Origin of the sequence: Marinobacter sp., from assembly GCF_041690455.1 — a bacterium.
GTDB lineage: Bacteria > Pseudomonadota > Gammaproteobacteria > Pseudomonadales > Oleiphilaceae > Marinobacter.
The window spans coordinates 1-57,671 of record NZ_JAWLHI010000014.1 but is presented as its reverse complement, the minus strand read 5'-3'; the positions used below and the strand labels follow the sequence as shown (position 1 = coordinate 57,671).

48 protein-coding genes and 1 pseudogene (1 of these 49 running past the window's edge) are annotated in these 57,671 nt (G+C 59.8%); 23 read left to right on the top strand and 26 right to left on the bottom strand.

What is annotated here, in order from left to right; genetic code table 11:
• Positions 1 to 208 carry the 5' end (the start) of a tRNA(Met) cytidine acetyltransferase TmcA gene (locus ACESMW_RS05260; RefSeq protein WP_372986005.1) on the bottom strand. Its footprint begins 1,949 nt before the window's first position, so only the first 208 of its 2,157 coding nucleotides appear in the window; the start codon lies at positions 206 to 208; its stop codon lies off the left edge, out of view.
• A complete protein-coding gene (locus ACESMW_RS05255; RefSeq protein ID WP_372986004.1) occupies positions 208 to 585 on the bottom strand; it encodes a DUF2237 family protein in 378 nt (125 codons plus the stop codon). The genes ACESMW_RS05260 and ACESMW_RS05255 overlap by 1 nt, the downstream gene beginning before the upstream one ends.
• Positions 586 to 775: 190 nt before the next feature.
• On the opposite strand from ACESMW_RS05255, the gene ACESMW_RS05250 reads away from it, so the two are divergent.
• The 3 genes from ACESMW_RS05250 to ACESMW_RS05240 all read left to right on the top strand — a co-directional run bounded on the left by ACESMW_RS05250 (position 776) and on the right by ACESMW_RS05240 (position 5,010).
• Positions 776 to 3,094 carry an ATP-dependent helicase gene (locus tag ACESMW_RS05250; protein WP_372986016.1) on the top strand — a complete coding sequence of 773 codons (2,319 nt, stop codon included), beginning with the start codon at positions 776 to 778 and terminating at the stop codon, positions 3,092 to 3,094.
• Positions 3,095 to 3,253: 159 nt separating this feature from the next.
• The gene (locus tag ACESMW_RS05245; protein WP_372986003.1) at positions 3,254 to 4,450 is read left to right on the top strand and encodes an OmpA family protein; all 1,197 of its coding nucleotides are present in this window, start codon (positions 3,254 to 3,256) and stop codon (positions 4,448 to 4,450) included.
• 80 nt (positions 4,451 to 4,530) lie between these two features.
• The gene (locus ACESMW_RS05240) at positions 4,531 to 5,010 is read left to right on the top strand and encodes a DUF4124 domain-containing protein (protein WP_372986002.1); all 480 of its coding nucleotides are present in this window, start codon (positions 4,531 to 4,533) and stop codon (positions 5,008 to 5,010) included.
• On the opposite strand, the gene ACESMW_RS05235 is transcribed toward ACESMW_RS05240, so the two are convergent.
• Positions 4,967 to 6,241 carry a methyltransferase gene (locus tag ACESMW_RS05235; RefSeq protein ID WP_372986001.1) on the bottom strand — a complete coding sequence of 425 codons (1,275 nt, stop codon included), beginning with the start codon at positions 6,239 to 6,241 and terminating at the stop codon, positions 4,967 to 4,969. The genes ACESMW_RS05240 and ACESMW_RS05235 overlap by 44 nt on opposite strands.
• Between ACESMW_RS05235 and ACESMW_RS05230 the strand changes: the two genes are divergently transcribed.
• The gene (locus tag ACESMW_RS05230) at positions 6,240 to 6,935 is read left to right on the top strand and encodes a tRNA/rRNA methyltransferase (protein WP_372986000.1); all 696 of its coding nucleotides are present in this window, start codon (positions 6,240 to 6,242) and stop codon (positions 6,933 to 6,935) included. The two genes, ACESMW_RS05235 and ACESMW_RS05230, sit on opposite strands and share 2 nt — an antisense overlap.
• Before the next feature lie 2 nt (positions 6,936 to 6,937).
• Here the strand turns inward: ACESMW_RS05230 and ACESMW_RS05225 are convergent, their stop codons facing one another.
• Complete coding sequence (locus ACESMW_RS05225; protein WP_372985999.1) at positions 6,938 to 8,209, bottom strand: D-amino acid dehydrogenase; 1,272 nt, start codon at positions 8,207 to 8,209, stop codon at positions 6,938 to 6,940.
• Between the two features lie 23 nt (positions 8,210 to 8,232).
• Positions 8,233 to 9,078, bottom strand: a complete 846-nt coding sequence (locus ACESMW_RS05220) for a polyphosphate kinase (RefSeq protein WP_372985998.1) — start codon at positions 9,076 to 9,078, stop codon at positions 8,233 to 8,235.
• A 108-nt stretch (positions 9,079 to 9,186) separates the two neighbouring features.
• Between ACESMW_RS05220 and ACESMW_RS05215 the strand changes: the two genes are divergently transcribed.
• Together ACESMW_RS05215 and ACESMW_RS05210 are read left to right on the top strand one after the other, a co-directional pair.
• Complete coding sequence (locus tag ACESMW_RS05215) at positions 9,187 to 9,996, top strand: TatD family hydrolase (RefSeq protein ID WP_372985997.1); 810 nt, start codon at positions 9,187 to 9,189, stop codon at positions 9,994 to 9,996.
• Positions 9,993 to 11,606, top strand: a complete 1,614-nt coding sequence (locus tag ACESMW_RS05210; protein WP_372985996.1) for a Na/Pi cotransporter family protein — start codon at positions 9,993 to 9,995, stop codon at positions 11,604 to 11,606. The genes ACESMW_RS05215 and ACESMW_RS05210 overlap by 4 nt, the downstream gene beginning before the upstream one ends.
• Here the strand turns inward: ACESMW_RS05210 and ACESMW_RS05205 are convergent.
• The 6 genes from ACESMW_RS05205 to ACESMW_RS05180 form a co-directional block, all read right to left on the bottom strand.
• On the bottom strand, positions 11,576 to 13,855 hold the full coding sequence (locus ACESMW_RS05205) for a diguanylate cyclase domain-containing protein (protein WP_372985995.1): 2,280 nt from the start codon (positions 13,853 to 13,855) through the stop codon (positions 11,576 to 11,578). The genes ACESMW_RS05210 and ACESMW_RS05205 overlap by 31 nt on opposite strands.
• Positions 13,852 to 14,811, bottom strand: coding sequence for an ABC transporter substrate-binding protein (locus ACESMW_RS05200; protein WP_372985994.1), 960 nt, complete (start codon positions 14,809 to 14,811; stop codon positions 13,852 to 13,854). The genes ACESMW_RS05205 and ACESMW_RS05200 overlap by 4 nt, the downstream gene beginning before the upstream one ends.
• Before the next feature lie 108 nt (positions 14,812 to 14,919).
• Complete coding sequence (locus tag ACESMW_RS05195; protein WP_372985993.1) at positions 14,920 to 15,828, bottom strand: lysine exporter LysO family protein; 909 nt, start codon at positions 15,826 to 15,828, stop codon at positions 14,920 to 14,922.
• A gap of 69 nt (positions 15,829 to 15,897) precedes the next feature.
• Entirely contained in the window at positions 15,898 to 16,215 is a 318-nt protein-coding gene (locus ACESMW_RS05190; RefSeq protein ID WP_372985992.1) for a DUF2288 domain-containing protein, read from the bottom strand.
• Between the two features lie 178 nt (positions 16,216 to 16,393).
• Positions 16,394 to 19,156 (bottom strand): aconitate hydratase AcnA, encoded by a 2,763-nt coding sequence (acnA, locus tag ACESMW_RS05185; protein ID WP_372985991.1) that lies wholly within the window; start codon positions 19,154 to 19,156, stop codon positions 16,394 to 16,396.
• Between the two features lie 266 nt (positions 19,157 to 19,422).
• Positions 19,423 to 21,243, bottom strand: coding sequence for an ABC transporter ATP-binding protein (locus ACESMW_RS05180; RefSeq protein WP_372985990.1), 1,821 nt, complete (start codon positions 21,241 to 21,243; stop codon positions 19,423 to 19,425).
• Positions 21,244 to 21,386: 143 nt separating this feature from the next.
• On the opposite strand from ACESMW_RS05180, the gene ACESMW_RS05175 reads away from it, so the two are divergent.
• Positions 21,387 to 22,841, top strand: a complete 1,455-nt coding sequence (locus tag ACESMW_RS05175; protein ID WP_372985989.1) for a hypothetical protein — start codon at positions 21,387 to 21,389, stop codon at positions 22,839 to 22,841.
• Between the two features lie 70 nt (positions 22,842 to 22,911).
• On the opposite strand, the gene ACESMW_RS05170 is transcribed toward ACESMW_RS05175, so the two are convergent.
• A complete protein-coding gene (locus tag ACESMW_RS05170; protein ID WP_372985988.1) occupies positions 22,912 to 24,354 on the bottom strand; it encodes a rhomboid family intramembrane serine protease in 1,443 nt (480 codons plus the stop codon).
• A 297-nt stretch (positions 24,355 to 24,651) separates the two neighbouring features.
• Between ACESMW_RS05170 and ACESMW_RS05165 the strand changes: the two genes are divergently transcribed.
• Positions 24,652 to 25,092, top strand: coding sequence for an OmpA family protein (locus ACESMW_RS05165; protein ID WP_372985987.1), 441 nt, complete (start codon positions 24,652 to 24,654; stop codon positions 25,090 to 25,092).
• A gap of 63 nt (positions 25,093 to 25,155) precedes the next feature.
• Here the strand turns inward: ACESMW_RS05165 and ACESMW_RS05160 are convergent, their stop codons facing one another.
• The 5 genes from ACESMW_RS05160 to ACESMW_RS05140 all read right to left on the bottom strand — a co-directional run bounded on the left by ACESMW_RS05160 (position 25,156) and on the right by ACESMW_RS05140 (position 29,372).
• Positions 25,156 to 25,560, bottom strand: coding sequence for an MAPEG family protein (locus ACESMW_RS05160; RefSeq protein WP_372985986.1), 405 nt, complete (start codon positions 25,558 to 25,560; stop codon positions 25,156 to 25,158).
• Positions 25,561 to 25,562: 2 nt separating this feature from the next.
• A complete protein-coding gene (locus tag ACESMW_RS05155) occupies positions 25,563 to 25,805 on the bottom strand; it encodes a GlsB/YeaQ/YmgE family stress response membrane protein (RefSeq protein WP_343812634.1) in 243 nt (80 codons plus the stop codon).
• A gap of 73 nt (positions 25,806 to 25,878) precedes the next feature.
• Positions 25,879 to 26,604 carry a lysophospholipid acyltransferase family protein gene (locus ACESMW_RS05150; protein ID WP_372986015.1) on the bottom strand — a complete coding sequence of 242 codons (726 nt, stop codon included), beginning with the start codon at positions 26,602 to 26,604 and terminating at the stop codon, positions 25,879 to 25,881.
• Between the two features lie 51 nt (positions 26,605 to 26,655).
• Positions 26,656 to 27,258, bottom strand: coding sequence for a class GN sortase (locus ACESMW_RS05145; protein WP_372985985.1), 603 nt, complete (start codon positions 27,256 to 27,258; stop codon positions 26,656 to 26,658).
• Positions 27,255 to 29,372 (bottom strand): marine proteobacterial sortase target protein, encoded by a 2,118-nt coding sequence (locus tag ACESMW_RS05140; protein WP_372985984.1) that lies wholly within the window; start codon positions 29,370 to 29,372, stop codon positions 27,255 to 27,257. Before ACESMW_RS05140 ends, ACESMW_RS05145 begins: the two co-directional genes overlap by 4 nt.
• Before the next feature lie 188 nt (positions 29,373 to 29,560).
• Between ACESMW_RS05140 and pdsR the strand changes: the two genes are divergently transcribed.
• Genes pdsR through ACESMW_RS05125 form a run of 3 tightly spaced genes read left to right on the top strand, consistent with a single transcriptional unit; the run spans position 29,561 to position 33,609 of the window.
• Positions 29,561 to 30,262 carry a proteobacterial dedicated sortase system response regulator gene (pdsR, locus tag ACESMW_RS05135; RefSeq protein WP_372985983.1) on the top strand — a complete coding sequence of 234 codons (702 nt, stop codon included), beginning with the start codon at positions 29,561 to 29,563 and terminating at the stop codon, positions 30,260 to 30,262.
• Positions 30,263 to 30,265: 3 nt separating this feature from the next.
• Positions 30,266 to 32,287 carry an ATP-binding protein gene (locus ACESMW_RS05130; protein ID WP_372985982.1) on the top strand — a complete coding sequence of 674 codons (2,022 nt, stop codon included), beginning with the start codon at positions 30,266 to 30,268 and terminating at the stop codon, positions 32,285 to 32,287.
• A 14-nt stretch (positions 32,288 to 32,301) separates the two neighbouring features.
• On the top strand, positions 32,302 to 33,609 hold the full coding sequence (locus ACESMW_RS05125; RefSeq protein WP_372985981.1) for a DUF3422 family protein: 1,308 nt from the start codon (positions 32,302 to 32,304) through the stop codon (positions 33,607 to 33,609).
• Positions 33,610 to 33,614: 5 nt separating this feature from the next.
• Here ACESMW_RS05125 and ACESMW_RS05120 read toward each other — a convergent pair whose 3' ends face one another.
• Positions 33,615 to 34,394, bottom strand: a complete 780-nt coding sequence (locus ACESMW_RS05120) for an ATP-binding protein (protein WP_372985980.1) — start codon at positions 34,392 to 34,394, stop codon at positions 33,615 to 33,617.
• 84 nt (positions 34,395 to 34,478) lie between these two features.
• Between ACESMW_RS05120 and ACESMW_RS05115 the strand changes: the two genes are divergently transcribed.
• The 6 genes from ACESMW_RS05115 to ACESMW_RS05090 all read left to right on the top strand — a co-directional run bounded on the left by ACESMW_RS05115 (position 34,479) and on the right by ACESMW_RS05090 (position 39,147).
• Positions 34,479 to 34,922: a methylglyoxal synthase gene (locus tag ACESMW_RS05115; protein WP_372985979.1), complete on the top strand. Its 444-nt coding sequence runs from the start codon at positions 34,479 to 34,481 to the stop codon at positions 34,920 to 34,922.
• Positions 34,923 to 34,989: 67 nt separating this feature from the next.
• On the top strand, positions 34,990 to 35,427 hold the full coding sequence (trxC, locus tag ACESMW_RS05110) for a thioredoxin TrxC (protein ID WP_372985978.1): 438 nt from the start codon (positions 34,990 to 34,992) through the stop codon (positions 35,425 to 35,427).
• A gap of 74 nt (positions 35,428 to 35,501) precedes the next feature.
• Entirely contained in the window at positions 35,502 to 36,473 is a 972-nt protein-coding gene (cysK, locus tag ACESMW_RS05105; RefSeq protein ID WP_372985977.1) for a cysteine synthase A, read from the top strand.
• 390 nt (positions 36,474 to 36,863) lie between these two features.
• Complete coding sequence (locus ACESMW_RS05100) at positions 36,864 to 38,231, top strand: ATP-binding cassette domain-containing protein (protein WP_372985976.1); 1,368 nt, start codon at positions 36,864 to 36,866, stop codon at positions 38,229 to 38,231.
• 36 nt (positions 38,232 to 38,267) lie between these two features.
• Positions 38,268 to 38,675, top strand: coding sequence for a hypothetical protein (locus tag ACESMW_RS05095; protein ID WP_273168229.1), 408 nt, complete (start codon positions 38,268 to 38,270; stop codon positions 38,673 to 38,675).
• A gap of 79 nt (positions 38,676 to 38,754) precedes the next feature.
• Positions 38,755 to 39,147, top strand: coding sequence for a roadblock/LC7 domain-containing protein (locus ACESMW_RS05090; RefSeq protein WP_372985975.1), 393 nt, complete (start codon positions 38,755 to 38,757; stop codon positions 39,145 to 39,147).
• Positions 39,148 to 39,238: 91 nt separating this feature from the next.
• On the opposite strand, the gene ACESMW_RS05085 is transcribed toward ACESMW_RS05090, so the two are convergent.
• Positions 39,239 to 42,037, bottom strand: coding sequence for an EAL domain-containing protein (locus ACESMW_RS05085; RefSeq protein WP_372985974.1), 2,799 nt, complete (start codon positions 42,035 to 42,037; stop codon positions 39,239 to 39,241).
• A gap of 363 nt (positions 42,038 to 42,400) precedes the next feature.
• Here ACESMW_RS05085 and ACESMW_RS05080 point away from each other — a divergent pair, with 363 nt between their 5' ends.
• The 6 genes and pseudogenes from ACESMW_RS05080 (at position 42,401) to ACESMW_RS05055 (ending at position 46,337) form a co-directional block, all read left to right on the top strand.
• Positions 42,401 to 43,045 (top strand): hypothetical protein, encoded by a 645-nt coding sequence (locus ACESMW_RS05080; RefSeq protein ID WP_372985973.1) that lies wholly within the window; start codon positions 42,401 to 42,403, stop codon positions 43,043 to 43,045.
• A gap of 9 nt (positions 43,046 to 43,054) precedes the next feature.
• Positions 43,055 to 43,588, top strand: a complete 534-nt coding sequence (locus ACESMW_RS05075) for a GTP-binding protein (RefSeq protein WP_372985972.1) — start codon at positions 43,055 to 43,057, stop codon at positions 43,586 to 43,588.
• Positions 43,585 to 44,922 carry an ATP-binding cassette domain-containing protein gene (locus ACESMW_RS05070; RefSeq protein ID WP_372985971.1) on the top strand — a complete coding sequence of 446 codons (1,338 nt, stop codon included), beginning with the start codon at positions 43,585 to 43,587 and terminating at the stop codon, positions 44,920 to 44,922. The genes ACESMW_RS05075 and ACESMW_RS05070 overlap by 4 nt, the downstream gene beginning before the upstream one ends.
• 55 nt (positions 44,923 to 44,977) lie before the next feature.
• Positions 44,978 to 45,382 (top strand): hypothetical protein, encoded by a 405-nt coding sequence (locus ACESMW_RS05065; protein WP_372985970.1) that lies wholly within the window; start codon positions 44,978 to 44,980, stop codon positions 45,380 to 45,382.
• Between the two features lie 91 nt (positions 45,383 to 45,473).
• Positions 45,474 to 45,689, top strand: a pseudogene (locus ACESMW_RS05060) (2Fe-2S iron-sulfur cluster-binding protein); the annotation flags it as partial.
• Positions 45,690 to 45,806: 117 nt separating this feature from the next.
• Positions 45,807 to 46,337 carry a group I truncated hemoglobin gene (locus ACESMW_RS05055; protein ID WP_372986014.1) on the top strand — a complete coding sequence of 177 codons (531 nt, stop codon included), beginning with the start codon at positions 45,807 to 45,809 and terminating at the stop codon, positions 46,335 to 46,337.
• Between the two features lie 120 nt (positions 46,338 to 46,457).
• Here the strand turns inward: ACESMW_RS05055 and ACESMW_RS05050 are convergent, their stop codons facing one another.
• The 7 genes from ACESMW_RS05050 to ACESMW_RS05020 form a co-directional block, all read right to left on the bottom strand.
• On the bottom strand, positions 46,458 to 49,379 hold the full coding sequence (locus ACESMW_RS05050; RefSeq protein ID WP_372985969.1) for a fibronectin type III domain-containing protein: 2,922 nt from the start codon (positions 49,377 to 49,379) through the stop codon (positions 46,458 to 46,460).
• 166 nt (positions 49,380 to 49,545) lie between these two features.
• Positions 49,546 to 49,803: a YdcH family protein gene (locus ACESMW_RS05045; RefSeq protein ID WP_372985968.1), complete on the bottom strand. Its 258-nt coding sequence runs from the start codon at positions 49,801 to 49,803 to the stop codon at positions 49,546 to 49,548.
• 83 nt (positions 49,804 to 49,886) lie between these two features.
• Positions 49,887 to 50,741 (bottom strand): DNA ligase, encoded by an 855-nt coding sequence (locus ACESMW_RS05040; protein WP_372985967.1) that lies wholly within the window; start codon positions 50,739 to 50,741, stop codon positions 49,887 to 49,889.
• Positions 50,738 to 51,448 (bottom strand): hypothetical protein, encoded by a 711-nt coding sequence (locus tag ACESMW_RS05035; RefSeq protein ID WP_372985966.1) that lies wholly within the window; start codon positions 51,446 to 51,448, stop codon positions 50,738 to 50,740. Before ACESMW_RS05035 ends, ACESMW_RS05040 begins: the two co-directional genes overlap by 4 nt.
• A gap of 295 nt (positions 51,449 to 51,743) precedes the next feature.
• Positions 51,744 to 55,163 carry a hypothetical protein gene (locus tag ACESMW_RS05030; protein WP_372985965.1) on the bottom strand — a complete coding sequence of 1,140 codons (3,420 nt, stop codon included), beginning with the start codon at positions 55,161 to 55,163 and terminating at the stop codon, positions 51,744 to 51,746.
• 55 nt (positions 55,164 to 55,218) lie between these two features.
• Positions 55,219 to 55,785: a DUF4123 domain-containing protein gene (locus ACESMW_RS05025; RefSeq protein ID WP_372985964.1), complete on the bottom strand. Its 567-nt coding sequence runs from the start codon at positions 55,783 to 55,785 to the stop codon at positions 55,219 to 55,221.
• Between the two features lie 22 nt (positions 55,786 to 55,807).
• The coding region (locus ACESMW_RS05020; protein ID WP_372985963.1) for a type VI secretion system Vgr family protein at positions 55,808 to 57,671 on the bottom strand (1,864 nt) is incomplete at its 5' end.

Genomic DNA, 57,671 nt, shown 5'->3' with positions numbered 1-57,671 from the left:
GGCCTGCCGATGGATTGTCATCAGCGGGGCCGGTCCAGATGCCCGGCGACTGGTACAGTTCCGGCAGGAGTTCTTGAAGCCAGGCCAGCGCACGGTCCCGGTCACCCTCGACGAGGACCAGGCGCCGTTGTCCCAGGGCGCCGAGGTGTTCAACCAGTTGCCCCCAGGCTTCAGGGCCTGTGGGGCTGTCACCGGCGGACAGAGACATCAGCTGAGGTCTGCGGCGTGGGCTTTGAGGTCGTTCAGGTCGCATTTTTCGAGGGCGGCCTGATGCGTGGCCCGGAGCCGGACCCTGGGGGCACACCCGGCTTCGAAGGCTTCCTGCCAGCGGGCGGCGCAGAGGCACCAGTTGTCGCCGGCTTTGAGGCCGGGGAAGCCGAATTCCGGTCTGGGGGTGCTGAGGTCGTTGCCGCGGCTTTTTGAGAATTCGAGGAAGTCGTCGGTGACGACGGCGCAGACGGCGTGTAGGCCGAGGTCATCGGGGCCTACGTTGCAGCAGCCGTCGCGGTAGAAGCCGGTTTCGGGGTCGGTGCCGCAGATTTCCAGTTTTTCGCCTAGAACATTTACTGATTCTGACATTTCCATTTGGTGGACCTTCCAGTTTTGGGGGCAGTAAGTTGGTGAGGGCTCTTCCAAAACCCGCTCCTGGCGGCACGTCCCTGTGACGCTTGAGCTCCGCCATCCTTGGCTCCGCACAGTTTTGGAAGAGCCCTCACCAACTCACTGTCATACCTGGGAGTTATAGTCTCTGGTGCATGGCGGTTTGCTTTCAATTATGCGGGACCGGTATCCGCACTACCAGTTGGCCAGTACAATACCGGCCATGCCGACCAACCCCCAAACTCCTGACACATCCAACCTGCCGGGTTTTCTGACCGATGAGCAGCGGGCAATTATTACTGCCGGCTACGAGCATTCGGTGATTACTGCCGTGGCGGGTAGTGGCAAGACGTCGACGCTGGCCTGGCGGATCCGGTATTTGCTGGAACAGGGGCACGATCCGGACCGGATGCTGGTGTTGATGTTCAACCGCAGTGCCCGGGTAGATTTCGGGCGTAAGCTGCAGGAGGTGTGTCACCAGTCCAGGCTGGCGTTGCCGGAGATCCGGACGTATCACGCCATGGGGCTGCGGCTCTATAAGCGGTTTGTGCGGGAGGGTTATCTGCCGGGGTTTTCGGACAAGATCCTGACCGAGCAGGAGATCAGTTTTCAGGCCTGGCAGCTGACGCGGCGGTTGGCGCCGGAGGATCTGGCGGATGAGATCCGGCGCAACAAGAAGGATTTTGTGGAGACGGCTACCGGCTTTATCGATCTGGTGAAGACGACGCTGTCGCCGGCTGAGATTGTGTTCGAGGAGTTGGGATATTCGGACAAGCACCGGTACCTGATCGATCTGTTCCACAGCTTCGAGCAGTGGCGCAAGTCCCAGAGCCGGATAAGTTACGCCGATATGCTGTATGAGCCGGTGATGGCGATTCATCAGAATCCGCCGCTGCAGCGGCTGGTGGGCAACAAGATGGATCTGATTCTGGTGGATGAGTACCAGGATACCAATGAGATCCAGCACCTGTTGCTGCGCTATGTGGCCGGTGACCGGGCGCGGGTGACGGTGGTGGGGGATCCGGACCAGACGATTTATGAATTCCGGGGCGCGAAGCCGGAGTTTATTCTCAAGCGGTTCAGTGATGAGTTCGAGAGTCCGCTGGAGCAGACGCTGAGCTATACCTTCCGCTACGGCCACCGGGTGGCGCTGCTGGCCAATCATCTGATCTGTCACAACACCGGTCGCAAGGATGTGCTTTGCCACTCCCATCCGTCGACGCCGGACACCGCCATCCATCTGCACCGGGTGGAAAGCGATAGCGATCAGGTCCTGCAGATTCTGAAGAACCAATCCCACGAGTCCCTGTCGGCGACGGCGATTCTGTTCCGGGTCTGGAGTCAGAGTGTGCCGATCGAGCTGAAACTGCTGGCCCGGCAGATTCCCTACCGGATTGATGCCGGCAAGGGGGCGCTGTTCAGCCGCGAGGTTCAGGCGATTACTGCACTGCTGATGGTGGTGACCGGGAAGCTGACGCACTTGCCGGATTCGGACCGGCTGGAACTCGCCCGGTTATTGCTTCGGTTTCCCCATGTCGGGCTGAAGGAGCCGGACCTGGAGAATCTGGCGCAGTTCCTGGCCGGTTTCGGCGAGGCCTGGCATGAACGAATTCTGGCCATGGATTTTGATGCCCTGGCGCCCATGCCTGCCCGCAAGTTGCGCAAACTGGGCGAGGTGCTGGGCCAGCTGTCCGGGTTCAAGGGGCCGGTGGCGGGGCTGATCAGTGTCTATGCCGAGCACACCGACCTGTACGAGGGCATCCGCAGCCTGGCCCTGACCCATGAGAGCGCCGAAGAGCGGATCGATACCGTGCAGGGGTTCCGGCAGTACCTGAGGGGCCTGGATGTGGATGCCGAAGGTGCGTTGACGCATTTGAAAACCCTGAAGCAGCAGGCCGGTGAGAACAGGGAAGGGGGCGTGCTGCTGTCCACCATTCACCGGACCAAGGGGCTGGAATGGCCGGTGGTGATCATTCCCGGTCTGCAGGAGAAATACCTGCCCTACTCTCCCCGGTCGCACGATGATGCCCGGGCGTTCCTGGAGAGTGAGCGCCGGCTGTTGTATGTGGCCATGACCCGGACGCGGGAAACCCTGCATCTGATCAGCCGGCCCCTCAGCACCCGGCCCCATCTGGATGGTGACCAGGGCCCCAGCCGGTTTGTGGAGGAGTGCTGTTTCGAACTGTCGGAAGAGCTGGGACAACACCTGGATGCGGATAGCCGGCCCGCCTCACCCATCAGGCTGGATGCACCGCTCACCCCGGTCAGCCAGCGCTATGCCCAGCGGGAGGGGGTGTCCCTGGAAGGCACCGCCCCGGCCACCAACGATCGCCAGGCGCCGGTCTGGCACAGCCAGCGGGTGAGCCACGCCATTTTCGGGGCCGGTCGCATCGTCGGTGAAGACGAAAGCTCGTTCGAAGTCCGCTTCGATAACGGCGACACCCTGAACTTCAGCAAGAAAAGCGCCCACCTGTACTTCACCACATTGGCCTGATCCACCGTCCTGCCCGCACCGTAACTCCGTACAATTGCAGAGGTAACAAAATGTTTCATTTTTTTGTCTTTTTTGTCTTACTGGCCTAGTTTTCATGTAACACCCTAATTTTCTGCAAGAAAGCAGTAGCAAGAACGACAACCGAACAGGAGGTTCAGCATGAACATCATGCGTCCAATAGCCGTGGCAGCCCTTTCCGCTGTAATGGCCTCACCCGCGCTGGCCGAGGAACGCCAGGAAACCATCTATCTCAACCCGTTTGCCGGCTTCCAGTATTTCGATGACAAGCGGGACCTGAGCGAAACCGGTACCTTTGGCGTGGGTGTTGAGTACCGCTTCGCACCCCACTGGGCTGTTGAGGCCGTGTACTCCCGTGCCGATGCCGATCGCAAGGGAGCTCCGGGATCTTCCGATTTCGATGAAATCCGACTGGACGGCACGTACTATTTCGCAGGTCAGGATCAGGCCTGGAACCCGTATGTGTCCCTCGGCGCAGGTCATGCTGATTTTGGGGAGGATGCAGCAGCTCCCCGCACCTCTGGCAGCAACCACGACGAATCCCGGGTGAATGTCGGGGCCGGTGTCCGCTACAACGTCAGCGATAACATTTCCCTGCGCGGCGACCTGCGCGAGTTCCACGGTATCGACGAGAGCACTTTCGATACCATGGTTTCCCTGGGTATCAGCTTCGCTTTCAACCGGACCGTGGGTGAAGCCGCTCCGGCGGACAGCGACAACGACGGCGTGCCTGATACCAGTGACCAGTGCCCGAATACCACGGCGGGCGCGGTTGTGGACAGCACCGGCTGTGAGCCGGATGCGGACAGGGACGGCGTTGCCGATGCCCGCGATGCCTGCCCGAACACGCCTCAAGGCGCTGAGGTTGACGCCCGTGGCTGTGAGCTGGACAGCGACAACGATGGCGTCGTGAACAGCAAGGACCAGTGCCCGAATACCGCCGCTGGCGCGGAAGTGGATGCCACCGGCTGTGTGGGCGTGGTCGAGACCATCGAAACTTTCGAGATCGAAGTGCGGTTCCCCACCAACAGCTCGGTGATTGGCAACTCCTACGATGCTGAAATCAGCCGTGTGGCCGATTTCCTGAACGAGAATCCGGAAACCATCGTGGAGATCGCCGGTCACACCGACAGCATGGGTGAAGCCGACTACAACCAGCTCCTGTCACAACGCCGCGCCGAGGCTGTGGCTGAGCGCCTTACAGGCCCGCTGGGCGTGGATCCGGAACGTGTAAACGCCATGGGCTATGGCGAGGAAGCGCCCATTGCCTCCAACGATACCGCGGAAGGCCGTGCAGCCAACCGTCGCGTTGAGGCTCGTATCCAGATTCGCCGCTAACGCGAAGCCGGAACGAACGAAAGGCGCCTGCGGGCGCCTTTCTTTTTGGTATCAACAAAATCATCAATGGCGATAACAACATGAAGGGCGTTCTGGCACTGACAATCCTGTTGATGGCCTTTTCCGGCACAGCCCTGGCCGAGGTCTACCGCTGCGAGAGCAACGGCTCGGTGACCTTCTCGGATCAGCCCTGCGGCAGTGATGCCCGGGCCATCGAGATCCAGGACAACCGGATCGGCGGCAGCTTCAACCAGAACCTGCCCAAACCGGCCAGCAGGGATTCCGGGCGCGAGGACAGGAAAACCGAACAACCCGAGGAGGCCTCCACCTGCCGCTTCATCAACTCCACGGATCTGCGACGGTACATGGTGCGGGAGCAGGTGGTCCGGGGCATGACCCGGGATCACGTCAGGCGGGCCTTTGGCAATCCTCCGGAAGTTCACACCAGCCCGCGGGACGTCTGGATCTACCAGACCCGTTACTATGGCGCACTGTATGAATTGACCTACGTGTACTTCAGGGACGGTTGCGTGGAGCGGGTGGAGTATCGCAAGCCCTGACCGCGTCCAGCAGCAGGTTGCGCGGGGTCAGGGAGCGGTCACAGAAGGTACCCAGCCGCACCCGGTAGCCCTGCTCTTCCAGGGCTGTTGCGTAGTCCAGTACCAGCCAGAGTTCCAGCGGCCGGCGAAACAGGTGGCGCAACAGTTCATGGCGGCGGACCTGTCGGAACCGTTGCTGTCCCACCTCCAGCCATTGATCCCAGTCCACCCGCTCCGGCAGGTCCAGCTGTTTTTTTCGTGCCGCCCATCGACAGAAGGCTTCAAACCCCTCATTCACCAACCGGGTCGGATGGGAGGGCACCGGAAGGTATTCTCCACAGTCGCGCAGGTACCGTTGCAGGGCATCAAACCCCAGTCGCCACTGGCTGACCAGCGCCGTTTGCGCCCGCACACGGGCCGGCGCGGTAACGGTCTCCTGGACCGCCAGCCGCAGATCATTCCGGGTCAGCCTGAGCGTCCGCGGGTGTTCCTTCGCCTGCCCGGAAAGGAGCTGATAATCGGAGTGAGCGGTCAGGTGGTAGCAACAGGGCGACAGACTCAGGCGCGGCGCACCGGCGGCGCTGCCCCGACGGATCAACTGGCGATGCAGGTCACCACAGGCATGCAGGGCCACGCCATGGCTGCCGGCCGGCCAGGACAGGTCTTGCGCCATCACGTCCTGGCAATGCAGGGTCACGTCATCGGCAAACTGGCGGGCCAGCCGGTTGCCGTCATCCACCAACGCCGGGTCCCATTCAAATCCCTGCACCGGTTCCGGGCATTGCCGGGCCAGGGTTCGTGACAGGTGGCCCTTGCCGCAGCACCAGTCCAGCACCGGTCGGTTCATGGGGATCACCGAAGCCGCGAAAGCCCCGGCCTGGAGCCGCTTGCGACCGGGCATGTCGGTGGCAGCCACCTCCGGCAGGGTTGTCCCGTCCACGGTATCCGGGGAGGGAGAGAGAACCGGTACCGCTATTCTCTGCTCATAATCGGCCAGGCCCGGAAGCCAGCCACTGATCCGCCTGGCAAACTCGCTCAGGTGCTGTTCGTAGTAATCGCAATCCTCATCACTGAGGCCCTCAAGCCAGGCCGACAGCTCCGGACGCGCCTGTGCCCAGGCCGGGGTCGGCTCCATAAACGGTGCCGGCCGCCAGAATTCTGCGTGGCCGGCAAGCCAGTGGTTCAGCGCCTGCCATCGGCTATAAAAAGATGTCGTCGGCTCGTGTAAACTCGCGGCCGGAGGAAACGTCATGCAACTGGCCTTTGTACTTGTCGAACCCAAGGTTCCTGAAAACGTCGGAGCGGCTGCCCGTGCCCTGTGTACCATGGGGTTCGGCGAGCTGTGGTTGGTGAATTCCGACCTGCACACCCGCCCGGAAGCCCATTGGCTGGCCCACGGCAGCGATCATATTCTCGATAACGCGCGCATTTTCCCTGATCTGGCGGCGGTGCGAAACTCCGTAGACCTGCTGATGGGCACCTCCGCCAAGCCCCGCCACAACCGCCAGGATTGGCACACACCGGGCCGCTTGCGCACGGTGCTCGCCGACAAGGGCGAATCCGTCGCCACCGCCGCCCTGGTGTTCGGGCGCGAGGACCGGGGCCTGGGCAACGAGGAACTGGCCCTGTGCGACCTGCTCACCGGCATTCCGATGAAGGTCGCCTACCCCTCCCTGAATCTGGCCCAGTCGGTCATGCTCTATGCTTGGGAGATGTCCGGGCTGTCTGTCAGCAGCGAGGCAGAAGGCGACAAGCCCGCACCCGCCGATGCCGGCCTGGGCGCGCTTCGGGAACGCCTCGAGCACCTGTTGCCCAGTGTCGACACGCCCCCGGAAGGCAAGCTGTCGCAGTGGGTGTTCGAACGCCTGCCACTGCTGTCGGAGCGGGATATCGGGTTCGTCCACACCCTGTGCGGGAACATCGAACGGACCCTCAGGAAGAAATAACCTTACTCCTGAAAGCGTCCGGGCCGGAAGGCATCCAGGTTTACCGGTGAAGTTTCACCGTCAATGACCCGGGCAATGACATCAGCGCTGCCGGCGGACAGGGTCCAGCCGAAGGTGCCGTGGCCGGTATTCAGGTACAGGTTCTCTCTCGGGCCCCGGCCGATGATGGCCGGTCCATCCGGCGTCATGGGCCGGAAACCGGTCCAGGTCTCTGCCGCGTCCAGATCGGCACAACCGGGATAGCGGGACTCCACCGACTTGCGAATGGTGGCAATGCGCGCTTCCGGAATGTCCCGGTTGAAGTCCGCCAGCTCCACGAAACCGGTTGCCCGCAACCGGTTGCCCAACCGGGTGGACACAACCTTGTAGTTGTCATCGTGGATGGTGCTGACTGGCGCGTGCTCCGGATTTTTCAGGGGCACGGTAATGCTGTAGCCCTTGATCGGGTAGATGGGCAAGTCCAGCCCGAGGGGGCGCATAAGTGCTGGTGACCAGCAACCGGCACTGATCACAAAGGCGTCCGCTTTGAGGATCTCCCGCTCGCCCTCGGCGTTGCGCAGGGCGACTGCATCCACCCGGTGTTCATCGGCGATCAGGTTATCCACTTCAACGTTATAGCGGAATTTCACACCCTTTTCCTCGCAAGCACTCGCCAGGGTCCGGGCAAACAGGTGGCAGTCACCGGTACCGTCGGTATCGTAGCTCAGCGCCCCGTACAGCGGGCCACCGCCAACCATGCCGGGCTCCGTTTCACGGACCTGTTCCGGCGTGAGCAGTCGCGACGGAATTCCGAGTTCACTCAGCAGGTCATACACGGCACGGTAGCCCTCCAGGGCTTCCGGCGTGCTGGCCAGATGGAGCAACCCCTTGTGGTCACCGTCGAAATCGAGGTCCAGCTCTTCCTCCAGCTTCAGGAAACGCTCACGGCTGTGGATGCCCAAACGCAGCATGGCGCGCCGGTTCAGGCCGTACAGGCCCGGCGACCAGGCATAGCGGAGGGTGGCAAACATGAACTTCACCGCTTCCACCGACGGTGGCATCCGCAGTTTCAGAGGGCCGTCCTGTTTGAACAGCCATGGCAATGCTTTGAACACCATTGAGGGATCCGCCCAGGGGTAGACCACTCCGTAGGAACGCTGGGCAGCATTGCCCTTGCTGGTCTCGTTACCGGCAACGTCATGGCGCTCGATGACAGTCACCTGATGCCCCCGACGGTTCAGTTCCCAGGCCGTGGTCACCCCGACTACACCACCACCGACTACTACAATGTGCATGTACGCCTCCGTGTCCGTTATTCTCAGCTGACCCCGTTCCGGGCCAATAGTTGCCGGTATTCCTCGAGCACCGATTCATCTTCCGCCGGATAGTCCGGGGCCAGTTGCTTGAGCTGTTCGGCCAGCATCGCGGCCACAATCGCCCGGGCCTGGGGTTTCCTGTCCCCGGGAACCACAAACCAGGGCGCTTCCCGGGTATGGGTTGCCGCCACCGCCTGCTCGGCAAAGGCCCCATAATCCGCGCGTCTGGCCCAGCCATCAATATCGGATTTATCGAATTTCCAACGCTTGCGGGGCTTGTCCAGGCGTTTGAGCAGGCGCCGGCGATGCTCGTCTTCGGACAGGTTCTGCCACACTTTCAGGATCGTCGTGCCCTCCTGTACCAGGTGGCGCTCGAAATTACGGATCGACTGGTAACGGTTGTCCCAGTTGTAGCTTTCCGGGGCATGAACCGGCCAGACCCGCTCGGCAATGACCGCTTCGTGATGACTCCGGTTGAAGGCTACCATTTCGCCCAGGCCCGGCAGGTAGGGCGTGACCCGCCAGAGAAAATCATGGCGGACTTCCGCCCCTTGCGGCCGGCTGAACGACCAGGCGTGGAAACCTGCCGGGTCGGCGTAGGTGGCCAGGGTTCGGATCAGGCTGTCCTTGCCGCTGGTGTCGGGCCCGTGAACCACCACCAGAAGTGCCCGCTTGCGATTGGCCCAGAGCCTGCGCTGATATTCGCCAATCTCTTCCAGGCTGGCTTCCAGGGCGGGAATCTCCTCGTCATCTTCCAGCAGCGTGGGATAGTCCCGGAACCGGGGCTTGCCGGGATCAAAACACCAGGCGCTGGCGAACGGCGATACCTCCATAACATCCTTTCCCATAGTCATAGTCCGAAACAGGTTAACAATCGCACAAACTGGTAAACTTTCGGGATCAAGTTCCCAGAATAGCAGCCTGACCAAAGGTTGCGATGGAGTTCAGTCAAAGCAATGAGCAAGAAACGTCGCGAGATTCCGGTTTTTGATCGCCCGATCATCGAAACCCACTGTCACCTGGATTACCTCAAGGACCGCCCCCTGGAGGAAACCCTGGAGCAGAGCCAGCGGGTGAACATTGAACGAGTGATCACCATCGCGGTGTCACCGGAGAACCTGGCCAAAGTCCGGGAACTGAGCCAGATCGCACCCTGGGTCTACGGCACCCAGGGCATCCACCCGCACGAGGCGGAAACCTACACCGATGCGGTCGAGGAAGAGATCCGTGCCCACGCCGGTGACGACAAGATCGTGGCGGTGGGTGAGATCGGTCTGGATTATTTCTACGACAACGCCGACCGCCAGATACAGCGGGACGTCTTCCGCCGTCAGCTGCAGATTGCCTGCGACACCAACCGACCGGTGGTGATCCACAGCCGTGAAGCGGACGAGGACACCATCACCATCCTCAAGGAGTTCGAGGCGACCCTGAAACGCCGTGGTGTCATTCACAGCTTCACCTCCGGCCCGGGGCTGGCCCGCTATGCCCTGGACCAGGGCTGGTGCCTGGGTTTCAACGGCATCACCACTTTCAACAAGGCGGAGAACGTGCGGGACATTGTGCGCATGGCCCCCATCGAGCAGATCCTGCTGGAAACCGACGCCCCGTTCCTGACTCCGGTGCCCTACCGGGGCCGGGAAAATGCGCCATTCTACCTACCCTTCGTGGCCGAGAAGATCGCTGAGGTCAAGGACTTGCCGCTGGACCAGGTTCTGGCGCAAACCTATGCCAACAGCCTCAGGACCTTCTTCCCCGAACGATGACCGCGACCATCTTCCAGATCCTGGGCGGGCTGGCGCTGTTCCTGCTGGCCATGGAGATGATGACCGATGGCCTGAAGAATGCCGCCGGTCGCCATCTCCGCCATTTGCTGGGAAGCTGGACCCGGACGCCCCTCCGGGGCCTCGCGGCGGGTTTCCTGATCACCGGTGTGGTGCAGTCCTCCGGCGCGGTCACTGTGGCCACCATCGGCTTCGTGAATGCCGGTCTTCTCGGGCTTTCCCAGTCCCTGGGGGTCATATTCGGCTCCAACATCGGAACCACTATGACCGCCTGGCTGGTGAGCCTGGTGGGCTTCGGCTTCAATATCGAGGCCTTTGCACTGCCCCTGCTGGCCCTCGGCATGGGGCTCAAGCTGGCCACCAACAACACCCGTAGCGAGGCACTGGGGCAGGCCCTGGCCGGCTTCGCCCTGTTCTTCCTGGGCCTGTCGATCCTGAAAACGTCGCTGGAATCCCTGACCGCGGGAATCGACAGCCAGACCCTGGTGGAGATGGGTTACGGGTTGCCGATGTTCATCCTGATCGGTTTTCTGGCCACCGTACTGACCCAGTCCTCCAGTGCGGCCCTGGCCATTGTCCTCACCGCGGCCGCCGGCGGGCTGATTCCATTGAACAGCGCCGCAGCCGCGGTAATTGGCGCCAATCTGGGCTCCACCTCCACCGCCGCCCTGTCCGCGCTCAAGGCCACCGCCAATGCCCGGCGGCTGGCTATCGGTCACATCCTGTTCAATGCCGCGACCGGCGCCATCGCCCTGCTCATTCTGCCGGTGATGCTCTGGGTCGTGGCGCTGATGGCCCGGTGGCTTGAACTGGACGCCAACGTCGCGGTGTCACTGGCTCTGTTCCACACCCTGTTCAACGTGCTCGGGGCACTGGTGATGCTGCCGTTCACGCCCCACTTCGCACGCTTTCTGGGCCGGCTGTTCCGAAGCAAGGAAGAGGACAACGCCGAGCCCCGGCACCTGGACAACACCCTGGTGGCCACGCCGGAACTGGCGGTCGCCGCGGTGGATGAGGAGATGAAACGCCTGATCGGCCTGATCCGGGGGCTGCTCAGGGTCTGCCTGGACCGGGAAGACCTGAAGCCGGCACAGATCCAGCCCAAGGCGGACGCCTGCCGGAGCCTGAACTCGGCCATCGTGGATTACGTCTCGAGAGTCCGGGCCGAAAAGATGCATCCCTCGACCGTGGATGCCCTGACCCTGAGCATCCGCACCTGCCGTTACCTGATGGAGGCTACAGACCTGGCGGCGGAGCTGCTCAAACTCAAGGTGGCCAAGGACCAGCCACGCATGGCCCGACTGTCCGAATCCCTGGAACGCTACACCGACACCCTGAGAGCCCTGGTCGCCGCAGATGAGCCTCTGCCAGCCACCGTGGATGAGGCTGAAAAGATCTACCATCAGCTCAAATCGGAGCTGCTAGCCATGATTGTCCGTCGCGACATCGCCACCACCGATGGCGAGCAAACCCTGGACACCCTCAGCTCGGTCCGGCGCCTGGTTGACCAGTGGCACAAGGCGCTCGCCTGGCAGCCGGTCTCCCGGCTCCTGAACGGGGATCAGGAAGCGGCGCTGTCAAATCCGCAGTAGCGGTTGCGTCCCTTCTGCTTGGCCTGATACATGGCCTGGTCAGCTTGACGCAGTAACTGGTCGCCATCGAGCTCCTCGGCCCGGGGATACAGGGTATAACCAATGCTGGCGGAAACCTGTACCAGGTGGCCCGCCACCGGGACCGGCTCCGAAACAGCGTGCAGCAGCCGCGCGAGCAGATTCTCCAGCACAGCCGGTTCGGTAATATTGACGATCAGTGCCGCAAATTCATCGCCCCCGAGGCGGGCCAGGGTGTCTTCCTCCCTCAATTCTGCCCGCATACGTTTGGCCACTTCCACCAGCAGCTCATCACCCGCCTTGTGACCATAGGCATCGTTAACAGGCTTGAACTGGTCCAGATCGATGTAGACCACGGCCAACAGATCATCGTGGCGCCGGGCCTGGGCCATGACCTGCTGCATCCGGTCGGTGAACAGAACGCGATTCGGCAGGTGCGTCAGCGCATCGTAATGCGCCATGGTGCGCAGCTCCTTCTCCTGGGCCTTGAGCCGGGTGATGTCCGAGAAGATGCCCATGAAATGGCTGATAGCACCACGTTCATCCCGGACCCCACTCACCGTCAGCGCCAAGCTGAAATGCTCACCACTCTGACGCTTGCTGGTAAACTCACCGGACCAGAAACCGTGGGACCGGGCGCTGGCGAACACGCCAATGCCCTCCTCCAGGGGCAAGGGTGGCAGCCGACCAATGGCGTCAGCGCGGGCCCGGCCGGTGATCTCCACGTAGGCATCATTGACGTCGATGATGAGGCCATGGAGATCGGTAATGAAAATGGCCTCGCGGGCATGGTCAAACACGCTGGCCGCCATGCGTTGGCGTTGCTCCGCCTCCTTTCGACGGGTGACGTCGTACCAGGAACACAGTACATGGGGCTGTGACTCATCCTGTTCATGCACCGGCGCCAGGGTCATGTCGACCCAGACCTCCGAACCGTCAGAACGCCGGAATACCCACTCGACCTGGACAACCTCACCTAGGGCCACCTGCTGCAACAGCCTTTGCATTTTTTGCCGCGAAACGTCGCCATCTGGCTGTTCATGGGGCGAAAAGGCAGCAATATCCTTACCCAGTAACGACTGAGGCATGACAAACCTCAGAAGTTCCAGGGCGGAACGATTGGTATCCACGAATTCGCCACCACGAAGCATCAGCATGGGTTGGGGCCAACTGAGGATCAAACGCCGGAGGCGGCGTTGCTCAGCCGCCAGTTCCCGTTTCTTGCGGCGCAACCACAACATGGCACCGGTAAGTAGCAGGACGAGGCTACCGACCGCAATCAGCCAGCCCCAATACTGTCCGATCAGTTCGCCCCAGGTCAGTTGCGGCAACTCATCGTAGGGCTCGACACGAAGTTCCCGGGCCAGGTATTCAACCGACTGGTAATCCGCGGGCGGGGCAAAGCCGGCGATACCGGCACTCAGTGCCGCCGGATAGTTCTCCTCGATGGCGAACAGGGCCGACGCGACCCGACGCACAACATCACTGTTTACATGGGGCAAGGCTGCAATGGGCCATTCCGGATACAGCCGCGTGGACACCACGTAGGGGAAGCCGGCAAGGTTCTGGCGATTGAGAATCCGTATCCGGTCTGCGAGGCCAGGATCATCCGCGACCAGCTCCTCCAGGATTCCTGTCCGTACAAATCCGATCTCGGCGTCGCCAGTCAACACCGAACGCAACACCCGGTCATGGCTCCGCACCAGTTTGACCCGGTTATCCCTGAGGACATCCACACCGGCCTCTTTCAGCTCCAGGACCTGGCTCTGGAAACCACCCAGGAAATGACGTCCCGGCGTGGCAACGGTCTTGCCCTGAACATCCGCCAGGCTGGTAATGTCCTCCCGTGCGGCTGTGGTGAAGATCACCCCCCCGAGACTGGCTGAGGCAACCCCGTCGTGCTTGCGCACCAGGGTGGCGAGCACGCCGGTCAGACTGCGCTCACTCCGGATCACCAGGAACTGGCTCGGATTGGTCAGGAAAAAATCCAGCTGGTTGGAGGCCAGCGCCGTGCGCATCTGCTCCTGGTCCAGCACCTGCAGCTTTACCGGGATGCCGATCCGGCCTGTCAGGTAGTCCGCCAGGGGCTGATATCGCTCCTGCATGATGAAATCGGGACGATAGGCATAGATGCCGAATCGCACGTCCGGGATGCCTTGGGCCAGGGTCGTCCCGGCGAGAGGCAGAATCAGGACAGCAAACGCCAGATACCCGAGAATCCAGCGCTTCATGCAACGCTCCTGGGCAGGAAGTCGTTGTCACTGAAGCGGTCCACCCCAAGTGGTCGATGAACCAGACCCTCCCGGGCCAGCATTCGGGAAAGACTACGGGCAACCTGCTCGACACGGCCGTCCTTCGCCAGGTACCTCCGGTTGGACGCCAGATCCGGGAACATGACCGAGGCCAGCGCCAATCTCACGTCCATCGGGGAGATCCCCTGACGGGTTGCAACCCGATAGACCGAATCATGCTGGTTTCGAACCAGGTGGCGGAGACCGGAAAAGTGGGCCTCCAGCAGGGCCCGAACAGCATCCGGCACCATGGCCGCGAATTTACGGGTCACCACGAGAACATCGAAAATAGTTTCGGGCAATTGACTGCTGTCGAACAGGCGCACACCGCCCAGACCAAGGAGAATCGAGGCAGTCGGCTCGTAGCAGGCGATGGCATCCACCTCCCCCCGCTTCCATAGACCGACATACTTGTCGACCGGCACATCAACGACAGTCACTTCGTCCCACTCAATGCCAGCCTGGTCAAGGACATTCAGTAGCAGGGTCCCGGATACTCCGGCCAGTTCCACAGCGATCCGCTTTCCGCGCAACTGATCAAGATTCCTGATCCCCCGTTTTGCCACCAGCACGTCCGCCCCGACGGACACATCGGTTACCCCGACCACCAACAGCTCCGGACTTTCAACATGCACCCGTATCGCTTCATCCAGGGTCAGCCCGGCACCGTCGAGCTTCCCTGATTTGAGCAGTTCCATGGAATCCAGGGCCGAAGCCCCCTTTACCAACTCCACCGAAGCCGGCAGCCAGCCGAACTCCTCGGCAAGGTAAAGTGATTCGTAACCAATCCAGGGATGGATTCCGAACCGGAGCGGACGGGGCATACCACAACCACGGAGCCCCAGGGCGGCAAAACCGGCTACCAGAGAAGCTCCAAGGAAATGGCGGCGGTGCATCAGAAACTCCGGCCCATAGCGTTACGTTTTCTTCATATTCTTGTAGGTTATTATCTTACTGCGTGCCATTACAACGGTAAAACCCCGATTGACCGCCGGTAAAAGGCCCTAGCCCAGGGAAAGGAACACGCCCATCAGAACGGGCGAGAAGAATGAGAGCAGGAATCCCGAAGCGATGGCCACCGGTACACATACCAGACCACCGCTACTGCGAATCACCGGCAGGGTAAAATCCATCGCCGTTGCGCCACCATAACCGATTGCCAAGGCGGGCCTCGCGGCAATCAGCAGCGGGATGATCGCCAGCGCGATGATCTCCCGGAGCACGTCGTTGAGGAAAGCAACCCCACCCCAGGCAGGACCGAGGGCATCACCGATGACAATGCCCGACAGGGAATACCAGCCAAACCCCGATGCCAGGGCCAGCACATCGTGCCAGGGCAGCCCGAGGACGGGGATCAGCGACACGCCAGCGACCAGCGAGCTGGCCATCACCGAGAGAGCCATGCCCAGACCCTGCCGGTTCATCAGGAGCTTGTGCAGGGACAGCCCGGCATTGCGTAGTTGCAGGCCGATCAGGAACAGCAGGAGCATCAGTGCCCAGGTGGCCACCTGGTCGGTCATGGGCAGAGCGGGCAGCAGGAAATAACCGGCAACCAGGCCGGCGATCACCGCCACCAGTGGCTTCAATCCAGCCAGGAACAGGCGCCGGTATCCGGGGCGACCGTCGTTGTCATCTGTCTCGACTGTCATCGGCTGCCAGCGGTGAAACAGCCACAGACCGGCCATGTTGGCCACGAACAATACGGCCACCAGAGCGGTGACCTGTGCCGCCATGTTGCCCAACTGGGACGCCAAGCCCTCCATCTGGCCCAGCCCGAGACCCAGTAATGCCAGGATGAAATAAACCAGCGTCTCGACGGTGTAATGGATAACCGTCATCACCCGGCGATTGGTCAGGGGAATGGCAAAACCGAGAAACAGCGGTGCCAGTATCAGCAGGGCTCCGGTGAGCATGGTGTCCTCAGGCTGGAGTAACGGGGTAGCGCCCCGGGCGGGGCGCCGGAATGTCTGACAGGATCAGGCTCAGTGCAGCACGTGGCCTGACCGGTCCTGAACCAGTACCCAGGGCGCCACGACCACCGCCCAGAGTTCGGCATTGCGATCGTACCAGGTCCGGGCAAGGTCGGGTGCCACCTCGCCTACCTGGTCTTTCTGCATCCACTGCTCGAACTGTGCCTTGTTATCGGCGGTGAGCTCGGCGGCAACCTCCAGCAAATCCAGCTCCGGTGCCACACGCACGACCTGACCCCGGGCGAAGTAGGTCTGGAGTTCGTGCCAGTTGATGCGGGAAGTTTCGAGGTTGAGTTTGGCCTTGATGTCGTCTCGGGAGGATTCAGCCATGGGACCTTGTCTTCGTTCAACGGGTTGTGGGAAGGGCGCCAGCTTACCTGAAATCGAAGGGTAAAACACGGGGTGAAGTTGGGGTCAGATCGGCTGATCTGACCCCGGGGGATTCACTCGGACTCGGAAATAAACTCGGGGTCAGATGAAAGCTTTCATCTGACCCCACTTTCACGCTTCAGGCGTTCTTCAGCATTTCCCGCACCACGTAGTGCAGGATGCCGCCATGCTTGAAGTACACCGCCTCATTCGCGGTATCAATCCGCGACTTGAGTTCACAGCTGTTGGTGGAGCCGTCCTTGTACTTCACGGTCATCTTCAGGGTCTGGCCGGGTTTGATGTCACCGGACAGGCCTTCGATGCTGATGGTTTCCTCACCGGTCAGTTTCAGGCTCTTGCGGTCCACACCCTCCTGGAACTGCAGGGGCATCACACCCATGCCGATCAGGTTTGAGCGGTGGATCCGCTCGTAGGATTCCGCCACCACGGCCTTGACGCCGAGCAGGCGGGTACCTTTCGCCGCCCAGTCACGGCTGGAGCCGGTGCCGTATTCCTTGCCGGCAATAACCACCAGCGGGGTGCCGCTTTCCTGGTACTTCATGGCGGCATCGTAGATGGCCATCTGCTCTCCGGTGGGCACGAATTTGGTGAATCCGCCTTCCACGCCATCGAGCATCTCGTTCCTGATGCGCACGTTGGCGAAGGTGCCGCGCATCATCACCTCATGGTTACCCCGGCGCGAACCGTAGGAGTTGAAGTCTTTCGGCTCCACACCATGCTCCTGCAGGTATTTCCCGGCAGGGGTATCCGGCTTGAAGGAACCGGCCGGCGAGATATGGTCGGTGGTCACCGAGTCACCCAGCAGGGCCAGGATATTGGCATCCCTGATGTCCTCGATGGGATCCGGCTCCTCGCCCATACCCTCGAAGAACGGTGGATGCTGGATATAGGTGGACTTGTCGGACCACTCATAGACCTTGCTCTCGGGTACCTTGATAGACTTCCAGGTTTCGTCGCCCTCGAACACCTCGCCGTATTCCTTGCGGAACATCTCAGTTTTGACCTGCTCCACCGCCTCGGCGATTTCCTTCTGGCTCGGCCACAGGTCTTTCAGGTAGACGGGATTGCCGTCCTTGTCGGCACCCAGCGGATCCTTGGTCAGGTCGACACGGACGTTGCCGGCAAGGGCATAGGCCACCACCAGCGGTGGTGAGGCCAGCCAGTTGGTCTTCACCAGCGGATGCACCCGACCTTCAAAGTTACGGTTACCGGAGAGTACCGAGGCCACAGTCATGTCGCCATCGCTAATAGCCTTCTCCACGGCATCCGACAGCGGCCCGGAGTTACCGATACAGGTAGTGCAGCCGTACCCCACCAGGTTGAAGCCTAGCGTGTCCAGATCGTCCTGCAGCCCGGCGACTTTCAGGTAGTCGGTAACCACCTTGGAGCCCGGTGCCAGCGAGGTCTTCACCCAGGGCTTGGTGCTCAGGCCTTTCTCCACCGCCTTCTTGGCGATCAGGCCGGCAGCCATCATCACGCTCGGGTTGGAGGTGTTGGTACAGGAGGTAATCGCCGCAATGACCACGGCACCAGGGTCCAGCCTGGCCTGCCGGCCGCCGATCTCGATCGGCTGACTGGCAGGATGTTCGAAATAGGCTTCATCAACACCTACAGCCGTACCGCCGCCTTCGGATTCCATCCTGGCTTCCCGGGGCTTGGCCGGGCCTTCTGAGGTTTCCATGACGAGATCAAAGGTGGCCTTCATGTTCTTCAAGGCTACGCGATCCTGAGGGCGTTTCGGGCCCGCCAGGCTGGCTTCCACATCACCGATGTCCAGCTCGAGCATATCGGTGTAGGCCGGCTCGTGGCCTGGCTCACGCCATAGGCCTTGCGCTTTCGCGTAGGCTTCCACCAGTTCCAGCTGGCCCTCCTCGCGGCCAGTCAGGCGCATGTAGTCGATGGTCTGCTCGTCGACCGGGAAAAAGCCACAGGTGGCGCCGTATTCCGGCGCCATGTTGGCAATGGTGGCACGGTCTGCTACCGGCATATCTTTCAAACCATCGCCGTAGAATTCCACGAACTTGCCTACCACACCTTTCTTGCGCAGCATTTCCACTACGGTCAGCACCAGGTCGGTGGCGGTGATACCTTCCCGCAACTTGCCGGTGATCTTGAAGCCGATCACCTCGGGAATCAGCATGGACACCGGCTGACCGAGCATGGCGGCTTCAGCTTCGATACCGCCAACACCCCAGCCCAGGATACCCAGGCCGTTGATCATGGTGGTGTGGGAATCCGTACCCACCAGGGTGTCCGGATAGGCAATGGTCTTGCCGTCCACGTCCTTGTGCCAGACCGTCTTGCCCAGATATTCCAGGTTCACCTGGTGACAGATACCGGTACCCGGCGGCACCACACGGAAATTGTCGAAGGCCTGCTGGCCCCAGCGCAGGAACTCGTACCGTTCCTTGTTACGCTCCATCTCGATGGCAACGTTATCCTTGAAGGCAGCGGGGGTGCCATATTCGTCCACCATCACCGAGTGGTCGATTACCAAGTCAACCGGCGACAGGGGATTGATCATTGCGGGATCCTTGCCGGCATTCTTGACGGCCTCACGCATCGCCGCCAGATCCACCACCCCGGGCACGCCGGTGAAGTCCTGCATCAGGACCCGGGCCGGACGGAACTGGATCTCGGTGTCGGAAGTCCGGTGCTTGAGCCACTGCACCATGGCATCGATGTGGGACCGGTCGACCGTGGCGCCGTCCTCGTTACGCAGCAGGTTCTCCAACAATACCTTGAGCGAGAACGGCAGGTGGTTGAGATCGCCCAGGGTTTTGGCTGCCTCGGGCAGGCTGTAGTAATGGAAGGTCTTGCCACCCGCATCCAGGGCGGAAAGGGTATTCAGGCTGTCTTTACCCAGACTTTCATTCGACATGTGGTGCCTCCTTTTCGTCGTTATCCGAACATTCCGGAAGGCTTCTCGGGAGCCTTTTCATCATACTGCTTGCAGGAACGCGCTCCGCGATAGACCAAACAGGGTGATGAAAAGGCACAGCATTGTGAAGTCACCATTAACTATTGCAGCTATTGACAGGACTTCAACCGGTGGCCGGTGAATGTTCGGCATCACTTCCGTGAATATCAGACCAAGGTCGACACCAAAAGTTGCAGGCACGGAAAGGCGGGCCGGCAACCCGGATCTCAGGTCTGCCGCTCGCCGTAGAGCTGGGCATAGATACCTTCTCGGGCGATCAGTTCCTCGTGCCGCCCTTCCTCGATGATCCGGCCATCCTCGAACACGCAGGCGCGATCCGCCTGTTTCACGGCACTGAGCCGATGGGCGATGATCAGGGTGGTCCGCTGCCTGAGGAAGCCTTCCAGGTCCCGGTGCAGCTGGTACTCGGTCTCGGCATCCAGTGCCGAGGTGGCTTCATCGAGAATCACCAACGACGGATCCGACAGCACCATCCGGGCAATGGCCAGGCGCTGGCGCTGCCCCCCGGACAGGCGCACGCCCTGGCGGCCGATCACGGTATCCAGCTGCTCCGGCATGGCCGCCACCATGGTATCGAGCTGGGCGATGCGCAACGCCTCCCACAACTCGACATCCGGCTTGTCCCGGCCGAGGGTGAGATTCTGCCGGATGGTGTCGTTGAACAGGGCCGGATGCTGCAACACGGTGGCCACATGTTCCCGCAACCTCGGCAGCCCGATCCGCTGCACCGGCACATCGTTGATGAGTACCTCGCCCTGCTGGGGCGTGTACATGCCCAGAATGATCTGCACCAGGGTGGATTTGCCACCGCCGCTGGCACCGACCACCGCCACTTTCTCACCGGGTTCCAGATGCAGGTTGATGCCCCGCAACACCTGCTCGTCGCCATAACCGAAATGAATATCCCGCAGGGTCAGGCTTACCGTGTGGTGGCCACGGAACGGGTCCTCCAGCGCCGGATAACGCGGTTCCTCCTTCAGCTCCAGCAACCGGTTGATACGCCCCAGGGCGGCGTTGGCGGCGAACCAGGCGTATTGCATGTTCAGCATTTCCTGGACCGGCGTGAGCATGAACCACAGGTAGCCAAAGATCGCGAACATCATGCCGATGCTCAGATCACTGAACAGGACCGTGACCATGGCCGCAGCCCGGAACACGTCCACACCGAACTGGAACAGGGCAAAGCTGGCCCGGGTGGCGGCGTCACTGCGCCACTGGAAGCGGATGGCATGATCCCGGACCACCCGCGCGCGATCGATCAGCAGGCGCAGGTAATGCTTCTCCCGGTTGGCCGCCCGGAGCTGGTGAATGGCATCAAGGGTTTCGGTCAGATCCCCCTGGAATTCTTCGTAGGCGCTGTTCTCCCGGCGTTTGAGCTCCTTGACCTGCTTTCCGATCAGGATAGTGGCGAAGATCACCAGTGGATTGAACAGCAGAATCAGCAGCGCCAGTTGCCAGTGCACCCACAGCAATACAACAGCAGTACCGATTACGGTCAGGCTGGCCACCAGGAACCGGCTGATGGAGGTCCCCAGGAACTGGTCCATGGTATCCAGGTCGGTGATGAAGTAGCTGCTGATGGCCCCGGAACCACGGGTTTCATACTCCGACATGGCCACGCGCTGGAGCCGGCCCAGCAGGCGGGAGCGCATGCGGAACACGACATCCTTGGAAACCTTGGAGAATTCGCGGGATTGCAGGACATTGAAGAACAGTGCGGCCGACCGGAGCAGCAGTGCTGCCAGCACCATCAGCCCGATGTAGACCACAGGCTGCTGCCACCCGGCAGGCAGGATGGCATCCATGACCGGAAGCACGGGGCCCTCTTCCTCCAGCAAGACCTCGTCCACCAGCACCGGCAGCAACAGGGGCACCGGTACGGCCATGATGGTCGCCAGGATCGCCAGCAGATTGGCGCGCACCAGACGCGGCTTGTGCTTGAGCGCCAGCAGGAAAATGTCGCGCCAGCGGTAAGGCTGATGCCCGCCAGCGGAATCAGCCGACTGTTGCAGGTTGTTGTGTTGCAAGACTCCTCCGGACCCCGAATACCTTCGGTTCAATACGGACGCTATGGACTGTCAGTCTACCTGTTAACCAGGTAGCTGCGCGGCCCTTTCAGTTCTGTCATCATGACCCGCCTGACTCTGACGGACCAGGAACCCGACCCGCTGTGAAACACGATTGCCACTACCACCCCGGTGAACCCGCCAAATGGCACTGCGGCGAATGCCAGATCCACTACTGCAGCCGCTGCATGCCCGATGCTGATACCCGCCAGCGCAAGGCGCTCTGCCCGCACTGCAGTAAAGCCATGCGCTACCTCGGGGCCGCCACCGAAGCGGTCCCGTTCTGGAACCGGATCGGCGCGTTCTTCCGCTACCCGTTCCACAGCGACCCGCTGATCGTGATTGCCATCTGCACCCTGGTGCCGGTGATCGCCCCGGCGAACCTGATCGGTATCCTGATCTGGATTGTGCTTGCGCTGGCCCTGTTCAAGTATACGTATGCGGTGATCAATCACACGGCCGAAGGCCACCTGAAACCACCGCCTGTGGCCGTAGCCTTTACCGGTAGCGGCTTTGATATCGTGGTTCTGCAACTGCTGGTGTTCGTGGTGATGGGCGGCCTGGTCGGGGCCGCCGCCATGCTGGGCGGGCCAATCCTCGGGATGCTGGCCATCGCCTTTGTGGTGCTCGCCCTGCCCGCCAGCATCATGGTCCTGGCCATGGAACGCTCAGTGGGCGCAGCGGTGAACCCCATGAACCTGGCTTTGCTGATTTCCCGCATCGGGACACCCTATTTCCTGCTCTATGGTTACCTGATCCTGCTCACCCTGGCTTCGGGGGCCGCCCAGGATTTCGCCCTGAACCACTTTCCGCTTTGGTTCTCCCAGCCCCTCGCCGGGTTCCTGAACAGTACCTTTACCCTGATCCTGTTCCACATGCTCGGCTACCTGCTGTTCCAGTACCAGGAAGAACTGGGTTTTGCCGCCGACGTCCAGGACGGCGAGACCCTCGCCCAGGCACAGAGCCGGGACAGGACCGCCCGCTTTGATGCCGATATCGACATGAACCTCAAGGACGGCAACTACGACCGGGTGCAGTCGATGCTCAGGGAAGCCCTGATACGGGACCCGGACAATGCCCTGCGAATCGCCCAGCTGTACAAGCTTTTGATGGCACGCAGAGATGTCCCGGAACTGCACCGTTACCATGTCCGGATCCTCAACTGGCTGGCAAACAGTAACGACGGCGAAGCCATTGCCGAACTGGTCACCCTGCTGCAGGAGGCCGAACCCACCTGCCGGCTCGAGGACCCGGAGCTGTCTGTCCGCTGCGCCAGCGCCATGTATCACCGGGGCCGGTTCAAACCCGCCCTGCGGCTGCTCCAGGATTTCCACAAACGCTTCCCGGACAGTGACCAGCTGGCCCCGGCGTACCTGCTGGTGGCGCAAATCCTGGCCAATGGCCTCAATCAGTGGGAGAAAGCCACAGCATTTCTGACATTTATCCAGAAAAAGTGCCCGAACCATCCGTTGCACGGGCAGATCGGGACGTATCTGGAACAGGCGGAGAAACGGGAGCCGTTGAAGGGGCCGAAGGCGAAATTTGCTGTTGCTGAGTGAGGCGTGAAGGTGAAGTTGGGGTCAGATGAAAGCGTTCATCTGACCCCGTTTTCACCGCCAGCCGCCCCTCTCAGGTCAGCAACTGCCGATAATGCCGTGCCTTGGGTTCCATCTGCCGCTTCTCGAATTCGCTCACCAGCAGCCGGCAGGCTTCTGAGGTCAGCAACTCATCCCCGGTGGCCCGCAGCCGCTCGAAAGCCTTTTCCGCGGCCTTGAAATTCTGCTGTTTCAGGCTGGTAAACAGCACCCGGTTGTGGTCCTCGGCGGCCAACGGCTGGTGGTGCTCGCCCTTGCCGAGATATTCCTCCCACACGTCAACCATCTGCTCCGGCTGACGCCGGCTGAGGGCATCTTCCATCAGTTCACGGGTGCGATCACGGTATTCGGGCAGGTCCGGCCTCAGCTTGGCCAGCTGGTACAGGTGCTCCAGCAGGATGGGCCTGTCAGGGTAGTGCTGGCGCAGGGCCTCAAACTGCCGACGCGCCAGATCGAACTCCATCCGGCCCAGGCTCGCCATTGCCTGGGCATAGCTGGTGGTAAAACGGGCATCCTGTTCGGCTTCCTCCGGCTCGAAGAATTCCTCCCGCACATGCAGCCAGCTGCGCCCGAACAGCCAGACCAGGCCGGCCCCGGCCACCAGGCCGCCGGCGTGGGCCATGTAGGCGATGCCGGTGGCACCGGCGAACCAGTAATCGTAGATTTCCTTGCCCAGCCAGACCGGCAGCATGGCCAGGGCCGGTGCCCGGAAATAGTTGAAGTAAACGCCGAGAAAAAAGAAAAACCGGATCTTCTGCAGCCCATAGATGGCGACGTACATGCCCATCAGACCGGAGATCGACCCTGAAGCCCCTACCAGCGGGAGTGGGCTGCCCGCGGAAAAGGCGGTGAACACCAGGCCGGATATGGCACCGCACACCAGGTAGGCCACCAGGAACCGCCCCGGACCAAGCGCCTTCTCCACCGTAAAGCCGAGCAGGAACAGGAACAGCAGGTTACCGATGATATGGCCCCAGCCACCATGCAGGAACTGGTAGGTAATCAGGGTATAGGGTTTAAGATCGGCCGGCACCAGGCCCAGTTGCTGGGCACTGAGCTGGCTGATGTAGCCCTCCTCGATGGCGGTCCGGTGCTCGAGCCAGTATGCCCGTTCCGCCGGTGCCCAGAGGATGCCGCGGTTCTCCAGCAGGTAGTGGTAGAACTCGCGGTCCATCATCAGGCTGATGGCGATCCAGAAGTCGGCGTTCTCCTCCCGCAACTGCTGGAATTCCTGCAAGTCGTAGACCCGCTCTTGCTCGCCGCGGAACTGGATCTGCCGTTGCAGGTAATCCTCATAGACGGGCGCTTCAAGCTCCTGGAGGTCCTGGGAGAGATACTGCTCGACCGCCTGCTCGATCTTGCGGCTGTCTCCGCCCTGGTAGAAAAGAAAAACCAGCAGACAGACGAACATCAGCCCCAGGGTAACCAGGGGTGGGCGTTTCCAGTTAACGGCGTTCTCGGCGGGGATAATCAGCATCGGCGGTCACAATTCATCATATTCTGTCCCTGAAAACCTGCTTTTTTACCACAGCCCTGCCCATATTTCCCGGTGTAATAGGTGTTGTGGCGACGGTTACAACGGCTTAACCCGAGAAATGTGGACAGCCCCACAGATAGCGGGGCCGGTGCGAGACACTGTCACACCGGAGTCATATAAATGACATTAAATCGGTGGCAGCTATCGACCTTTCGCCAATTGCCGTTATTCCTGCCACCACCAATAGTGGATGGGAATAACAAGAAAAACCGGATACTGGAAGCAAGGATACTGCACATGACCGTACTCGTTTTGGACAACCCGGAACTGCTGGCCAAAGCGGCGCTGGCATCAGGTTTTACGGCGGCGATGGCCACCCCTGCGGGACAAAGACCTCATCGACTGAAATTTCATTTCGGATTCAACAAGCATGCCCTGGATCGCGATGATCTGGCGATCATCCGCCAGCATGCGCTCTATCTCCGGCAATATCCTGGGTTGAAAGTCCGGATCCATGGCCATGCCGACAACTTCGGCACCGAGGATTACAACCAGTTCCTGTCCCGGTTGCGGGCCAGCACCATCGCCCGGGTTCTGATCCGGGAAGGCGTGGGCGAGAACCAGATCCAGCTGGCGCACTGGGGATCAACCCGGCCCCTGGCCACTCTCGAGGATCACGCCGCCAACCGGCGCGTGGAACTGGAATACCTGACCCAGGAAATGGCCCAGGCCCTGTAGTCCGGGAAGGACATATCACAACGGAAAACGGGGGCCGAGGCCCCCGCTTGTATTTGTGGCGGTTCAGCCGCCGTACACCTGCCAGACGTTCCAGAACAACAGCAGTGATGCCACCAGGATCGCCAGCCAGGTCAGAATGATGCCGATCATCCGGGCCAGGTGCGGCCCACCACGACCATTGATCATGCCCCAGGCGTGCAGGATGCGCCCCACCACCAGAGCCATGCCGGTCCAGTACACGAAACCACTGGGCACGCCGTTGAGTTCCGCGAGCCCCAGCATCAGCAACCCCAGGGGCGCATATTCCACCAAGTTGGCATGGGCGCGAACCGCAGCCTCGAAATCCCGGTCATCGGTGACACCCAGGCCCTTGCGGTACTTGAGCCGGAACCTCACCACCTGGGCCGAAAGCACCAGCAGGAGCAAACCGATTACAGCGGCAAAGACACCGGTTACCGGGACAATCATGCTTAACCCTTCTTGATCTTGTTAACGATGGCCAGAAGCAGAACGGCGCCCACGGTTGCCGTCACCAGCCGACCGACGGCGCCGTGGGCCGACAGCTGCAGAAGTCCGAACAGGAAACCACCAATGAACGAGCCGACAATACCGATACCAATGTTGGCCAGTACGCCAAAGCCGCGCCCTTTCATGATCAGCCCGGCCAGCCAGCCGGCCACACCACCAATAATCAGAAAATAAATCAGGTTCATCTCTCGCCTCTCCCTGAGGATGCTTCAAGAAACGGTCAATCCACGCAAAGACTGCCCTGTTTCTTGCGGTGCTTCAAGCACTTCCGGCACGGGAGGCAGGCGTGATGGAGGCAATGGCTTCGGCCATCCGGGACCGACACCGCTCGATCAGCTCGGGCACATCCTCGGGGCTGAGGTCAACGGTTTCGACGGGAGGAAGGATGCGAATGGCCACCGGCTCACGGCGCCCCAGCAGGCCACAGGTCTTGTCGGCGTATTCACTGGCGCAGACCATGGTGATCGGGGCACCGGAAGCAATGGCAGCATAGAAGGCACCCTTCTTGAAACTGCCCAACCCCTTGCCATGGCTACGGGTCCCTTCGGGGAACACCCACAGGCTTTTCCGGTCGTGGGCGATGGTTTCGCCGACCAGCTGCATCGCCGCTACGGCTTTCCTGGAGCGGGACCGATTCAGGATGACATTGCCCCCGAGCCAGAATACCTGGCCGAAAAACGGCAACCAGATCAGAGAGGACTTGCCGACCGTGACCGTCCTGGGAGGCAGCAGATCCCCCATCACGAACAGGTCGTCGTTGTGCTGGTGATTGGCGATCACCACGGTGGGCCGGTCCGGCGGCATGTTCTCCAGGCCTTCGATGGGGCGTTCCATGCCCAGGACAAAGCGGCCAAACCGGGCGACCACACACCCCAGCATACGGTTGTTATCCGGATTGAACGGGCGGGCAAGGTAAAGTACCAGTGCAAACAGGCTGATTACCGGTACACTCAGCCATGCCAACAGCTTTCTCAAAACACCCATCAGGTACAGCTTCTCTGTTACGTAAAACTGGCGCACAAGTGTACGCCAAGGTCATAGCCCTGCAACAGTATCAATTTGTTCCAGCGGGTTAACCGGTGCCGGATCCTGGCGCCGCGCTGTCACCACATAACGCAACGGCCCGCCGGAATCCAGGCTCTCGAACGGGTAGCAAGTCACCAGCAACAGGGTGTCCGGGGAGAGGCGCTGGGTGTCAATCTGCTCCTGGCGACTGTCCACCACCCGGGATGCCTCAACCTGGTAGTCCTGCCACTGGCCATCCTGGCCCTGCAGACGAATCCCGCTTCCCGGCACCAGCTCGTTGAGTTGCCGGAAATGGGTATCCCGGTGGCCGGCAATGATGACCGGTCCCTCACCGGGCAACCCGCCAAGCACCCGACCGGGACCGAAGGCCAGGCTCTCACCGTGGGTACCCTCCAGCACAACCATGGACCGGTCCAGTTCCGGTAGCGCCATCCTGGCCACCGGCCAGGTGTCCGCCCAGGGCCAGGGGCGGGTTTCGGTCTGCCGGGCCTGGCTCTCCGCCCACGCCAATGCCAGCAGTTCCTGAGCGACCACCGCCTTGATGGGTATCCACAGCCCGAACACCAGCAGGGTGGCGGATGAACTGAGCAGCAGCAAAAGGATCCGGCTCACAGCGCTACCCTCCCGCGCAGGAGCACGATCGCTGCACTGAACATCATCCCCACCAGCCCCAGGGCAATCAGTAGTGGTGAAATGGTCGCCGTCTGGGGGTATCGCAACATTCCGGCTGAGGTTCCGGCCGGCAACAGGGTAGGCACACTGTCAGCGAGCAGCGGATCATTACCCGAACGCACCGGCGTGCTGTCCACCGCCACGAAACTGGTAAACGGCGACATCAGGCTGTGGGCCATCGCCAGCCGGACAATCTGCTCTTCGTCCGGGTGATCGCCCTGAATCCTGGCCCGGTCCAGCAGGCTGTCAATCTTCGCGCGAGCCCAGCGCCGGTGCAGCCCGGCGCCCTCGGCAGACTGCCGGAGGTCCAGTGTCCGCTCCCAGCGCTTGCCATCCGGCGCCAGGCCGGTGACCGACAGCTTCCCCTCCGGCGGCACACCGCGAACGACCTGGATCAGCGGTTCACCCCGGAACAGGTCGCCAGTGCGTTCCGGGTAGACTTCCGCCCCTGCCGAGGGCCAGTCGGTTCGAAGCCCCGTCAGCACCGGTGCCTCCATGGCCGAAAACAGGGCCTCCAACGGACCACCAAGATCGGCCGGATTGCTGACTGCGGTATAGGTACCCCGCCCCCAACGGGCCGCCTCCCGCATGAAGTGCATATTGGGGGCTGAACCGATGCCGACGGTGAACAGACGCTGGTTGCCCAGCTGCTGGCGAATCTGCCGGAACAACCCCGCCTCGTTGCCCACAGCGCCATCGGTGATAAAGACCACCTGCCGGACCCGTGCGGCATCATCGGCGTCATCATTTCCGGCCCCGCCGAGTGCCAGCGACAGGGCAGACGCCATTTCCGTGCCTCCCTCAGCCTGTAACCGGCTGACATAACGGCGAGCCCGGGCCAGATTGTTGCCATCGGCCGGTACCGGCTCCATGAACAGGGCATGGGGTTGTGAATTGAACTGGATGACATTGAACCGGTCGTTGGCGGAGAGGGTATCGAGACCCCGCCCGAGCGCCTGCCTGGCCTGGCGTATCGATTCGCCGGCCATGGACCCGGAGGTATCGATCACGAACACCAGGTCCCGGGGTAGGGTCTGATCCGAAGCGGCGCCGGGTACCACCATGGTCATCAGGTAGTCCTCACCGCCGAACTGCTCATGGAAGACCGCGGCAACCGGCTCTCTGCCACGAACCGGGCGCCAACGAAGCACAAAGTCCCGGTTCATCAGCACTGTCCCTTCCGAAGGCGAAACTTGGACCTGCTGGCCATCGGTGCGGGTTTCCAGTTCATGGCCGGGGCTGGAGACGTCCGCCAGCTCCAGTCCGGCATTGAGAGCGACCCTGATCCGGGCCCGATGACTGTCGGCGGCAACGTCCTCCGGTCGCACCGTGAACGGACTGATGGCATCGGCATCCGGCACTTCCCTGGTGGCAATTGCCCAGCCTTCGCTCCAGCCAGAGGCTTCGCCAGTCGGTAATAGCGGTCCGGGCATGTATCGGGGTGTCAACGTGGTGGGCAGTCGCAACGAGAACTGACCATCCCGGTAATCTACCGGTTGCTGATAGCGCAACTCGATGGTGATGTTGTCCCCGGGCGGAATATTCGCTACCCGGGAGGTGAACAGGTTCGGGCGCTGCTGCTCCACTGTCGCAGCCTGCCGGCCACTGTCCCGGGCCTCGACGTACTCCTGGCGGGCCTGCTCTTTCGGCCGCACTTCGCCGGTAATCGTACGCTCGCCCACCGTCATGGTCAGGGCATAGACGCTGGCGTTCTCCGGCAGCGGGAATACGAAGACACCTTCGCGCCAGTCATCACTGGTGTTGCGAAAACGCCGGGTGAGGCGGGTATCGGCAATCAGGCCGCTGACCGTGACATCAAAGTCACTTTCAAGCACCAGTGCGGGTGCCTGCCAGTTACCCTGGCTGTCGGTAAAATGCAGCAGCCCCGGCTGGAGTTCGTCAGCCACATTCGCCTCGGCGTAAAGGGGCTGAACGAACAGGAGCAACAGGAACGCCAGCCAGAGGGTGATGCCCTCCATGAACCGGCGCAGTCGGGCCCGGTTTGCGGGTTTTGCCGGCACTGAAAGTCTCAGCAGGGTCGTCGATAGCATCATCACAAGGTCCTTTCCTGATCAAGTCCGTGGATGACCGCTATTTCACCAGCCCGAAAGGTGCAGGCCGTGGCAGAGTGCGACAATACGGCGACGAATAATGATCAATTATGGCAACAGGGCCCTGGACCTTGTCCTGACCGGTTGCCATGGTTAAATAGGGACTCCATGCAGGCAACCGGTCGATAACCATGAAGAAACACCTTGTGCTGATCGAAGACGAACCGGCGATCCGGGACAACTACCGGGCCGCCTTCGAGCGCCGTGGCTACCGGGTCTCGGCCTACGGGGACCGGACATCTGCCTACCAGGCGCTGCAGCAGGAGTTGCCGGACCTTGCCATCATCGATGTCGGGCTTGGCGATGAGCCCGAAGGCGGTTTCCTGCTGTGCCAGGATCTCAGGCAGCTGTCGATGACCCTGCCGATCATCTTCCTGACGGCGCGGGACAGCGACATCGACACGGTTCACGGCCTTCGGCTGGGCGCCGATGATTACGTGACGAAGGACATGAGCATCGATCATCTGCTGGCCCGGATCACCGCACTGCTGCGCCGGGCCGATGCCTGGGCCGAGGCGTTGCAGAAACCGGACGAGATGCTCCGGCGGGGCCGACTCACCCTGAACGTGGACCGGATGACTGTGGCCTGGAACGACCAGCCCATTGACCTGACCGTCACCGAATTCTGGATGCTGCACTCACTGGTCCGACACCCCGGCCATGTCCGTAGCCGGGATCAGCTGATGGACGCTGCCAGCACCGTGCTCGATGACAACACCGTGACCTCCCATATCAAGCGCATCCGCCGAAAATTCCAGCAGGTGGACGACCGGTTCGATGGCATCCAGACCGCCTACGGCATGGGCTATCGCTGGAACGCCCATGAGGTCTGACCCTTGAACCTCAAGCGCCAGCTCCTTGTTGCCAGCCTGCTGATGCTGCTCATTCCCTGGGCGGGCCTGAAATTCGTGCTCGAACTGGATACAGCGCTTCGGGAACAGGCGATCCGACAACTGGACTCCCGTGCCGGACAACTGGCCGAACTGGCCGGAGACCGGCTGCTGGGCGAGCCGGCCATCCCCGCCGAGGCGCCGGTCATCTATATTGCGCCCCTGAACCAGCCCTTCACCCCGGACGGCTATGGTTCCGAATGGCCCGGCTATGACGACACTGCCGCGTCCCAGCCCTGGCAAGGCACCCGGACCGAAGACGGCCTGCAACTGCAGTGGCAGGCGGCCAGCAATGGCCAATACCTGTATCTGCTGATCCGCCTGAGCGGGCGCCAGTCCCGGTTCTTCAGCCCCGCGGCCCCAGAACAGCCCCACGATTACCTGAAACTCTGGCTTCAGGCACCCGCCACCACGGTGGACCAGTCCCCGGCGCGCCAGGCCTGGCTGATTCGTCCGTCGGCACCCGGCGAGCTCTATGGCCAGACCGACACCAAAGAGCCCCGTCCGGACTACCGCCTCAAAGGGGCGTGGCAGGAACACGGGGAAGGCTGGCAGCTGGAACTCCAGTTACCACAACCACCGGACAACAGCCGGCTAGGGTTTTCCGCGCACCGGGACGGAGAGAACCCATTGGCAACCTCTCTTGAGCCACTGCCGGTACTGGTGGGGCCGCGACCGGCACTGGAACGGCGACTGGAACAGCAGCTCGACACAGGCCAACAGGTCCGGATTGTCGAACCGGGCGGCTGGGTGATTGCAGAAGCCCGAAAGCCGGGCAATGATGCAGCACCGGAATTCGACAGCCTCAGCCCCGTGCAAGTGCTTGAGCAAATCAGCCTCAACGTCCTGCGTTACCTGGTCCAGTTCTACCAACCAGAACCCGGACTCCTCCCTGACCAGGCGCGCCAACTGGAGGCCAGCTCCCTGCCGGACCAGGGCCTTTTCCGGCACCCGGATGACAGCCGATGGCTGCTGGTCACCAAGCCGGTTTTCGGCGACCGGACCCTCATCCTGGAACAATCCCTCGATCAGCTACTGACCCTTTCCGGCTCCACCCTGGGTTCCGTGATTGCCCGCAGCACCCTGATCATCGTTGCCCTGACCCTGGTTCTGCTCGGCTATGCCAGCTGGTTATCCTGGCGCATTGCCCGTCTGCAGCGGCTGGTGAGCGCCACCGTCGACGAAGACGGCCGGATCAGCGGCACTATGCCGACTACCGCCAGCCGCGACGAGCTGGGCCAGCTGCAGGCCCACTTTGCCCAGATGGTGGAACGGCTGCATGGCTATAACCGCTATCTCGAGAGTTTTTCCCGCCGGCTATCCCACGAGCTGAAGACCCCCGTCGCGATCGTACGCTCTTCCCTGGAGAACCTCGCCCATGCCCAATCGGAGGCGGAGCGCCAGCAGTACCTGGAGCGCGCTTCAACGGCCACGGAACGCCTGCGCCAGATCCTCCACGGCATGAGCGAAGCGGCGCGGCTGGAACAGAGCTTCGACCAGGCCGACAGGGAACCCTTTGACCTGGCTGAAGTGGCCGCCGGGGCCACGGCTGCTTACCAGGGCCTCGACAGCACCCATGAGATCCGGTACGTGGGTCCCGACCGTGGCTGTAACCTGACCGGTTCCCCGGAACACATGGTGCAGTTGCTGGACAAGCTGGTGGACAACGCCCGGGACTTCACCCCAGAGCATGGGCTGATCGAGGTCGCCCTGGCGCAGCACCCGGAGCATCTGGAACTGTCCGTGTTCAACCAGGGCTCGGCCCTGCCGGAGGATGGCTCCGCTGACATCTTCGGCGCCTTCGTGTCTCATCGGGAAGGCAGCGGGGAGGGCCATCTCGGCCAGGGACTGCTGATCGTGCGACTGATTGCCGAGTACCATGGTGGCCGGGTCGAAGCAGCCAATGAGACCCATGGTGGCATTGACGGGGTTCGTTTCCGGGTTATCATCCCGGTCAAGCCCAGATAAGCCCGGATTCTGCTGTGAGCACACGACTGGAACATCTCGACATCCATCCCCTGCGGGATGAGCTGTACAATGAACTTCACTCCCGTCCCTTCCAGGTGCTGCCCACGCCTGCGCGGGTAACCCAGATGGCGATCCTGACCACACCGGAGCAGCGCCGGGAGCAGTTCCGGCATCTGCAGGAACTCCACCGACTGCTGGGCTACCCGGTTCCCGAGGAGGAAGTCGGCTGTTTCGAGCAAACCTTTGGCACCCTGAAGGTGCGCCGGGAAATGCACATGGAGTTCGCCTCCTATACCTTTACGAACCTTGCCGAAAGCAGCGCCGATCCCTTCACCGAAACGGGGATCACGCCCTTGCCGGAGGGCTGGCTGGAGCAATTGGCGGGCACCGTGATTGCCGCCTTCCACGTGGATATTCGCCCCTCATCTCACGATGCCGCCAGCGACCTGGCCTTCGTGCGCCAGCATTTCGAGGGCTTGCGCCTGGTGGGCAGCAGTCCCCAGGAAGGCGCAGCCAGAATCTGGGGCACCTTCAAGCTGCACAGCGATGGTTTTGGCCGGTTCATGGTCCAGAACCACCACATGTCCAACAGTCAGCTGGGCCGACTCACCCAGCGCTTGATGGAAATCGAGACCTACCGGCTGATGTCCCTGCTGGCCCTGCCTGTGGCCCGGGAAATCACACCCTCGCTGAACGACATGGACCAGAAGCTGGCGATCATCACCCAGGCCCTGGCCGACAATCAGGAGGTGGACGAGCAGAGGCTGCTGGGAGAGCTCAGCAACATCGCCGCCCGGATCGAGGCGTTCCGCGCCCACTCCACCTTCCGCTTCTCCGCTACCCGGGCCTACCACCGTCTGGTGCTGACCCGGCTGGAGGAATTGCGGGAAGACGAGCTTTCCGGCCACCTCACCATGACCGAGTTCATGACCCGGCGGTTGACGCCGGCGGTGAAAACCTGCGAGGCGGTGAGCGAGCGGGTGGAAGACCTGAGCCGGCGCGTGGACCGGGCCTCGGACATGATGCGCACCCGGGTGGAGCTGGCGATCCAGAGCCAGAACCAGCAATTGCTCAGTTCCATGGACCGCCGATCACGGATTCAGCTGATGATGCAGCACACGGTGGAAGGCTTCTCCGTGGTGGCCATCTCCTACTACCTGATCGGCCTGCTCAAACTGGGGCTGGACGCGCTCTACGACAGTGGTGTGATGTTCAACAAGACCCTGGTGCTGGGCATTGCTATCCCGGTGGTCATGGCCCTGGTGTTCCTGGGTATCCGTATCGTCCATCACCACTTCATCAAGATGGCCAGGCGGCAGTAGCCAGCTCAACGGAACCGGCGGTCTCCGGCCACTTGCCGGAAAAACTGCTGGGCAGTACGCCCGTTGCGCACGCCTTTGCTGGTGGCAAAGCGGATGGCTTCCAGGTGCAGTGCTTCCCGGTCCGGAACCTCGGGGAAGAGGGCATCAATGGCTTGCAGGTACACATCCTTAGCGAACGGGTAGAACGACAGCTGCAGGCCGAACCGGTCCGCCAGGGACACCTGTTCCTCAATCGCCTCCGCCGGATGCAGTTCGCCGTCCCGCACCTCGCTCTTGAGATTGTCGCTCATGAACTCCGGCATCAGGTGCCGGCGGTTTGAGGTGGCATACACCCGGACATTTTCCGGCGGCAGCTCCAGGGAGCCTTCCAGGACACTCTTCAGGGCCTTGTAGCCGGATTCCCCCACGTCAAACGACAGGTCGTCGCAGAAGATGACGAAGCGAAAGGGCAAATCACAGATATCATCGACGATCTCCGGCAGGTTCACCAGGTCGTCCTTGTCGACCTCGATCATGCGCAGCCCCTGGTCCCCATAGCGGTTCAGCAGGGCCTTGATCAGCGAGGACTTGCCGGTGCCCCGGGAGCCCCAGAGCAGGGCGTTGTTCGAGGGCTCACTGGCCAGGAAGCGTTCAGTATTGCGGGCCAGCGCCTGCTTCTGCCGGTCGATGCCCTTGAGATCGTTCCAGCTGATCGGGTCCAGCCGCCGGATCGCCCGCAGACCCGAGCGGTGGCGGCGCCAGACGGCCGCCGGTGTGTGTTGCCAGTCAAACTGCGTAGTGCTCATAAACCCTCTTTCCTATTTCGTCCGGCGTCAGGCTGTGGAACACTGACAACCAATCTTGATCCATAACAGGAGACTTTACCGCAAATGGCCGTAAAATCCGTCGCCCTGGTGGCGCACGACAACAAGAAGAAGGAACTGGTGGAGTGGGCCAACGAGAACCGGACCCGGCTCGCGCCCCTGCGCCTCTATGCCACCGGTACCACCGGAAGGCTGTTGCGGGAGAGCCTCGGACGGGACGATCTCAACTGCCTGCTGAGCGGCCCGCTGGGCGGTGACCAGCAGATCGGCGCCAAGATCGCCGAGGGCGAGATCGACCTGCTGGTGTTTTTCTGGGACCCACTGGAACCCCAGCCCCACGACCCGGACATCAAGGCCCTGTTGCGGATTGCCGCCCTCTGGAACATTCCCGTGGCCTGCAACCGGGCTACCGCCGAGTTTGTGCTCACCTCCGCCTACATGACCGACGACCAGCACCACCCGCATAAGCCGGACTTTTCCTATTACACCGGGCGTGAAGTCAATCAATGAGCCGGGCTTGAATTCAGGCATCGGGGCTACTATCTGATAAACAGATCCATTCTCCGAGGAGTTCCTGATGTCTGATCCACTCCAGATCAAGTGTCCCCATTGCCTGAGGGCCAACCGCGTACCGGTCGCCCGCCTTGGTGACAAACCCAACTGTGGCGCCTGCAAGAGGCCATTGCTGAACGGCGATGTCGCCAATCTCGACGATGCCTCCATGGCCAGCTTTACCGGGCAGTCCGACCTGCCCGTACTCGTCGATTTCTGGGCCAGCTGGTGTGGCCCATGCAAGGCCATGGCGCCGGAATTCGAGCAGGCCGCCCGCAACTGGGCCGGTCAAGTCGCCTTTGCCAAGCTCAATACCGAACAGGCTCCGCAGGCCTCCAGCCAGTATGGCATCCGCAGCATTCCCACCCTGATCCTGTTCCGGGGCGGCCGCGAGATTGCCCGCAAGAGCGGCGCCATGCCCGGCGCCCAGCTCTCGGCCTGGCTCAACAGCGAACTGGGCTGACCAAACGACGGGCGGCGACGGCCCCACGGCCGGCTGACCGGTGCTATGATGGCCTCAAAAAGGAGGATAACGCCATGGCACGAATCTATCAGGACAATTCCCTGTCCATCGGCAATACGCCGCTCGTCAAACTCAACCGCGTCAACGACGGCGCCACCATCTGGGCCAAGATCGAGGGCCGCAACCCGGCCTACTCGGTGAAATGCCGGATCGGCGCGGCCATGATCTGGGATGCCGAAAAACGCGGCACCCTGAAACCCGGCATGACCATCGTCGAGCCCACCAGCGGTAACACCGGCATCGCCCTGGCTTTTGTCGCCGCCGCCCGTGGCTACAAGCTGATCCTGACCATGCCCGCGTCCATGAGCCTGGAACGCCGTAAAGTACTCAAGGCCCTGGGCGCCGAGCTGGTGCTGACCGAGCCGGCCAAGGGCATGCCCGGCGCCATCGCCAAGGCCGAGGAAATCTTCTCCTCCGACCCGGACAACCATTTCCTGCCCCAGCAATTCCAGAACCCGGCCAACCCCCGTATCCACGAGGACACCACCGGCCCGGAAATCTGGAACGACACCGACGGCGAAGTAGACATCTTCGTATCCGGTGTTGGCACCGGTGGCACCCTCACCGGTGTGGCCCGCTACATCAAGGGCACCAGGGGCAAGGACATCACCGTGGTCGCCGTGGAACCCACCGACTCACCGATCATCACCCAGACCCTGAACGGCGAAGAACCCAAGCCCGCGCCCCACAAGATCCAGGGCATCGGCGCCGGCTTCGTACCCAAGAATCTGGATCTCGACCTGGTGGACCAGGTCGAAGCTGTATCCAATGACGAAGCCATGGACATGGCCCATCGGCTCATGCAGGAGGAAGGCATCCTGTGCGGGATTTCCTGTGGCGCCGCCGTAGCCGCCGCCGTTCGCATCAGCAAACAGCCGGAGTACCAGGGCAAGAACATCGTGGTGGTGCTGCCGGATTCGGCGGAGCGGTATTTGTCAACGGCCCTGTTCGCGGGCATTTTCAGCGAGCAGGAAACAGTCCAGTAACTCAGCAGGGCGCCACATCCCGGGCGCCCCGTTTACCCTTCACAGGGCAGTATCATCCACCGCAAAGGTCATTGTCACCACTCCTTCTCAAGCCCACCTAAACGTTCGACTTAATAATTAAGTGTCGATTTAAGCTACTTATTCTACTTGTGCATAAACTTAAGGATCACTAAACTGCGCCTTGATTTTAATCAACTCAGTGAAAGAAAAGTCAGACCATTTCGCTCTTCCGAACGAGATGGCGAAAATTTGGCGTCCTCCGACTGGCATACAGACCAGTACCCTATTACGCAGAAAAGCCTGCCAAGCTCCGGTCAGGGTTTGAACGGTTTCAAGGCCTGACTTTCCGATCCGGATACAGCGTAAATCAGCAATTGCAAAGAGTAGATCATGCCCGATAGAGCCATTAATGAGGTGCTGGATGTTCCCGGTCACGGCCGATCAGCACCCTTGCTCTCGCTATCCGGATTCGGAGTCGCCTTCGGAGAAAAAACCATACTCGCCGACATTAATCTGGAATTGCCAGAGTCCGGCGTTACGCTGCTGCTTGGGCCCAGCGGTACGGGCAAATCAACCCTGTTACGAACACTCGCGGGATTCAACGATCCCAACCCAAACCTGAGAACCTGGGGGCAAGCCAGCTATCGTGGCAAACCCATGGGTGCCTCTACAGAACGTCCTGTCCTTGCCGCACAGAATGCCCGTCTGATGATGGCCAGCATCCTGGAAAACATCGTTCATGACATGCCCGGGCGACGGCACCTGTCCCCAATGCAGCAAAGAGAACTTGCCGTAACCATGCTGGAATCAGCTGGACTTCAGGAACTCGTCGACCGGATTGATGAGCCAGTCATACATCTTGAGCTGGCCCAGCAACGTCACCTTGGCATCATGCGGCTGGCAGCAACAGGTGCCCCTCTTCTAATGCTTGATGAACCCTCGGCTGACATCTCCGAAGCCGAAGCTGATCGATTACTCGGCTTCATTGCCATGAAAAGTGCCACGCGCTCTATATTTATGGCCGTACACAACCAGATCCACGCCCGACGACTGGGTGGAGAGACCTTATTGATCGCTGGCGGCATTGTCCAGGAGAAGGCTCGGACAGATACCTTCTTTAGCACTCCGATGACTGATCCGGGGCGCTCCTTTGTTCGTACCGGGTCGTGCTCGGTTCCCTCGCCTGACACCGACCCCGATATTCTGGATGTCTCAACTCCTGCCCCGGCAAAAACACCGGCTGATGCCAAGGATTACGCCAGTGACAACTTCGGACCTCGGGGTTTTCTCTGGCTGAAAAAGGGGCAGTTGGCCGGCATGTCGAGTCCAGGACTCTTGGACGATCTCGAAGATGACCTGAGGGCCCTGCAGCGGGTAGGGGTCACCACTCTGATCAGCCTTACCGAGACACTCCCTGAGACAACCAGACTCTCCGGGATTGGAGTCGAAAGTATCTGGTGCCCTTTCAGGGACATGGCAGCCCCTGCAATCACTCAAGCAGTGGGTTTGTGCAAACAAATTCAGGAAATCACCAACAGCGGCGGCATTGTTGCCATTCACTGCGGGGCAGGCCTGGGACGCACGGGAACAATTCTCGCGGCCTACCTGATCTGGGAAGGCAAAGAGGCATTGGACGCACTTGAGACGGTCCGCCAGATGGAGCCTGGCTGGGTGCAATCCGAAGTCCAGGCTGAGTTTCTAGAAAGATACGCCCGGTTCTTAGCCAGGCGAAAAACTACAAGCAGGCTAAAAAACTGACCTGCATCAATCAATAATGAAAATCCGGAGTTATTAATGTCGAACCTTGATAATACTATTCAGCAGGCTATCTCCACTATTCCGGAGTGCCTGGCAGGTGGTTATGTGGATCTCAGCAGTGGGATGCTTCTTGGCATCAAAACCGTTGACTCACATCCTCAGGAAGTCCTCGAAATGCTGGCAGCTGCGACTGCTGACCTGTTCCAGGGCCCGAACGTTGTGACCATCGAGAACATGTTCAAGAAATCCCGAGGCCTTCCACTGGATGATTTCCATTACTTTCAGGAAATTATCGTTAACAGTGAGAATCTGATTCACATTTTCATGCGTACCAAAGAGAATCAGAATCACGTGGTTACATTTGTGTGCCGTAAATCCGCCAACCTCGGCATGGTCTTAACCAAAGCCCGCGCTGCACTACCCAAGGTGGAAGCCGCTCTGTAACCGTTACATAGCGACAATTGACCCAAAGCCTGAACTCCGGTTCACTGCGAGGGTTTTTTGAACAGGAAGGATGAACACCATGGGTGATTTTGGTCAGTCCCATCCAAAAGCCAGTGCCGCCCGCTCCATTCTCCGGGAGCTCAATGCTTACTCCTCGGAAATTGAAGCGTCCGCCACCATGACGACAGATGGTTACATCATTGGTGCTGTTCTGGGCACCACGACTGATGAAGATCGTTTTTCCGCCATGTGCGCTTCACTGCTGGCCTTGGCCGAGCAGGCGTCCGACGAGATCGGTCGCGGTCAAATGAAGCAATTATTGGTGGAGGGAACACAGGGATTGATGCTTCTGATCCGGGCCGGCGACGACAAGGTTCTCGCTCTGGCCGCCAAACCGACGATAAATCTCGGTAGGGTGTTCCTTGAAGCGCGCAAGTGTGCCGCCAAGATCGACCAGGTGATCAATACTTAATCGCTCTGGCTGGAGTGTAAGACCGGCAAAAAGTTCCAGGGAGCAGAACTGTCTGAAGAGGGGGCGTGAGCCCCCTGTTTTCAGGCCCAGGCTAGTCGGACAAATCCGGAAGCACCTCCGGCTTTCCGAAATGGAAACCCTGAAAATAATCCACTTTCATCTCCTGCAGTAAATCGGCAATATCCTCGCTGCTCACAAACTCCGCAACCACCTTTGCATCAATCTTGTGGGCAAATTCAACGATGCTCTCAGTGATCAAACGGCTCTTCTCATCCTCCAGTATTCGGGAGATGATTGAACCATCGATCTTGATAAAGTCGGGCTGAATTTCGATCAGATAGGAATAGTTGGAATAGCCGCTGCCAAAATCATCAATTGCAATTTTCGAATTCCTGGCGCGTACACCTTCCACAAACTGCTTGACCTTTGAATAATCCTGAATTGATTCCGTTTCCGTAATCTCAAAAATCAGGTTGTGGCCACCATGGAGCGAAAGCTGCTGCAGAATAAAGGCCGAGATGTCCGGATTTTCCATATCCTTGGCTGAGAGATTGACACTGATAGAAAGATTCCGGGAGGACGCAAGGGAAATTGCATCAGAGATAACCTTTTTGGTTATCTGGGGGTAATAGCGGGACTGTTTCGCCAGGTCGAGAAAGTGCAATGGCGGAATGACCTCCCCATTGCGGCCAATCATCCGTAACAAGGATTCGTACCGATCTTTCACCGCCCCGCCGCTGCCTGACACAATTGGCTGGTAGAAACTGGTGAGTCGATTCTCCTGGAGAGCCTCCTTGATCTCATTCAACCAGTAGATATTCTCGGTGTGATCGAAGTCTTCCTCGCTCAAATCCACGACCTTGTGAGTGATATTATCCTGCTTTGCTTTTTGTAGCGCCGACTCCGCAAACGTTAACAGGCGATCCTCTCCACGCCCGATACCGAAGAAGAAATCCATGTCAAAGTATTCGTTATTTACAGCAAGGGGTTTACCCTGTAGCCGGGTTGCCAACTCAGAAATATGGCTGCAAAAGCTCTCATAGCTCATAGAACTGTCCGGCAACAAGGCAAAGTGCGCACCATGGAGGCGGTATACCGCAATACCATACGTGGCACAGCGCTCCTCCAATTCGGCAGCCAGCTCCACAAGAATACGGTCCCCCATTGCAATGCCGTAGTAATCGTTGAATGACTTGAAACTTCTGACGTCCACCAGTGCTAACTGCAAAGGTTGCAGCCGTTCCAGATCTTCTATGAGCCGCGCCCGGCTTGGCAGCCCCGTCAGCTTGTCGGTTCGCTGCTGCGCCAGCTTGCTCTGGTTCAGGATGATCTCGGTAATGTCGTTACGAATACTGATGAACTCCTCAATCTCACCCTCGTGGTCCACAATCGGAACAATCGTGGTGTCTACATAGTAGGAATCGCCATTTTTTTTGCGATTCTTGAGGGTGCCCTGCCAGACCTGCCGGTTCAAAATGGTGTTCCACAAATCACGAAATACACTCGCCGGCATATCCGGGTGACGCAAAATCTGATGGGTCTTGCCGATCACTTCGTCTTTCGGAAAACCACTGATGATTTCAAACAGTTCGTTTACATAGGTAATCCTGCCTGCCGGGTCGGTCCTGGTCACGATTGCAGTCTGATCAAGCGCATGCTTGTACTGCTCCAGAAACTGGACCGAGTTGGTCAGATCCCTGGCTGTGGCATTTGCCAGGTGCGTAAGCGAACGGAGTGTTGAAACCCGCGGGATGGATACCGACAATTCTCTGCCTGCGCGCCTCGAGACTTCACCCTTTTCAGAGAGTGTGACCAGTGTGGTGGTGATATTCAGCAGACTGCAATCGGCTCCCGAATGAAAGTATTCGCCATAAGTAAAGAATCCTGCGTTGGGGCCCAGTGAGCCAATTGTGGCGATCTCCGCCGAGATGATTGATGCGAGAAAGGATCGGCGCGCCGTGCAAGAATAGGTATAGACTCCCTCGATAGGGAATTGCTCGGAAATCCGGTTAACGGTATTACGAACACCATCGGTAATTGTTTCAACATCGGCCACCCCGAACCGAACACACTCTCCACACTCCAACTTACCGGCAAATATCAATCCCCCGTCATCGGTGATCCCTACCGGCGACCGAGCCACCAGAAAATCTCCCTGGGTGCGCAGCAGGGGAAACTCCATCAGCGTCCGCGGAATGTCCAGCGCAACATCCTCGCCAAGGTAGTATTGGTAAACTTCCACCACAGGCTGGTCATTCAGTTCATAGAGAACATTACCCTTGGCACGAGTGACTTCCAGAGGTATACCGATAGGCGTCCATTCGAGAACACAGTCGCTATGGACTTCCAGCGCCTCGCTCTTGAGAACCGCCAGCACCACCCCTTCGTCATACAGCCGGTCAGCTTCAATAACAAAAGTGTGCTCAAACCGGTTGTTGTCTCCAGCGTTCCCCCCGGCAACACACAACCCGGGCGCAGCAGCGTTGAAGCCTTTAATAAAATCTTCCGGATTGTCCCTCAGACCGTTGCCAAAGATGATCACGAGGCGGGCGTCACTGTCTCGATATCGCCGCGCCCAGGCCTGTCCACTTTCATAGGACACATCCGGCGTATAGCCAGTTTCGACCGTCGTCGCCTCAAAACAGGAGAAAGACAGCAGAATACGGCCTTCCGACTGACTACCGTCGACAATCTCGCCACAGGTCGACGCCCCAATCATTCGAAAATCCGGGAGCAGGTCATTGAGTCTGCTCAGAAGTGTCCTGACGCCAGCTTCGTCCTGATCACCAGCAAATACCTGCACTAAACCAGCCTGATAGGCGAGATCGTGATCGCTGACAAACGTCAACAGTGATTCCTGATCCTGATACAGGTGGTTATGCATCTTCATGCTGTCAGCGAAGCCTTCCTTGATAACGGACGGAAATAAGGTAAGATCCAGAAGTCCGGAAAATAACCTTACAAAAAAAAGGTTATTAAGACGTTCACGAGAATTCTAGGAACAAAATTCTAAAACGCCAGCGCAAAACAAAGTTTTACATTTGGCAACAAATTCCGGCACAAATGTTGCCAAACAAGACATGTCGTATATTACGCACCTTTTAGATGCTACCTAAGGTACTGTAATACCATTGCCTGGAGCATTCCCAAAGAGTCAGCCTTCGTATTGAACAGCCAGACCAATTGCCCAGTTAAGGCCCAATAAAGCTGGCCTGTAGCCAACAACAAAACTCAACCCGGACATTCACTGCGTATGGACGCACAGACTCTCAATAACAAATCCCCGGATGCCTCTGTAGCAGCCACTTATTTCAGTCCAGACGACTATCTTCTCAATACTCTGCAACGGGCAGTTGCCAACAATCAGGATATTCGCGTAAGCAGCGGGAGTATTGGCAGCCTGACGATAATGAGCAGCCGCGGAGAGTATTTTACAGATAGCCCGGATCTGCCCGCATTACTCTGCCAGAGCCCGGATAACTGTCGCGTGAGGATTCTTGACACAGGGGACCATCAACCCCCTCCGGACTCCAGGATTGGGCGAAATATCGATGAGCTGATGTGGCAAGCTGCGTTTCACGTTTCCGAGGGTAGACTAATGGAAGGCTGTAACCAGGCCGACGTGATTCAACTGGATTACTGGCCTAACCTGACCCGCCTACCCCATACCCCCAACAGTTTCAGAATCCTGGCACTGCTCTCAAAACATCCGACCTCAGTGTTCTTTGCCTCTAGGTTACTGAAGGTGCCGGCCAGCGAAATCTATCAAATCTACAGTGCAGCCAAAGCGGCGGGCCTCAGTCGCACCATCAACCGGAAAGCTGAGGAACCTCGCCTGGAGCCTCATCGCAGCCAATCGCTGCTTTCGTCACTTCTGAAAAAGATTGCCAGGTTCTAGGAGAACGGAGTGGAGCATAAAATTATCTTTACCGGACCGGTCGGTGCTGGCAAAACCACCGCCATCGGCTCCATCAGTGACATCCCGGTTGTCAGTACCGAAAGCAAGGCCAGTGACGAGGTCGCCAAGCAAAAAGCGACAACAACGGTTGCCATGGACTATGGCGTAATGAAGCTCGGGGAAGGCTTGAAAGTTCACCTTTACGGCACCCCTGGGCAGGAACGTTTCAGATTTATGTGGGACATCCTCACCATTGGCGGCCTGGGCATCGTGATACTGATCGATAATGACCGCGAAGATCCACTAGCTGATCTGGACTTCTATGTCCGCGCCTTCGAGACTTTCATAAAAAAGAACGCGCTGGTTGTAGGCGTTACCCGCATGGATACCAAGCCCCGCCCGGGACTTTACTCTTATCACACCCGACTCTCCGAGCTCGGCATTCAGGCTCCCGTTTTTGAGGTGGATGCCCGTGAGAGGACAGACGTCTCCATCATGCTACAGGCGCTCCTGGCCATGCTGGACCCGGGGGCTCAACGATGACGCCTGGCGACTCGGCGGATTCCACACCTCCGGTTTTATCCCTGCGAGGTTTCGGCGTCGGCTTCGGAGAAAAAAACATCCTCGTCAGCCTGGATCTGGATATCCCCGACCGACAGGTGGCAATCCTCCTCGGGCCAGCCGGTACCGGAAAATCAACGCTGCTCCGAACCCTCAGTGGTTATAACGATGCCAGCCCCAACCTCAGGACCTGGGGAGAGGCAACCTATCTGGGCAACCCGATTTCCACCAGAGAGCGCCCGGCGCTTGTGGCCCAAAATACCCGGATGATGATGTCCAGCGTCCTGGAGAACATCATCCATGACCTTCCTGAACGCCAGGGACTTTCTCCTCTGCAGCAACGGCAACTCGCCATGCGTCTTCTGGAGTCGGCCGGCCTGAGTGAACTCGTTGAACGAATCGACGAACCGGTAGTCCATCTTGATCTTGCCCTCCAACGGCACCTGGCCATCATGCGCATGGCTGCAACCGGCTCACGACTGTTAATGCTGGACGAGCCGACCGCGGGGCTCAACGAACCGGAGGCGAAACGACTATTGGAGTGCATCGCTGATGAAGGGCGGAAACGCTCGATCATTGTCGCTCTTCATAATCTGGGGCACGCCCGACAACTCGCAGGCGACACTATTTTGCTGGCGGGTGGCAACATTCAGGAAGTCACACCTACCGAAGAGTTTTTGATAAAGCCGGGAACCGAGGCCGGGCGAGCGTTCATTCGATCCGGATCCTGCTCCCTGCCTGATCCCGATACAGATCCGGAAAGTCTTGACCCTGAGGCGCCTCGACCCGCTGTTATCCCGGCCAAGGCAAAACAGTATGTAAGCGACAGTTTCGGGCCACGGGGTTTCGTCTGGCTCCAAAAGGGGCAATTGGCCGGCACCCCCCGGCCGGGCATCGTCCAGGATCTTGAGTACGACCTGAAGGCCTTGCGCCGGGTCGGTGTTACAAACCTGATAACCCTCACCACGACGCCACCCGAAGTCGAGGCGCTCGCAAAGTTCGGAATAGAGAATATCTGGTCCCCGTTTCCCGATATGGCCCCTCCCAGTGAGGAACAGGCGCTGGATCTGTGCGAGAAGATTTACCAAATCAACAGCGCAGGTGGAGTGGTGGCGGTTCACTGTCGCGCAGGCCTTGGAAGGACCGGAACCATTCTGGCCGCCTACCTGATCTGGGAAGGCGCCAACGCACTGGACGCATTGGAAGCAGCTCGGCGTATTGAACCACGCTGGGTCCAGTCGGAAGCCCAGGCGGAGTTCCTGGAACAGTTCGCCCGGTTTCTTGCCGGGCGAACACAAGCAGTTCAGGTGTCTTGAGATACAGCCACCAAACTAACGATAACAACAGTATATAAGAAAGGAGAATGCACAGATGAGTCTTGAAGAGGCCATTCAGAAGTCCATTTCCGAGATCCCAGAGTGTCTCGCGGGCGGCTATGTAGATCTTACCAGCGGCATGCTGTTGGGTATAAAAACGGTAGACTCCCACCCTCAGGAAGTTCTCGAAATGCTGGCTGCAGCCACAGCCGACCTGTTCCAGGGCCCCAACGTGGTCACCATCGAGAATATGTTCAAGAAAGCCCGCGGGCTTCCACTGGACGACTTCCACTACTTCCAGGAAATCATCGTTAACAGCGAAAACCTGATCCACATCTTCATGCGCAGCAAGGCAAATCAGGAACACGTGGTAACGTTTGTATGTCGCCGGACCGCAAACCTCGGGATGGTACTGACCAAGGCCCGCGCAGCTCTGCCAAAGGTCGAAGCTGCCCTTTAAGCCATCTGGTTTCAGTTAGTTGCGAGATGAAAGTCATTGCCGCGTGCAGCGGCAATGACTTTCATGAACGTTCCGAAAGAGACAGTGTTGTATGTATACCATTGAATATCAGGGTCAGGACTATAAATGCAGGAGCGACGAAACGATTCTCGAGGCCATGTTGAGGCACGGAGTCAAGTTCCCATTTTCTTGCCGCAAGGGTTCCTGCCACGCCTGCATCCACATCGCGGAAAAAGGACGTCTCTCGGAAGAAGCCCAGAAAGGGCTCGATAGCCAGAAAAAAGATGAGGGCTGCTTCCTCCCCTGTCTATGCCGTCCCGTGGACGATATGGTGATTGCTGCTCGACCGAAACGCAGCAGAGACAGGTGCGCAACTCCGTCGGAGGAGGAAACCGAAAGCGGCGTCCACAGTCCGGATCCGGAAATGTGGCAGGCACTCGGGGAAGGGTCAGTGCTCAGGGCGATACTCGAAGACTTTTATAGCCGGGTATACGAGGATCCCCGCTTGTCACCTTTTTTCCACGGCGTCACGATGAAACGTGCGATTGAAAAGCAGTTTCTATTTCTGCGGCAAAAGTTCACTGGCGAGAAAGTCTATTTTGGCGACCGTCCTCGCAATGCTCATCACTGGATGGTCATCTCCAACGAACTGTTCGACTACCGCGAATCGATCATGCTGGATTGCCTGCGCCGTCATGGGCTGCCGGAGCAGCTGGTTGAGCGCTGGAGGGCGCTTGAAAACAGTTTCCGCAGCGATATCGTCAAGGACAAACCCTGGAACCGAAAAATCGGTGACATAGAGATACCGGTTTCCGGTTTTGACGAGGTCAATCTCGACGTAGGCTCCCTCTGCGACAGCTGTGGCAATGAAATTGATGCCGGAGTCACCGTACGCTATCACCTGCGACTGGGTAACGTGTACTGCCCGGATTGCATGTACTCCATCGGGGAGTAACAAAAGCGCTGCCGATATCAGATTCCGGTCCATCATTGTGAACCAGCTCACCCTGGTTGTTTACTGACCGGCTTGGTGAGCTGGAGAACGTGCGGTAACGGCCATCGGACGTCAGTCCCTTCAGGGACTGACGTTAAATACCCCATGCACTACTTCGTCGCCACCAGCGTCCGTGATCACAGCGGTAATGACGTGCTGGCCAGCCAATCCCTCAAGGCTGAATGGGTAGGCATCGCGCGGAGGCTTGGTATCCGTTCCCGCAAAATCCCAGGGGGCACGGTTTTCCACCTTGATCGGGCTGCCCAGTCGGTCCGGATCATCCAGATAGAACTCTACTCTCTTCATGCCGTCAATGTCAGGCACAAAGATGTACACCTCACCGCTCAGGCTTGAGCCGTCAAGCGGCACCGCATTGCTCCGGTCCGCCGCCAGCGATACCGCCAGGGTGTATAGAGAGGGTTGGTCATAGACGAGACTGACCGGAACGGTCAGTTGCTCTCCGGTCCCTGCTTCAATCACTACATCCGCCTGGTACTGGCCGGGGGAAAGCGCCGAGGCATCGGCAGTCAGAACGAGAGTTTCGGGTAGCTCTCCGATAGCGGGCTCTACGCCAAGCCAGGCCGCCGTACTGCGCGCGCTGTAGCTCGGGTTACTGCCATCGGTCATCTGTACCAGGACATCCTGCTGGGCCAGTGACTGAGGCGGCGTTAGCCCGAACAGAACGCTGCCCGGGGTGGCATCCAGCTGCGGGACGTCATTGGCCACCATGAATCCGGCCGACACCAGAACCTCAAGCCCCCCGGAAATGGTGAGGCGAGCGCCAAGTTCATGGCCACCGTCCGCCAGCGTCCCGGTGTCATAGGGGTAAGCGGTATCATCGGCGGCTGTGCCGGCCAGATCGAACGGGGGCACATTCTCGGTTTTGGTGACAACGCCGGTGCCGGTCGGATCGTCCATGTAAAAACGCACCTGGCTAACGTCGGTATCCGGACTGGTGAAAACATATTGTTCACCCTGCAATATGGCGCCTTCCAGGGGAACGGCTCCCGCCCGCTCGGGGCTGTTCGACACCCAAAGTCCATAACTGGACGCGCCAACCCGCAACACCACCGGCACCCAGGTGGCACTGTCTTCCCCGGCAGTGATCTGCAGGATGCCGCGGTACTCACCGACCGCCAAGCTGGAGGCATCTGCCACTAACTCTATACTTGCCGGCGTCACTCCCGAGACCTGCGAAAGTGACAACCAGCCCGGGACCTGACTGATTTCGAAATCCAGTGCAGCGCCATCACCACCGGTTACGCTCAGACTTTCAGAGACCACTTCACCCGGCTCGGCCAGTAATGCGACTTGCCGAGGCTGCGCCACCACCTCCGGCGCACAGCCATTGAAAGAATACCTGACCCAGTCTATCTGCAGCGGCTCAGAACCATCGCCTGCAACTCCGAACACATCCACATCGAGCGTGCCCGTGGCCGTTACCGAAAGGTGGGCAAAATGGTGCAACGTATTGTTCCGGAACACGCTCCAGGCAGGTGGCTCCGAGGTACGCCAGGGTGAGAAATCCTGCGAAATATTGCTGAGCTTGCCACCGGGGGCAACCTTCAGCCAGCTCACACCATCGTCTGGGCCATAACAATGGCGATTGTCTGATGTTGGCGTGTTTGTGGCAGGCACATTGACCAGCGGATAGGTTCGCTCATAGGACTGATCGTGGGCAGTGAGCACCACCTGGACACCCGCAGCCTCAAAGATCGGCCCGAGCTGGTCACGAAGTGGCAGGGCAGAGGGATGATTGGTGCCCTCCGAGAACGGGGCCGCGTGCAGATAAGGCACCAGCCAGCGCTGCCCCCGGCCTCTGGCAGCTGCCAGATCGGCGCTCAACCAGTCCAGCGCATCCTGCGGGAGTTGCTCGTACTCATTCAGTCCGAAGATTGATACAAAATGGGCCTCACCGGCATCAAAGCTGTACATCCGACGACCGTTCCAGCCCTCGGGCGTCACAAAGTAATTAACCCAGGTATCAAAGCCCTCCCCTAAAAGCACTTCATGGTTGCCATAGGTCGGCATCATCGGGCTTTGGCTGGCGATTGCCGACATCTGGTCAAACCAGGCGGCAATAGAGCGCTCAAGGGTGACATAGCGCTTATCGGTATTGAAATAGGCGTAGTCACCGCCCAAAAGCACCAAGCGCGGATTGCGCCGGGCAATTTCCAGAATCACTTGCTCAGTTCCGGTTGCCAGCCCGTCAAGACGACCGACCAGACCGGTATCGGCGACAAAAATTGCATCAAAGTCCGCGGGGCCCGGTGCCGGTGCTGTATAACTTTCGTATACCCGACTCCAAACATCCGGGGCAAGCGCCGCACGAAACTCGTAACGCGTATCAGCAAGCAGTCCCTCAAGGTTGACCAACAGATACTGACCATCAGCTGTGGAGTGACTGACCGTACCACTGGCCTGCTCCCAGGCACTCTCACCAGCCCGACGGTAGCTCACCGTAGCCGGGGTTCCCGCAAGCGGCGAGAACCACATCACTGCCAGCGATCCGGAAGGATCGCCTTGCCAACCGGTATGCAGCTGCCCGGCCTCGCCGCCCGGCTCCGGTGGCGGCTGGTTGGCAACCTGCATCAGCCCCTGAAGGGTCTGTACCACCGAACCACCCTGGTAAAGCTCGGCACTGACCTGGTAGTTGCCATCCACCAGGTCACGGGTGTCGTAGGCATAGGCCAAATCATCCGGAGTAGTGCCGGCAAAGTCCCAGGGAATGCGGTTTTCAGTCTTGACGAGAGTCCCATCGAGATAGAACCGAACCTGATCCACCGCATTGGCATCGGCCACAAAAATATAGACCTGGCCCTGTAGCGGCGCTGTCTCAAGGCTCTGGGGCGAGCTTCGATCCGATGAGAGCGACACCAGTAGCTCGGCGCCAGACGCACGCAATGGCAAAAGGGCCAGCACCAGAAACAGGGTGAGGAACAATCCAGTAGCACACGTCAATACGCGGGCGTGGCGGGGGAAAGCAAAGAAGCGCCGAACCATAACGACCACCTCCCGGGGATAGGATCGGGGGACCGTAGAAGTTCAGCATATTCAGTGCCAGCTCTCTAAGCGCCTGAAAGCTTTCCCGAAGTAAAATCATCGGGGATGCTGGCAGCAAAGAGCTGTATATTTTTCTGACACTTTTGATGCGGAGAACAAAAGGGGCTCAGCTGGCCAAAGAAGCCTCATACTCCCGGATCATTGAGTAAAGTTGATCCTTCAGGTGCAGACGCTGCTTCTTCTGGTCTTCAAGGTAGTCATCCGAAGTATTCTCCGCCCCGCTCTCGATGCGATGAATTTCATGGTCCAGCTCGTGGTACTCGTCGAACAGTTTGGCGAAGTGCGTGCTGCCTGTTTTCAGCTGGTGGATCGCTTCGCGGGATTCGGGCAACTCGTGGATCAGATCGTGCTTTTCAAGGGACATGGTTGGCTCCTGCCAGGGTGAACTAAGGTTCTTGTATTCAGTCTATGAAACCCTGGTCACCACCATCTTGACGCTGGTCAACATCACTGTGTGGGGGCTGCTTCCGGCTCGTCCTGGCGGACTCTCAGAAAGCTGGCAAAGCGGGGAAGCCCGGTCGCCGTGTAGCCGTGATGCTTGAAGGTGATCAGCTGCCCCGGTTGCGGCGGGTTGGCCCGCTCATCGTCCGAGAACCCGGTACCGATTCGGAACCGGCGACCGTCCGGTAACTCCACCAGCAGCGAGCCCAGCAGCCCCTCGTATTTGCCCTGTCCCTTGATGTGATCCACGACCACAGCCTCGGAATCCTGGAAGGTTTTCACTTTCAACAGATCATCCGATCTCCCTGCCAGGTAGCGGCTGGCCTTGCGTTTGAGCATCAGCCCTTCACCGCCGGCCGCCACGATCCTGTTCAACTCTGCGATCAGAGCCTCGTGACCGGATATCGGTTTCTGCTCCACCAGTCGGAGATAATCTGACTCTGTGGCCTCGACCAGCCGCTTCAGTTTCTCGTAGCGTTTGGAAAACGGGATATTTGGCGACGGATAATCGAAAACGTGGAAGGCAACCTGTCGCCAGCTCGCCTCATCCGGCCTGGCGGTTCGAACAATGCCCGAGAGCTCGGCAAACCGTCCCCGCCCCAGCCACAGCTCACCATCGAGCGGATGCGTCGGAAAATCCTCGGTGAACCAATTCGGGGCTTGATACACATGCCCGCCCCGGGACCAAAGCTTTTCGCCATCCCAGTAAGCCCGAACCCCATCAAGCTTTTCACTGACCCAGTAGTCGGCGAGATTGACGCCCTTCTGGTAGACATTCGCCAGTGGCAGGGGGCGAGGTTCCGGATAGGCGTGACCGGCAACAAACACCAGAAGCAGTATCAGGGTCGCTATACACCTCACACCATGGCTCCGGCGTTCAGGTTCGGGACACTGTCCTGCATTCGGTCCCTGAGCTGGTGCCACGGGAATTCCCGGATGGCGTTGAGATGGGCGGGATAGCCTTCCTTCTCCCACCACTCAAGGTCCAGCGTGGCCCAGTAGTCTGCCGGGCGGCCACGATTGCCGGCGGCATCGTACTCGGCGGTGGTGGGATCCAGGTGCCGATAGGGTTCCAGAGCCGGAATATCAGGCAGGGGCTGGCTCACATCCATATAACGTTGCAGCTCGTCCCAGTGGGCATAGAGTTCATGCTTGAGGGTGGAGTGCACAGACGTCACAGCGGTCTGCCACCCGCTATACCGGTGACGCAGCTGGAGCTTGCAGCTGGTAGGGCCTTTGGGGTTCACATGAAACGAAATGTAGGGATCAAACTCGATAAACGGCGCCTCGAAGGTTTCCTCGCGCCAGGTACGGAACTTCACCATCCCGGTCGGGCGAAAGAAACCGCAGCCCAGGTCCTTGACGATGAAGTCGGGGTGGCGTTCCAGGAACCAGGTGAAGGGGTAACGGAAGAAGAGGTGGAGACACACAATGGCTATTATCGGAGACGTGGCGTTGATGAACGCAGCCACAATGCCGGCCTGAATCGCCGCAGCTAAAAAAGTGGCAATGGCACAGAACATCCAGAACCCGAACATGTAGTAATCAGCGAAACCGCCTGCGAACATCAGTAAAAGCTGCCACCGGGTTTTGATAAAGTCCGTTGGCATGACTTGATGCGTCCACTTTGGACCTGCCAGGCGAGTTGCTCCGTTACCCTTTGCTCTTTTCTGGTAGATCCCAACCGAGCTGGGTTTTAAATGAATGTCCAGACCAGAGTAATGCCCCCAAGCCAGACGCTCTATGAAGTCTCCGCCTTCCAATGCCTTGGCAAAACCACCGGGATCTTCAAGTGGCTTTTGTAACGGGATGGCATCGGATCTGAAGGCATCATCGCTATACCCTTCTACTTGCTCCGCCAAACTACTTTTGCCACTCGACATCCAGGTCCTCCATCGTGTGGGTCACTCTCCGGGTTGTGTATTTCTGTGTTTCTCGATGCCAGACATTCAGGGTAAAGGTGAGCGACAATCGCTCGACGCGGTAGCGAGTAGTTAGCCGCTCATAACGTCCTCTGGGTCTCAAATCCGACAACTGAGTGTCAGCTATCAGGAAGTCGATAGCCTGACGAACAGCGTCGTAACGCTCCTCAATGCCACGGCCAATTCGACCAGAGCGAGTGGCCAGGGTCTCGGTTTGCCAGCCGCCAGCCGGATTTGGGCCGAGGATTCGATACAACTCCTGTTCAAAGACGATATCCAGCTCAATGTCGGCGGGCTCACCGGTTATCGCCAGGGCGGGACTGGCAAAGGTCAGGACACTCTGTGCATACCCCTCCCATGCGTTTAGCCTATGAGCATTCAGCCATTCGGACATTCGCTCGTTTTCAATACGTCGAAGAGCCACGGGAGTCATCGCCTTGATCAGTTCGATATAGGCAACTCCCTCATTCTCAAACGCGTCATCCCTTTCCTTCAGGTCGCCCGAAAAGGGGCCGGCCCTGAGCCATTGACTGACAGCATCATCTTTAAGTCGATAGCAGGCGGCCTCTCCCAAGACATAGGTTGCAAACCCCAATGCCGTAACATAACCCGATGCTACCGTGCCTCCCCAGCTCGCAGCCGCAGGTATCAACCGCCCCAATGCGGCTTGAACAGCCTTAACCGATGACCTTTCAACGGCTCTGCGACCTGCAGGAGTTAAAATTCGCGCTGCAATAATATCCGCGCTGGTCGTCGTGGCCACACCAGACGCCTGGATTACCTGAGCCGCTCCGGTTCCCCAGCGCTGATGCAGAAATGAAGTCACGGCGTCACTAAGGATCAGTGCAGTGGTGAACATACCGGCCAGCCAACCGCCGGCTTCGACGTGATTACGCACAACTGAATTGGCCAAACGGTCGTTCGTACCAAATTGCTCTGCAAGACTGGAAAACCATCTCGCTTCCGTTTTCCATTTCGAGACTTCGAGTGCAAGTCTCCGGGGTTGGTTTGGGACCAAAGCAATAAGTTGCGCAGCACTCACTCCCAGATCTGCAGCAGCACTGAGAAAGCCCATTACATTCCGGGAATTCGGAGCGTTCAGTGAGCCAAACGCCATCCCCAAATTCCACAAATCAAACACCACCAAAATCCCCGGCAACCCCACCGGACTGGTGGTACTCTGATGCAGCCAGTGCCGTACCCTTTGGTCCTTGACCGTACCATCAAAAGCGTCAGCCTCCGCCAGCCTCAGGGACGCTCCCACCGCCGCCCCGGAAGTCAGGGTCTGACCGCTTTCATCCACAACATCGAGCACCACGAACGCACGACCTTCTTCCGTGCCTTCCAGCTGGACCCGGGTGCGGCCTGGAATCGCCGCCTGGGCAAAACCTTCAAAAGCTCCCTGAATCCGGCTGACTTCCGCACTGAATGTGGCGCCTTTCTGCTGGAGTTCTTTCTGGATCGTACCCAGCCACCATTGGGCTACGCCGCCAGCAATGCCAGTAAAAGCATTGCTCACAGATCTTGTCGCAGCGAGGACCGCGGCGGTATCTGGCGCCCGGCTTTGTGCCTGATGATCGACCAGTTCCCGTATAACGTTGCCCTCAAGCACCCGCAGGCTCTGGCTTCGGTCTTCCAGGGCAGCAACCATGGCCCGGAGGGTTTCAGCGGTGGCATCGCCAATCTGGCATTCCTGCCGATAGTTATCGAATGGCAGCAACATTGCCCCCACCGGGTGCTCACCCCGGGCGATGCGGAGCGCCAGCATTTCAGCACTCTGCCCCGCCTCCTCGTCAACTTCCTGGGGCAACAGCAGAGGATCAATGCGATCCGCGGGCAACGACAGCACCTGAAGGATGGGCACCGTCTGGTAGAAACCGGCGACAGCATTGCCAGACTCAAGGGCAAACAGGTCACGGAGCACCGCGGTCAGGCTCTCCGATTGAGTATTCTCGAGCATGCGGACAATCGCCGCCTGTGCCTCTTTCACAAACTCGCGGATTGCCCTGCGTTCAACGTCATACATCGTTCGACAGAGACGGCCCTCCTCGCTGTCGTCCAGCCGGTTGTCAAACCAGCCACCGTCGATGTACAGCGGATTGTCTCTGCCGTCGGGAAGCACACTGCGCCGGAAGTTGTTGTGGAACAGCTCCGCCGTGACACCGAAGGGCCGTTTCTTGACGTTATCCACCAGGGCCAGCAATAACGCGAGGGAGGCATTGACCTGCCCCACCAGATGTCGGGCAGCCTGAACGGGATCCCTCAGGTGAAGGGTGAGTAGATGACGATCCCGGAGCGATTCGAACGCATCGGTACCTTCGGTAATGTCCGGAAGCCTTGCGCCCCGGAGATGGGCTCGACGCCAACTCGGAAACAGGGAAGGCGTCTCAATGAAATAGTCGGCGTCGACGCTCGCGTCGTCCGACTCAATGGCGTCTCGTTGTGCCACCAACGTCTGCTGGGCCGCGCCCGCTTCCTGGCCATCCACATCGCACAACCAGTGTCCGGGGCAGGTGTGGTCGTGCTCGATCGCATGCTCTCGAGAGCGCATCGGAGACATGTCATCCAACCGGCACCAGTCCGTTCCGGGGTGCCCCGGATGACGTCCCAGGAATGCCCGAACCGCTCGGGCGTCACGGCATCGCTGATTACGAAGTGACTGATCCTCCTCCAGGGCCCGGACATAATGCCAGGACCACTGGGTCTCGCTGAACGCCAGCTGCACCTCATCCCATACATCACACCCGAGCAGTCGAGCCGGCACATGGATCACGTCGATTTCCGGTCCGACCGGCACACGGTCGTTCGCTCGATCCGAATCACTCTCGCGGACTTTGACGAGATCGGTGTCACGCATGACCGGCGCTCCATCCTCTAGGGTCATGACGGACCCTTCACGCCACAGTCGGCCACGGAAAAAGACATAGATCCAACCAGTGCGCATGGGCGCCGGGATGACTTCATCAAAGCCGCTGACCGGACGATTCCGGGTCAGCTCGCCGGCATCGCAAAACAGCGTCGGATGAACGGAAACCATCAGGTTGTCCTGGTATTCCCGTTGAGGCGGTTTCAGAGCCTGCGGGCCAAATTCCTCACTCTCGATTACCGGAATCACGACCTTTTTGCTTTCACCCTGAAGTTCCAGCACAAGTGAACGCTTTCCGGATGCTTCCAGGTGGCCAGCAATGATGGGGCCCATTCGGCCGCGCCGGTCCGCACACGGTTCCATGGGAATCACTTCCACCTGATCGCCATTCCGCTCATGGAGGCAGTAGTGATGGCCTGCGAGAGACTGCTCTCCGGTCAGTTCCAGCCAGAACGTACTGGACGGTGCACAGGGTGGTGCCTTAATGGCTGACATTGTTGAAGTTCCTTTCCTTCAGGCCCGCACATCCTGCGCAGGCCGATCCTTACAATTAGCGGGAAAACCCGTGCACCGAGGTCAAGAGCCGTTCAAAGGCGGCATCCTGCTCATGGTTCAGGCCACGGAAGTCTTCCTTGAGACCGACCGTACTCGACCAATCAACCCCGCCTCCGCGATCAATACTCCAGATCAGCAGATCCCCTTTTCCAGTCAGGCTGACGAGCGCTTCAGGCCGGCATGCGGCCATCCTCTCAAGGAATCGGTTGTCGTAGGGGCGCAGAAAACACGGTCCGTAATGCTCCAGCTGAACCATCAGGCTTTGTCGGAAACCGGCCAATGCCGCACCCGGTTCCCGGCCGGACACAAGCACCAGCACTGCTTCGTCCGCCGCCCATCCGGTGACGGCATGCTGACAGAGCAAGCTGTCGGAAGTGGTCGCCACCACAATGGGACCGGCGTCCCTGTAGCGCTCAAATGGCGTTTGATTAAACAGCCAGCACCAATCCGGATCATCGTCCAGGGTATAAATCTGCCGGAGCACCTCCCCCTCTTCATACCTCGCGGCATCAATGATCAGCAGGCAACCTTGGTCCCGGGCAATCCGATGACGATCAAGCATTTGCCGGAAACCCGACAGCATTTCACACATGGCTGGTGCAGGGGCAGTTGCGGACATCGCAGGTTCCGTCGAGTTTTTTCTGGCAACGTTGCTGCGCTGGCGCTCTTTCCGAAGCTGCCGTCAACAGAGCAGTCCTGAAGCTGGGAGAGGCAGCCGCGTCCGATCGCTGACTAGCATCGGCAAACCGAGCGGGTGCCACCACGATCCCTTGTTCCCTGACCACTTCCGGCATCTCCGCCATCCGGACCTTTTGCCCACTACCTTTGCCTGGCGAGCCACCGGCATTCATCCTGATAGCCGCGCCCCCCATGGCAACGCCACCGGGGTCGATCTTCACAAAACTGCCCCCGGCCTTGAGCGTGATCTCGGCACCGGCCTCAATCACTGCCTTCTGACCGGCCCTGATGTGCAATTCGGTGCCGGACTCGCTGAGCCAGGCGGTGCCGGCTTTCAGGTGAAGGGTACCGGTAACCCTAAGGCTGTGGTCTTTACCGGTCTGTTCGCGTTTTTCGCCGTCCACAGTGTGATGGCTTGAGCCTTTGGTGTGACTGTGACAGTTGTTTTCCACAGTCAGGTGACTGTCGTTTTTGATGACCTCGGTGCGGTTGTGCTGGATGAGCAGGTCCAGATCTTGCTGGGCGTGAATGTAGACTTGCTCTTCTCCGGCCTCGTCCTCGAAGCGCAGTTCGTTGCTGCCCTCGCCCTTGTGGGTCTTGGTTTTCAGGGTGGTGCGGGTCTTGTGCGCCGGTAGTTCGTACGGGGGCTGATTGATGGCGTGGTAGGTGCGGCCGGTGATGATGGGTTGGTCCGGATCGCCATCCAGAAAACTGACGATGACTTCGTGGCCGATGCGGGGTAGTGCCATGAAACCGTATTGGCCACCGGCCCAGCCCTGACTGATGCGGAGCCAGGCGCTGCTGTGCTCATCGTTGTTTGAATAGCGGTCCCACGGAAACCGCACCTTTACCCGGCCGTATTCGTCGCAGTGGATTTCCTCGCCTTCCGGGCCGGTCACAATGGCGATCTGGGGGCCGTCCATGATTGGCTTGTGGTCTGTTCTCTGTCGCCAGGTTCTGTCCGCGGGCACCGCGTTGAAGAAGTTATGGTAGGTGGTCGGTTCCTGGCCGCCCTCCTCTTCCAGGGCCTGGGGCTGCTTGCCGGTGTGCGTGGCGGCAGTGAGTAACCATTCCCGGTTCAGGGCCTGGTTGTCGTGCTCAGTGAGCGAGAGTTTGACGCCGGGGGTGAAATCAGGCCGGTTGCTTTCGCCGTGGCCGGCGGAGGCATCGTTTCTCAGGGCGTCCAGGCGGGCTTGGGTGAAGGGCTGGCCACTGGCATCGGCCTTGTAGCGGCCGGGGTAGTCGTAGTGCTGGTAGTCTTCGCGGTGGTTCAGGTCGGCCGCGCCCTGCTCGTGCATCAAGGCGTAGGCGGGATTTTTGAAGGTGTAGTCCTTGAGGGCCACGGACGCGGCGCGGACGCGTTCCTGGTACTTGAAGCGGAAGATACAGGATTGCCGGGTACTGCCACCCGCCCGACCGTTGTAGGGGGCCGGCTCCAGCTTCGGGGCATCGCCGTGGTGATCGGCGAAGACCAACGCCGGTTGCTCTTCCGCATCCACACTGCCGTGCTGGTACCGGTAATGCCAGCCTTCCTCGGCGGCCAGCCTCTCGATAAAGGCCAGGTCGCTTTCCCGGTGCTGGACGCAGTATTCCCGTTCCTCCGGAGCGCGTTTCAGATCGAAGATCGTATCCACGATGCCCCGCTCTTCCAGCAGGGTTCGGATAATGACCTCGGTACTCTGGCCCTGGAAGATGCGGCTGTTGTGCATCAGGCCGAGGCGCCACAGCGGGGGCTGGAAGATGACTTCGTAACGGGTACGTCGATGGCCG

Coding starts and splice junctions, on each gene's coding strand:
- ACESMW_RS05050 (WP_372985969.1), bottom strand. CDS start 49,379: ATGGTTCGGCGCTTCTTTGCTTTCCCCCGCCACGCCCGCGTATTGACG.
- ACESMW_RS05055 (WP_372986014.1), top strand. CDS start 45,807: ATGTGGCAGGCACTCGGGGAAGGGTCAGTGCTCAGGGCGATACTCGAA.
- ACESMW_RS05205 (WP_372985995.1), bottom strand. CDS start 13,855: ATGAAGCGCTGGATTCTCGGGTATCTGGCGTTTGCTGTCCTGATTCTG.
- ACESMW_RS05240 (WP_372986002.1), top strand. CDS start 4,531: ATGAAGGGCGTTCTGGCACTGACAATCCTGTTGATGGCCTTTTCCGGC.
- ACESMW_RS05030 (WP_372985965.1), bottom strand. CDS start 55,163: ATGTCAGCCATTAAGGCACCACCCTGTGCACCGTCCAGTACGTTCTGG.
- ACESMW_RS05210 (WP_372985996.1), top strand. CDS start 9,993: ATGACCGCGACCATCTTCCAGATCCTGGGCGGGCTGGCGCTGTTCCTG.
- ACESMW_RS05065 (WP_372985970.1), top strand. CDS start 44,978: ATGAGTCTTGAAGAGGCCATTCAGAAGTCCATTTCCGAGATCCCAGAG.
- ACESMW_RS05070 (WP_372985971.1), top strand. CDS start 43,585: ATGACGCCTGGCGACTCGGCGGATTCCACACCTCCGGTTTTATCCCTG.
- ACESMW_RS05150 (WP_372986015.1), bottom strand. CDS start 26,604: ATGGGTGTTTTGAGAAAGCTGTTGGCATGGCTGAGTGTACCGGTAATC.
- ACESMW_RS05115 (WP_372985979.1), top strand. CDS start 34,479: ATGGCCGTAAAATCCGTCGCCCTGGTGGCGCACGACAACAAGAAGAAG.
- ACESMW_RS05155 (WP_343812634.1), bottom strand. CDS start 25,805: ATGAACCTGATTTATTTTCTGATTATTGGTGGTGTGGCCGGCTGGCTG.
- ACESMW_RS05160 (WP_372985986.1), bottom strand. CDS start 25,560: ATGATTGTCCCGGTAACCGGTGTCTTTGCCGCTGTAATCGGTTTGCTC.
- ACESMW_RS05120 (WP_372985980.1), bottom strand. CDS start 34,394: ATGAGCACTACGCAGTTTGACTGGCAACACACACCGGCGGCCGTCTGG.
- cysK (WP_372985977.1), top strand. CDS start 35,502: ATGGCACGAATCTATCAGGACAATTCCCTGTCCATCGGCAATACGCCG.
- ACESMW_RS05025 (WP_372985964.1), bottom strand. CDS start 55,785: ATGCTTGATCGTCATCGGATTGCCCGGGACCAAGGTTGCCTGCTGATC.
- ACESMW_RS05170 (WP_372985988.1), bottom strand. CDS start 24,354: ATGCTGATTATCCCCGCCGAGAACGCCGTTAACTGGAAACGCCCACCC.
- ACESMW_RS05245 (WP_372986003.1), top strand. CDS start 3,254: ATGAACATCATGCGTCCAATAGCCGTGGCAGCCCTTTCCGCTGTAATG.
- ACESMW_RS05035 (WP_372985966.1), bottom strand. CDS start 51,448: ATGTTCGCAGGCGGTTTCGCTGATTACTACATGTTCGGGTTCTGGATG.
- ACESMW_RS05220 (WP_372985998.1), bottom strand. CDS start 9,078: ATGGGAAAGGATGTTATGGAGGTATCGCCGTTCGCCAGCGCCTGGTGT.
- pdsR (WP_372985983.1), top strand. CDS start 29,561: ATGAAGAAACACCTTGTGCTGATCGAAGACGAACCGGCGATCCGGGAC.
- acnA (WP_372985991.1), bottom strand. CDS start 19,156: ATGTCGAATGAAAGTCTGGGTAAAGACAGCCTGAATACCCTTTCCGCC.
- ACESMW_RS05250 (WP_372986016.1), top strand. CDS start 776: ATGCGGGACCGGTATCCGCACTACCAGTTGGCCAGTACAATACCGGCC.
- ACESMW_RS05235 (WP_372986001.1), bottom strand. CDS start 6,241: ATGACGTTTCCTCCGGCCGCGAGTTTACACGAGCCGACGACATCTTTT.
- ACESMW_RS05195 (WP_372985993.1), bottom strand. CDS start 15,828: ATGCTCACCGGAGCCCTGCTGATACTGGCACCGCTGTTTCTCGGTTTT.
- ACESMW_RS05095 (WP_273168229.1), top strand. CDS start 38,268: ATGTCGAACCTTGATAATACTATTCAGCAGGCTATCTCCACTATTCCG.
- ACESMW_RS05215 (WP_372985997.1), top strand. CDS start 9,187: ATGAGCAAGAAACGTCGCGAGATTCCGGTTTTTGATCGCCCGATCATC.
- ACESMW_RS05165 (WP_372985987.1), top strand. CDS start 24,652: ATGACCGTACTCGTTTTGGACAACCCGGAACTGCTGGCCAAAGCGGCG.
- trxC (WP_372985978.1), top strand. CDS start 34,990: ATGTCTGATCCACTCCAGATCAAGTGTCCCCATTGCCTGAGGGCCAAC.
- ACESMW_RS05045 (WP_372985968.1), bottom strand. CDS start 49,803: ATGTCCCTTGAAAAGCACGATCTGATCCACGAGTTGCCCGAATCCCGC.
- ACESMW_RS05085 (WP_372985974.1), bottom strand. CDS start 42,037: ATGAAGATGCATAACCACCTGTATCAGGATCAGGAATCACTGTTGACG.
- ACESMW_RS05090 (WP_372985975.1), top strand. CDS start 38,755: ATGGGTGATTTTGGTCAGTCCCATCCAAAAGCCAGTGCCGCCCGCTCC.
- ACESMW_RS05230 (WP_372986000.1), top strand. CDS start 6,240: ATGCAACTGGCCTTTGTACTTGTCGAACCCAAGGTTCCTGAAAACGTC.
- ACESMW_RS05190 (WP_372985992.1), bottom strand. CDS start 16,215: ATGGCTGAATCCTCCCGAGACGACATCAAGGCCAAACTCAACCTCGAA.
- ACESMW_RS05140 (WP_372985984.1), bottom strand. CDS start 29,372: ATGATGCTATCGACGACCCTGCTGAGACTTTCAGTGCCGGCAAAACCC.
- ACESMW_RS05100 (WP_372985976.1), top strand. CDS start 36,864: ATGCCCGATAGAGCCATTAATGAGGTGCTGGATGTTCCCGGTCACGGC.
- ACESMW_RS05080 (WP_372985973.1), top strand. CDS start 42,401: ATGGACGCACAGACTCTCAATAACAAATCCCCGGATGCCTCTGTAGCA.
- ACESMW_RS05200 (WP_372985994.1), bottom strand. CDS start 14,811: ATGCACCGCCGCCATTTCCTTGGAGCTTCTCTGGTAGCCGGTTTTGCC.
- ACESMW_RS05225 (WP_372985999.1), bottom strand. CDS start 8,209: ATGCACATTGTAGTAGTCGGTGGTGGTGTAGTCGGGGTGACCACGGCC.
- ACESMW_RS05255 (WP_372986004.1), bottom strand. CDS start 585: ATGGAAATGTCAGAATCAGTAAATGTTCTAGGCGAAAAACTGGAAATC.